53 protein-coding genes (1 of these 53 running past the window's edge) are annotated in these 57,671 nt (G+C 42.0%); 47 read left to right on the plus strand and 6 right to left on the minus strand.

Features of this window, described 5'->3' with window-relative positions; translation table 11 throughout:
• Positions 1 to 10: 10 nt before the first annotated feature.
• The gene (locus CWC16_RS05445) at positions 11 to 5,689 is read left to right on the plus strand and encodes a beta strand repeat-containing protein (RefSeq protein ID WP_212747439.1); all 5,679 of its coding nucleotides are present in this window, start codon (positions 11 to 13) and stop codon (positions 5,687 to 5,689) included.
• A gap of 396 nt (positions 5,690 to 6,085) precedes the next feature.
• On the opposite strand, the gene flgN is transcribed toward CWC16_RS05445, so the two are convergent.
• The 3 genes from flgN to flgA all read right to left on the minus strand — a co-directional run bounded on the left by flgN (position 6,086) and on the right by flgA (position 7,617).
• On the minus strand, positions 6,086 to 6,517 hold the full coding sequence (gene flgN, locus CWC16_RS05450; protein WP_055016782.1) for a flagellar protein FlgN: 432 nt from the start codon (positions 6,515 to 6,517) through the stop codon (positions 6,086 to 6,088).
• Positions 6,510 to 6,833 carry a flagellar biosynthesis anti-sigma factor FlgM gene (flgM, locus tag CWC16_RS05455; protein ID WP_055016783.1) on the minus strand — a complete coding sequence of 108 codons (324 nt, stop codon included), beginning with the start codon at positions 6,831 to 6,833 and terminating at the stop codon, positions 6,510 to 6,512. Before flgM ends, flgN begins: the two co-directional genes overlap by 8 nt.
• A 76-nt stretch (positions 6,834 to 6,909) precedes the next feature.
• On the minus strand, positions 6,910 to 7,617 hold the full coding sequence (flgA, locus tag CWC16_RS05460; protein WP_138540803.1) for a flagellar basal body P-ring formation chaperone FlgA: 708 nt from the start codon (positions 7,615 to 7,617) through the stop codon (positions 6,910 to 6,912).
• Between the two features lie 140 nt (positions 7,618 to 7,757).
• Between flgA and CWC16_RS05465 the strand changes: the two genes are divergently transcribed.
• From CWC16_RS05465 to fliD, 17 genes are all read left to right on the plus strand, one after another.
• Positions 7,758 to 8,690, plus strand: coding sequence for a chemotaxis protein CheV (locus tag CWC16_RS05465; RefSeq protein WP_004588013.1), 933 nt, complete (start codon positions 7,758 to 7,760; stop codon positions 8,688 to 8,690).
• Positions 8,691 to 8,711: 21 nt separating this feature from the next.
• Positions 8,712 to 9,542, plus strand: a complete 831-nt coding sequence (locus CWC16_RS05470) for a CheR family methyltransferase (protein WP_055016785.1) — start codon at positions 8,712 to 8,714, stop codon at positions 9,540 to 9,542.
• 144 nt (positions 9,543 to 9,686) lie between these two features.
• Positions 9,687 to 10,094 carry a flagellar basal body rod protein FlgB gene (flgB, locus tag CWC16_RS05475; RefSeq protein ID WP_029773927.1) on the plus strand — a complete coding sequence of 136 codons (408 nt, stop codon included), beginning with the start codon at positions 9,687 to 9,689 and terminating at the stop codon, positions 10,092 to 10,094.
• A 5-nt stretch (positions 10,095 to 10,099) separates the two neighbouring features.
• Positions 10,100 to 10,531, plus strand: a complete 432-nt coding sequence (flgC, locus tag CWC16_RS05480; RefSeq protein WP_004588016.1) for a flagellar basal body rod protein FlgC — start codon at positions 10,100 to 10,102, stop codon at positions 10,529 to 10,531.
• 13 nt (positions 10,532 to 10,544) lie between these two features.
• A complete protein-coding gene (locus tag CWC16_RS05485) occupies positions 10,545 to 11,225 on the plus strand; it encodes a flagellar hook assembly protein FlgD (protein ID WP_138540804.1) in 681 nt (226 codons plus the stop codon).
• 58 nt (positions 11,226 to 11,283) lie between these two features.
• Positions 11,284 to 12,654 carry a flagellar hook protein FlgE gene (gene flgE / locus CWC16_RS05490; protein ID WP_138540805.1) on the plus strand — a complete coding sequence of 457 codons (1,371 nt, stop codon included), beginning with the start codon at positions 11,284 to 11,286 and terminating at the stop codon, positions 12,652 to 12,654.
• Positions 12,655 to 12,830: 176 nt separating this feature from the next.
• Positions 12,831 to 13,574 carry a flagellar basal body rod protein FlgF gene (locus CWC16_RS05495; protein ID WP_055018049.1) on the plus strand — a complete coding sequence of 248 codons (744 nt, stop codon included), beginning with the start codon at positions 12,831 to 12,833 and terminating at the stop codon, positions 13,572 to 13,574.
• Between the two features lie 21 nt (positions 13,575 to 13,595).
• Complete coding sequence (gene flgG / locus CWC16_RS05500) at positions 13,596 to 14,384, plus strand: flagellar basal-body rod protein FlgG (protein WP_004588020.1); 789 nt, start codon at positions 13,596 to 13,598, stop codon at positions 14,382 to 14,384.
• A 20-nt stretch (positions 14,385 to 14,404) separates the two neighbouring features.
• Positions 14,405 to 15,088 (plus strand): flagellar basal body L-ring protein FlgH, encoded by a 684-nt coding sequence (flgH, locus tag CWC16_RS05505; protein WP_055016789.1) that lies wholly within the window; start codon positions 14,405 to 14,407, stop codon positions 15,086 to 15,088.
• 11 nt (positions 15,089 to 15,099) lie between these two features.
• Positions 15,100 to 16,194, plus strand: coding sequence for a flagellar basal body P-ring protein FlgI (locus CWC16_RS05510; RefSeq protein ID WP_055016790.1), 1,095 nt, complete (start codon positions 15,100 to 15,102; stop codon positions 16,192 to 16,194).
• Between the two features lie 124 nt (positions 16,195 to 16,318).
• Complete coding sequence (gene flgJ / locus CWC16_RS05515; RefSeq protein WP_138540806.1) at positions 16,319 to 17,335, plus strand: flagellar assembly peptidoglycan hydrolase FlgJ; 1,017 nt, start codon at positions 16,319 to 16,321, stop codon at positions 17,333 to 17,335.
• Position 17,336: 1 nt separating this feature from the next.
• Positions 17,337 to 19,343: a flagellar hook-associated protein FlgK gene (flgK, locus tag CWC16_RS05520; RefSeq protein ID WP_138540807.1), complete on the plus strand. Its 2,007-nt coding sequence runs from the start codon at positions 17,337 to 17,339 to the stop codon at positions 19,341 to 19,343.
• Positions 19,344 to 19,345: 2 nt separating this feature from the next.
• Positions 19,346 to 20,614 carry a flagellar hook-associated protein FlgL gene (gene flgL, locus CWC16_RS05525; RefSeq protein ID WP_138540808.1) on the plus strand — a complete coding sequence of 423 codons (1,269 nt, stop codon included), beginning with the start codon at positions 19,346 to 19,348 and terminating at the stop codon, positions 20,612 to 20,614.
• Between the two features lie 275 nt (positions 20,615 to 20,889).
• Positions 20,890 to 22,395, plus strand: coding sequence for a flagellin (locus CWC16_RS05530; RefSeq protein ID WP_138540809.1), 1,506 nt, complete (start codon positions 20,890 to 20,892; stop codon positions 22,393 to 22,395).
• Positions 22,396 to 22,702: 307 nt separating this feature from the next.
• On the plus strand, positions 22,703 to 24,226 hold the full coding sequence (locus CWC16_RS05535) for a flagellin (RefSeq protein WP_138540810.1): 1,524 nt from the start codon (positions 22,703 to 22,705) through the stop codon (positions 24,224 to 24,226).
• Between the two features lie 168 nt (positions 24,227 to 24,394).
• A complete protein-coding gene (locus tag CWC16_RS05540) occupies positions 24,395 to 24,829 on the plus strand; it encodes a flagellar protein FlaG (RefSeq protein WP_138540811.1) in 435 nt (144 codons plus the stop codon).
• 56 nt (positions 24,830 to 24,885) lie between these two features.
• Positions 24,886 to 26,292 carry a flagellar filament capping protein FliD gene (gene fliD, locus CWC16_RS05545; RefSeq protein WP_138540812.1) on the plus strand — a complete coding sequence of 469 codons (1,407 nt, stop codon included), beginning with the start codon at positions 24,886 to 24,888 and terminating at the stop codon, positions 26,290 to 26,292.
• A gap of 106 nt (positions 26,293 to 26,398) precedes the next feature.
• Here fliD and CWC16_RS05550 read toward each other — a convergent pair whose 3' ends face one another.
• Positions 26,399 to 26,695 carry a hypothetical protein gene (locus tag CWC16_RS05550; RefSeq protein WP_138540813.1) on the minus strand — a complete coding sequence of 99 codons (297 nt, stop codon included), beginning with the start codon at positions 26,693 to 26,695 and terminating at the stop codon, positions 26,399 to 26,401.
• A 4-nt stretch (positions 26,696 to 26,699) separates the two neighbouring features.
• The gene (gene fliS / locus CWC16_RS05555) at positions 26,700 to 27,101 is read right to left on the minus strand and encodes a flagellar export chaperone FliS (RefSeq protein WP_055015914.1); all 402 of its coding nucleotides are present in this window, start codon (positions 27,099 to 27,101) and stop codon (positions 26,700 to 26,702) included.
• Positions 27,102 to 27,457: 356 nt separating this feature from the next.
• Between fliS and CWC16_RS05560 the strand changes: the two genes are divergently transcribed.
• On the plus strand, positions 27,458 to 28,894 hold the full coding sequence (locus CWC16_RS05560) for a sigma-54 dependent transcriptional regulator (protein WP_138540814.1): 1,437 nt from the start codon (positions 27,458 to 27,460) through the stop codon (positions 28,892 to 28,894).
• 292 nt (positions 28,895 to 29,186) lie between these two features.
• Here CWC16_RS05560 and CWC16_RS05565 read toward each other — a convergent pair whose 3' ends face one another.
• Positions 29,187 to 29,777, minus strand: a complete 591-nt coding sequence (locus CWC16_RS05565; RefSeq protein ID WP_138540815.1) for a DNA-3-methyladenine glycosylase I — start codon at positions 29,775 to 29,777, stop codon at positions 29,187 to 29,189.
• A 132-nt stretch (positions 29,778 to 29,909) separates the two neighbouring features.
• Here CWC16_RS05565 and CWC16_RS05570 point away from each other — a divergent pair, with 132 nt between their 5' ends.
• The 28 genes from CWC16_RS05570 to CWC16_RS05705 all read left to right on the plus strand — a co-directional run.
• Positions 29,910 to 31,022 (plus strand): sensor histidine kinase, encoded by a 1,113-nt coding sequence (locus CWC16_RS05570; RefSeq protein WP_029773881.1) that lies wholly within the window; start codon positions 29,910 to 29,912, stop codon positions 31,020 to 31,022.
• Complete coding sequence (locus CWC16_RS05575; protein WP_138540816.1) at positions 31,019 to 32,443, plus strand: sigma-54-dependent transcriptional regulator; 1,425 nt, start codon at positions 31,019 to 31,021, stop codon at positions 32,441 to 32,443. The genes CWC16_RS05570 and CWC16_RS05575 overlap by 4 nt, the downstream gene beginning before the upstream one ends.
• Before the next feature lie 173 nt (positions 32,444 to 32,616).
• Entirely contained in the window at positions 32,617 to 32,949 is a 333-nt protein-coding gene (gene fliE / locus CWC16_RS05580; protein ID WP_004588289.1) for a flagellar hook-basal body complex protein FliE, read from the plus strand.
• Positions 32,950 to 32,969: 20 nt separating this feature from the next.
• Positions 32,970 to 34,685 (plus strand): flagellar basal-body MS-ring/collar protein FliF, encoded by a 1,716-nt coding sequence (fliF, locus tag CWC16_RS05585; protein WP_138540817.1) that lies wholly within the window; start codon positions 32,970 to 32,972, stop codon positions 34,683 to 34,685.
• The gene (fliG, locus tag CWC16_RS05590) at positions 34,678 to 35,718 is read left to right on the plus strand and encodes a flagellar motor switch protein FliG (RefSeq protein ID WP_004588291.1); all 1,041 of its coding nucleotides are present in this window, start codon (positions 34,678 to 34,680) and stop codon (positions 35,716 to 35,718) included. The genes fliF and fliG overlap by 8 nt, the downstream gene beginning before the upstream one ends.
• 3 nt (positions 35,719 to 35,721) lie before the next feature.
• Complete coding sequence (gene fliH / locus CWC16_RS05595; protein WP_138540818.1) at positions 35,722 to 36,531, plus strand: flagellar assembly protein FliH; 810 nt, start codon at positions 35,722 to 35,724, stop codon at positions 36,529 to 36,531.
• Between the two features lie 18 nt (positions 36,532 to 36,549).
• Positions 36,550 to 37,884: a flagellar protein export ATPase FliI gene (fliI, locus tag CWC16_RS05600; protein ID WP_138540819.1), complete on the plus strand. Its 1,335-nt coding sequence runs from the start codon at positions 36,550 to 36,552 to the stop codon at positions 37,882 to 37,884.
• Positions 37,884 to 38,330 (plus strand): flagellar export protein FliJ, encoded by a 447-nt coding sequence (gene fliJ, locus CWC16_RS05605; protein ID WP_029773801.1) that lies wholly within the window; start codon positions 37,884 to 37,886, stop codon positions 38,328 to 38,330. Before fliI ends, fliJ begins: the two co-directional genes overlap by 1 nt.
• A gap of 89 nt (positions 38,331 to 38,419) precedes the next feature.
• Positions 38,420 to 40,405, plus strand: a complete 1,986-nt coding sequence (locus CWC16_RS05610) for a flagellar hook-length control protein FliK (RefSeq protein WP_138540820.1) — start codon at positions 38,420 to 38,422, stop codon at positions 40,403 to 40,405.
• Between the two features lie 57 nt (positions 40,406 to 40,462).
• The gene (gene fliL, locus CWC16_RS05615) at positions 40,463 to 40,996 is read left to right on the plus strand and encodes a flagellar basal body-associated protein FliL (RefSeq protein ID WP_055015924.1); all 534 of its coding nucleotides are present in this window, start codon (positions 40,463 to 40,465) and stop codon (positions 40,994 to 40,996) included.
• Between the two features lie 9 nt (positions 40,997 to 41,005).
• A complete protein-coding gene (gene fliM / locus CWC16_RS05620) occupies positions 41,006 to 42,097 on the plus strand; it encodes a flagellar motor switch protein FliM (protein WP_055015925.1) in 1,092 nt (363 codons plus the stop codon).
• Positions 42,098 to 42,117: 20 nt separating this feature from the next.
• Positions 42,118 to 42,516 (plus strand): flagellar motor switch protein FliN, encoded by a 399-nt coding sequence (gene fliN / locus CWC16_RS05625; RefSeq protein WP_055015926.1) that lies wholly within the window; start codon positions 42,118 to 42,120, stop codon positions 42,514 to 42,516.
• Entirely contained in the window at positions 42,513 to 42,896 is a 384-nt protein-coding gene (gene fliO / locus CWC16_RS05630; protein WP_138540821.1) for a flagellar biosynthetic protein FliO, read from the plus strand. The genes fliN and fliO overlap by 4 nt, the downstream gene beginning before the upstream one ends.
• A 4-nt stretch (positions 42,897 to 42,900) precedes the next feature.
• Positions 42,901 to 43,644: a flagellar type III secretion system pore protein FliP gene (gene fliP, locus CWC16_RS05635; RefSeq protein WP_055015928.1), complete on the plus strand. Its 744-nt coding sequence runs from the start codon at positions 42,901 to 42,903 to the stop codon at positions 43,642 to 43,644.
• A 42-nt stretch (positions 43,645 to 43,686) separates the two neighbouring features.
• Positions 43,687 to 43,956 (plus strand): flagellar biosynthesis protein FliQ, encoded by a 270-nt coding sequence (gene fliQ / locus CWC16_RS05640; RefSeq protein ID WP_055015929.1) that lies wholly within the window; start codon positions 43,687 to 43,689, stop codon positions 43,954 to 43,956.
• A 2-nt stretch (positions 43,957 to 43,958) separates the two neighbouring features.
• On the plus strand, positions 43,959 to 44,738 hold the full coding sequence (gene fliR, locus CWC16_RS05645) for a flagellar biosynthetic protein FliR (protein WP_055015930.1): 780 nt from the start codon (positions 43,959 to 43,961) through the stop codon (positions 44,736 to 44,738).
• Positions 44,739 to 44,746: 8 nt separating this feature from the next.
• Positions 44,747 to 45,880, plus strand: coding sequence for a flagellar biosynthesis protein FlhB (flhB, locus tag CWC16_RS05650; RefSeq protein WP_138540822.1), 1,134 nt, complete (start codon positions 44,747 to 44,749; stop codon positions 45,878 to 45,880).
• A 204-nt stretch (positions 45,881 to 46,084) separates the two neighbouring features.
• A complete protein-coding gene (flhA, locus tag CWC16_RS05655) occupies positions 46,085 to 48,196 on the plus strand; it encodes a flagellar biosynthesis protein FlhA (RefSeq protein WP_055015932.1) in 2,112 nt (703 codons plus the stop codon).
• 22 nt (positions 48,197 to 48,218) lie between these two features.
• On the plus strand, positions 48,219 to 49,694 hold the full coding sequence (gene flhF / locus CWC16_RS05660) for a flagellar biosynthesis GTPase FlhF (protein ID WP_055018065.1): 1,476 nt from the start codon (positions 48,219 to 48,221) through the stop codon (positions 49,692 to 49,694).
• The gene (locus CWC16_RS05665; RefSeq protein WP_054983003.1) at positions 49,687 to 50,547 is read left to right on the plus strand and encodes a MinD/ParA family ATP-binding protein; all 861 of its coding nucleotides are present in this window, start codon (positions 49,687 to 49,689) and stop codon (positions 50,545 to 50,547) included. The genes flhF and CWC16_RS05665 overlap by 8 nt, the downstream gene beginning before the upstream one ends.
• Positions 50,548 to 50,573: 26 nt before the next feature.
• The gene (locus CWC16_RS05670) at positions 50,574 to 51,284 is read left to right on the plus strand and encodes an RNA polymerase sigma factor FliA (protein ID WP_055018085.1); all 711 of its coding nucleotides are present in this window, start codon (positions 50,574 to 50,576) and stop codon (positions 51,282 to 51,284) included.
• Between the two features lie 41 nt (positions 51,285 to 51,325).
• The gene (cheY, locus tag CWC16_RS05675) at positions 51,326 to 51,709 is read left to right on the plus strand and encodes a chemotaxis response regulator CheY (protein WP_008132609.1); all 384 of its coding nucleotides are present in this window, start codon (positions 51,326 to 51,328) and stop codon (positions 51,707 to 51,709) included.
• A gap of 15 nt (positions 51,710 to 51,724) precedes the next feature.
• Positions 51,725 to 52,492 (plus strand): protein phosphatase CheZ, encoded by a 768-nt coding sequence (locus CWC16_RS05680; protein WP_138540823.1) that lies wholly within the window; start codon positions 51,725 to 51,727, stop codon positions 52,490 to 52,492.
• 15 nt (positions 52,493 to 52,507) lie between these two features.
• Positions 52,508 to 54,721, plus strand: coding sequence for a chemotaxis protein CheA (locus CWC16_RS05685; RefSeq protein ID WP_138540824.1), 2,214 nt, complete (start codon positions 52,508 to 52,510; stop codon positions 54,719 to 54,721).
• A 50-nt stretch (positions 54,722 to 54,771) separates the two neighbouring features.
• Positions 54,772 to 55,917 (plus strand): protein-glutamate methylesterase/protein-glutamine glutaminase, encoded by a 1,146-nt coding sequence (locus CWC16_RS05690; RefSeq protein ID WP_138540825.1) that lies wholly within the window; start codon positions 54,772 to 54,774, stop codon positions 55,915 to 55,917.
• Positions 55,910 to 56,674 carry a flagellar motor protein gene (locus tag CWC16_RS05695; RefSeq protein ID WP_138540826.1) on the plus strand — a complete coding sequence of 255 codons (765 nt, stop codon included), beginning with the start codon at positions 55,910 to 55,912 and terminating at the stop codon, positions 56,672 to 56,674. The genes CWC16_RS05690 and CWC16_RS05695 overlap by 8 nt, the downstream gene beginning before the upstream one ends.
• A 5-nt stretch (positions 56,675 to 56,679) precedes the next feature.
• Complete coding sequence (locus CWC16_RS05700) at positions 56,680 to 57,642, plus strand: flagellar motor protein MotB (protein ID WP_138540827.1); 963 nt, start codon at positions 56,680 to 56,682, stop codon at positions 57,640 to 57,642.
• Positions 57,643 to 57,657: 15 nt separating this feature from the next.
• Positions 57,658 to 57,671 carry the 5' portion of a ParA family protein gene (locus CWC16_RS05705; protein WP_004588314.1) on the plus strand. It continues 757 nt past the right edge of the window, so the window shows 14 of its 771 coding nt (coding positions 1-14); the start codon lies at positions 57,658 to 57,660; the stop codon falls past the right edge of the window.

Below are 57,671 nucleotides of genomic sequence, written 5' to 3' on the forward strand. Positions count from 1 at the left end.
CGAAGTGGATGTGACGCCACCGACCTTAGAGATCATTCCTTCGTTCTTACTTGGCAACCTAGTTTCTCTTTCTGGAGATTCTGATTTACCAGAAGGGTCAGTGATCACCATTACCGAGTACCTTGTTGGCGGTGCTGTAGGCGCTACCTACACAGCAACAACGAATGCCGATGGCACATGGGGACTTGCCAACATAACAGTACCTCTGCTTAGTCTTGCGTATGTTACTGCAACTGCAAGTGATGCAGCCGGCAATGTTGTTACTGTCAACTCACTTGACTTTGATAATGAAGCACCAGCGCTTAGCGTTACTGTAGATGCATTATCGAATGATACAACGCCAGTGGTTTCTGGTACTACAGATATGGAGCAAGGAACCGAGATACAACTAACCGTTGTAGATAGTGAAGGTCAAAGCCAGCAGTTTACGGCCATTGTGCAGGCTAATGGAAGTTGGTCTGTTGAAGTACCAGCCGGGTTAGCGCAAGGGCAGTACACAGTTACCGCCGAGGTAAGAGACGATGTTGGTAATTTAACCTCTGAGCAAACACAAGGTGAAATAGACAGTATTGCACCCACGCTTAGTGTTAACCCTATTGACACAACTGCAGATACAACGCCAACCCTATCAGGCACCAGTGATGCCATTGGAGCTGATGTAATAGTCAGCATTGACGGTCAAACTTTTGTTGCGGTAGTTGGTGTTGATGGCAACTGGCAGGTAGAGGTACCAGTTGCACTTACCGACGGTAATTATACGGCGCAAATTAATGTTGCAGACGATGCTAATAATATTACTAACACAACAATTGACTTAACAATTGATACCCAGATACCGATAGTCACTTTGGACGACATAACGGTGTTTAACACAGATACGCCAGTTATTAGTGGCACATCAACTGAACCTACTGGCACAAATGTAGATATTGTTATTACTGATAGTAATGGTGATACACACACGTTAGCGGCTACGGTTGATGTAGATGGTAATTGGCAAACAACAGCGCCTAATTTACCGCAAGGAAGCTATAGTGTTACTGCTAGCATTACTGATGATGCTGGTAATAGTGGCTCTGCAACTGGAACAGGCCTTGTTGATACACAAGCACCTACTATTACCATTGATGCATTAGGTACAATTAATAACAGTACACCAACAATCACAGGTACCTCTAACGAGGGTGAGGGTACTTTAGTTACGGTAACAATTACTGATGGTGATAGCGTTGATACCTATACAACAACTGTGGGGAGTGGCGGACTATGGAGTGTTGATGTAACGACCCCATTAATTGATGGACAGGTGACAGTTACAGCAAGCATTACCGATACCGCAGGGAACAGTACGCAAGTAGATACAACTGCTACGCTTAACACTAATGCGCCTACTATCAATATAAACACCATTGTTGATACAAACGATCAAACTCCAACACTTTCGGGTACAAGTAGTGCGGCTGATGACACTGAAATTACAATAGTTATAACGGATTTTAATAATGTTTCACACACATTAACTGCAACTGTGCTAAGCGGTGTTTGGAGTGTAGATGCGACAGATATACTTCCAGAGGGAGAGTTTACTGTTACTGCAAGCGTTACCGAAAATGGCTTAACAAGCAATGCTACAAGTAGTGGTGTTATAGACTTAACTGCACCTGCACTAAGTATTAACACGCTAATTACAGCCAATGATACAACCCCTACGCTTTCGGGCACAACAACGGCACCACAAGGTGCAATAATTGTGATCTTAATTACTGATAGTTTAGGTGCTGAGCAAACAGTTAATGCCACAGTGGGAGCTAATGGCACTTGGTCAGTAGCTGTACCTACTGCACTTAGTGAAGGGGAATTCAGTGTAAATGCATCAACAACAGATACCGCAGGCAACCCTGTAAATACTAGCACTACCGGTGTGGTTGATATAACCGCGCCAGTGGTTAGCATTAACGATATTGTAGGCAGTACTGATTTAACACCTAGCGTGTCTGGCAGCGTAACAGGTGCAGCCTTAGGAGATGTGGTTGCTGTGGTATTTACAGACTTCCAAGGTAATGCGCATACTGTAAATACAACGGTGCAAGCCGGTGGGACTTGGTCAGTAGAGGCAAGTAATACTCTTTCACAGGGAGCATATTCAGTTGAGGTATTTATTACTGATAATGCCGGAAATACAGGTAGCAATACCACTAACGCAAATATAGATACAATTGCGCCAGAAATTAGTATTGATCAAAGTTCATTAATACTTACCCAAGACAGCACGCCATTAATTAGTGGCACATCAAACGAGCCAAATACAAACGTTATCGTTACGTTTACGGATTCAGTTGGTGCATCGCACCAAATTACCGTACAAACGGATGCAAATGGAGACTGGCAAGCCGCTGCCGATAACATTTTAGCTGACGGTGTCTACAGTGTTACGGCTACGATTACTGATAGTGCAGGAAATACCTCGGTAGATAGTAAAACGGGTGGCGAAGTAGATACAGTAGGGCCAGAGCTTACTATTGTGCCTTCGTTCTTGCTAGGGCAGCTTGTTTCTTTATCTGGTACATCTGATTTAGGTGAAGGCAAAACCGTTACGGTAACTCTAGAGCTTGCAGGTGATTTACTTGACTTAACATACGATGTTACCACCGATGCCAATGGTGATTGGGAATTACTAGGCCTGGCGGTTAATGTTATTGGTCTATCAGTTGTAGAAGCCTCTGCAACTGATGATGCAGGTAACACAACCACTATAACTACGGCTGATGTTGATGCGTCAACGCCATTACTTAATGCTGTGGTTGACTTTGTCACAGGGCAAGGGGATCTACCAATCATTAGCGGTACGACCGACCAAGCCCCAGGCACCGAAGTACTTGTTGAAGTCATTGATAGTGATAACGTTGTGCAAGAACTCATTGCGATTGTACAGACGGATAACTCATGGGCAGTACAAGTTCCTCAATCACTTGCTGAAGGCGTGTTTACTGTAACTGTAAATATATTAAGTGAAGTTGGGATCACAGCGACACAGCTAATTAGTAGTGTAGTAGATACCATCTCGCCAACACTTGATTTACAAGTAATTGGTACAACGTCAGATTCTACTCCAATCATTCAAGGAACCAGTGATTTAATTAATGGCATGGTAGAAATTCAGTTAGACGGCGGCTCAGTACTAACCACAACAGTGAATGCAGCTGGTCTATTTTCACTAGAAGTTGATGCGCTGGCTGAAGGGCAGCATGTTGCCAACGTGAGTATCACTGATGATGCTGGCAATGTAGTAACGCAAACGCTTGAGTTTGTTGTTGATACGTTAGTACCTGTGGTAGATATTTTACCGTTGAGCATCAGCAATACTGACATACTAACTATTTCGGGTACTTCAGAAGAAGCTCCGGGTACGGACATTGACGTAACAGTAATTGGTAGTAACGGCAACGCAACAGTATTTGATGCCCTTGTTGGGAGTGATGGCACGTGGTCGTTATTAACCACGAGCCTACCTGATGGTATATATAGTATATTTGCAAGTATTACTGATGCTGCGGGTAATGTAGGCCAATCTGCTACTGAGCAAGTGACGGTTGATACCATACCGCCATCGTTAGAAATAGACGCCTTTGGTGTACTTAACACGCTAACGCCAACTATTACTGGCACCAGTGACGAAGAGGCAGGTAGCTTAATTACGGTTAATATTACCGACTCTACAAACACACTTTATGAAGTTACTACAACAGTATTAGGCGATGGCACGTGGCTTATTGTTGCACCTGAACTTGCTGAGGGCGAATTAACCATAGAAGCCATTAGTATTGATGATGCAGGTAATATAGCAACGGTGACGCAAACGGGCGTTGTGAGCACCACTTTACCGAGTCTATTAATTAACCCAATAATAGATACAAGCGATACAACCCCTACTATTAGTGGTACTACCGATGTAATAAACGGTAATGTAGAAGTTGTTATTACAGATAGTAGTGGTAATGCAACAACCTATAACACTCAAGCTATTGCTGGTCTATGGACATTAATACCGACCACTCCATTAGCTGAAGGTGCGTTTACGGTTGATGCGACAGTCGAAAACTTAAACCTTACAAGCTCTACAAGCCTAAGTGGCATTGTGGATTTAACACCGCCATCAATCGATATTGACCAGCTACCAGTGACTAATAACTCACTACCAACCATTACAGGTACAAGTGATGCACCAGCAGGTACAACACTGAGCGTGGTTATTACTGATGCTAATAATGATTCACAAACACTTACTGCCCAAGTTGCAGGCAATGGCACATGGTCAGTAACAGCGACTACTCCATTAAGTGAAGGTAGCTTTAGTGCTACAGCATCCATAAGTGATACTGCGGGTAACTCCTCTAGCGATACTATGGTGTCAAGTACAGACTACACAGCGCCAACTGTCGTCATAGACCCAATATCGGTAGGACAAGATACTACGCCTACTGTTACAGGCTCAGTAACGGGAAGCTTCGCAGGCGCGTTAGTAGTCGTTATGTTTACTGATTCAGCGGGTGCCACTCACAATGTTCAAACAACAGTTGGTCCTGATGGAACTTGGAGCGTGACCTCTGAAGAAGTACTTCCTGAGGGTAACTACAGCGTAGATGTAAGCATTGCTGATAGCGCAGGTAATACAGGTACGCAATCCACAAGTAGCGCAATTGACTCAGGTATTACAATTGACTCAGGGCTCGCTCTAACCGCGGATCAAAGTCCACTTGTTACAGGAACTGCTGGTGCTGGAGAAACGATATTAGTCACCTTTAGCGGCCCCATTGAGGTCACTAAGCAAGTAACCGCTGATGCATCCGGGGCATGGAGTGCTTCACCAGATACAGATTTAGTTGATGGCGCATACACTGTAACAGCGGTAGCAACGGATACATCTGGCAATACAACTTCAAGCGGTAGCGTATCTGGGTTGGTTATAGATACAACCCCAATAGGTTTTGAGGTTACTGATTTTAGGTCAGCATTGGGTCTTTTATTACCATCAGTTGAAGGGACAACAGAGCCAGATACTGAAGTATACATTATAGGCTCTTCGTTATTGGGTGTTGACTTACTCGGTCTAGATTTAGATGTATTAGAACTTTCAGGGAGCTTTACTTCAGATAGCAATGGAGAATGGGGAGGGTTATTAAGCTTAGCTAATCTGAACATTGGTGGAGGAGAGCAGTTTTACTTTGTTACTGTTGATGAGGTAGGAAACTACTTAATCAAAAATACTGCTAATGAGATAGAACAGTCTGGTAATATATACACGTCACAATCTGGCTCAGGTGCTGGCGATACTATGCCTTCGTCATTTAGCGAAGAGTCGGCATTGGGAGATACGCAGAACGATGGCGTGTTAAACACACAAACGATAAACCTTGAAAATATAGGAAGTATGACAAGTTCATCTGAGCAAGTTGTACAAGTAAGCGAAACAGAGCCACTTAATTTAAACGATGTAATTATTGACTCTGAAACAGAGCAATTGCTTGCATTAAATAACTTACTTGACGAAGAAGGTTCTGCAATTGCTTATAGCCCTGCACAAAGTGGAGGACGTGTTGATGAGGCAGCGCCAGCCGTTGATGTTCAAAACCAATCAGAGGAAATGATTAAACACTTAATTGAAAATGGTAACAATCAAACGGATATATAATACCAACCCGCAATAATACTTAATCATTTTGTGGGGCTAAACGTGTCGTTATCAGCGTTAAAAATTCTCATTTAGAACAACTAAATAGCGAATTTTTTGCCTAGCTAACAACACGTTTTTCCAGCCTCAAAGTAGATCACTTAATTAAGCGGATTGGTATAAATGGAGTAACCACTTCAGTTAAATAACTGAAGTGGGGCACTAATACTCATTTTATTAAAAGGTGGTTTGTTTTACGTGAGAAACTTATAATGCTGTTAGCGTTTTATTTAGCACGTTATAAAGGCTAAATATTTAAGACAACTGGTATTGTTCGGGTTAAATAGTAAACCTAAAAAAGCCCTTATTGAGACTTCAATAAGGGCTTTTTTAATAAATTTGGATAAATAAAAGCAGTTAAGCTTTTAGATTACGTACCAGCTTACTGTCGGTATTAACTACGCTACCGCCTTGATCGTAGGTCATACTAGTTGGGGCGCCTATTAAAATATCTTTAAGCTGTTTTACACTTAAGTGCGCTTGGCGGGCAGCGTGCGAGTTTACTTTATTTTGTTTTTGGCACTGCGCTAACTGCGCCTTAACTTGCGCTACTCGCTCAGTTACTTCAGGGGCATTTTCATCATTTGCAGCAAAAAGTTTATTCAACTCTTTATCAAGCTGCGTAAGCTTAGTTAAAAAAGACATTTTTTGTTGGGCAAGTTCTTTTAAACCTTCACCTCTACGAGAGGCAATAATACTAAGCTCTTCGTTTAACAGCGCATGTAACGAATCCAAGCAATTCACTTGTTCATTTAATTTAACGCTAATTAAACTATTGTGATCAGCCATATACGTTAAACTCAAAATCCGCTAAGTTTTTGGTCAGCTTTTCAGCATCGATTTGGTATTTACCTTCGGTAATCGCTTTTTTAAGCTCAGCAACTTTTTCACTGTCAAAGCCAGAAGACTGCTGCGCTTTATCTTGCAGTGTTTTTAACTGCTGTGCTTGTGGTGTTAGACTCACTGAGTCACTCGCAGCTTTCGGCGAAGGGGTGGGTGCTGTTTGTGTACTTGCAGCATTATCTTTTTTAATATCAACTTGTTGCTGTTTAGCGTTTGTAAGCGCATTAGCTTGTTGATTACTGCCATTAACTTGATTAACCATAATAATAAACCTGTATATTACCCAACTTATGCCAAGTTATCGGCATATACATAGGATACTTTAGTATAAATCGAAATTAAATATTAACTTGCACAGACTCTACACCATCTACGCGTGCATTCAAAATTTTACCGGACTTTTTATTCTTAATCTGAACTTGTTCACCTAAAGTGCCATCTTCAAGTGCTATACCTGTTGTTTTTATCCTAAGTCCTTTAATACTCGCATAAATATTTACGGCATCGCCCTTACAAACCATGCAAATTTGATTAAGTAAAACGGGCATACCGCTGCGTATATTTCGTTTACTGCGGCTACCAATAAGCATTAAAGGGTCGTCTAAATATTGAACTCTAACAAATTGTGAAGGCTTCATTTGTACACTTAAATGAGACTCAGTAATAACCTCCCCACGGGCCAGGTTTGCCGTGGCAACCACAACGGGTGCCATTTTTACTATTCTTACATGAACATACTGAGTCCAGCTTTGCGCATCGTTACACTTTATTTGTACAGTCACCTGACGTGTAAATGGCGGCTCATTTGGCACAACCAACTCTGGGTCATTTTCGCACACTCTATCAGGAATACGTCTATCAAGCGCAAGCGCGGTGATCTCCACATTTTTCTCAAGAGGTACGGTAACTTGTTCAGCAATATGAGAAATTGCAATTTGTTGTAATAAATCTTTACTAAACACTTTTGCATGCAAAGGTGTTGCTAAGCAGAGGCTAGCAAGAAAATAAAAAACACTGTATCTTCTGACTTTTTTTAACAAACTCATAATGTTTCGACTATGCTTATGGTTTCAAACAGGGTATAAATATTTTGCGTCAAACTTTAGACGCTCCCGCGATGTTATGTAGCTTTATAAACAGAAAGCAATTATCGTTCCGCATTACTTGTTTTCTTTAGGAGATTTGAATGGCAGGCATTTTAGACTCAGTAAACCAGCGCACCCAGTTGGTTGGGCAGAACCGCCTAGAATTACTATTATTTAAGCTCAGAGGGCGTCAGCGTTTTGGGATCAATGTATTTAAAGTAAGAGAAGTACTGCAATGTCCCCCTTTAACGAGTATGCCAAAATCAAATGCATACATTCGGGGAGTTGCGCATATTCGTGGTCAAACTATTTCAGTTATCGACTTATCTATGGCCGTAGGCGGCCGCCCGATTGAAAATGTAAAAGACAGCTTCATTATAATTGCAGAATACAATCGTTCTGTGCAGGGCTTTTTAGTCGGCGGCGTTGAGCGAATTGTTAACATGAACTGGGAAAAAATAATGCCACCCCCGTCGGGTGCAGGGCGTTATTCTTATCTAACGGCTGTTACCGAAATTGAAAACGAATTAGTCGAAATTCTCGATGTAGAAAAAATCTTAAACGAAATTTGCCCGGTAAATACAGAGGTTAGTGCAGATCTGGCGGCCGATAGTGCTATACAAAAAGACTTAGGCGAGCGTATTGTATTTATTGCCGACGATTCAGCCGTGGCTCGTAACCAAGTAAAAAGAGCACTCGAGCCGCTTGGCGTGCAAACCGAGCTTGCAAAAAATGGTAAAGAGGCTTTAGTTAGGCTTAAAGAAATCGCCGAGCTTGATTGTAAAAATGATATTACTGAGCGTGTAGGTTTACTTATCTCTGATGTTGAAATGCCTGAAATGGACGGCTATACATTAACAGCAGAAATTAAAGCTGACCCTAAATTAGCTCCCCTACATGTTATTTTACACACTTCTTTGAGTGGTGTATTTAATCAGGCGATGATCGAAAAAGTCGGCGCGGATGACTTTATAGCAAAATTTAACCCAGATGAATTGGCAACAGCAGTTAAAAAATGGGTTCATTGTGATTAAGCAACAATAGGTGTTAATAATTTGAATAATAAAGATTTGCAGCAAAGTGACTACGATCAGTTCCGCTCTTTTTTAGAGCAGCAATGTGGTATTGTGCTAGGCGAAAACAAGCAATATTTAGTAAAAAGTCGGCTTGCTCCGCTTATGGCTCGTTTTAATGTTGAATCTTTATCACAGTTAGTGAGTAAAACGCTTGCCCCCCATGAGCGGCAACTTAGAGCCGCAGTGGTTGACGCCATGACCACAAATGAAACATTGTGGTTTAGGGATCAATACCCATTTGAGCTGTTAAAAAATAAACTCTTTCCTGAGTTCAAAGACACTCGCCGGCCAGTAAAAATTTGGTCAGCGGCCAGCTCTTCAGGTCAAGAGCCATATTCTATTGCCATGTCGGTTGCTGAGTTTCAAGCGCAGCAGCCGGGTGTGCTGCGTATGGGCGCACAAATTATTGGTACTGATATTTCCAATACAATGCTCGATATGTGTAAAAACGCTGAATATGATGCGCTGGCATTAGCGCGAGGGCTCTCAGCAGAACGCCGTAAAAAGTACTTTATGGATAGCGGCAATGGAATGGCAAAAGTTGTCGATTCAGTCAGAAAGCAGGTGAGCTTTAGACATTTAAACTTGCTCGACTCTTATGCCTTAATGGGCAAGTTCGATATTATTTTTTGCCGCAACGTACTTATTTATTTTTCACCAGAGGTTAAAGCAAAAATTATTAGCCAGTTTGCCCAAGCACTAAACCCAAAAGGGTACTTGTTTTTAGGTGCATCAGAGTCAATGACTGGCTTAAGTAACGAGTTCGACATGGTTCGTTGTAACCCCGGAATCATCTACCAAAAAAAATAACGCCTCTTCCTTCCCATTAAAAAACGACGCTTTGTGCGTCGTTTTTTTCTTTAATAACAAACTCATATAAAAAAGTAACCTTATTCAAAACTACTGGCTTATTAATTGCTTTAACTTAGTTAAGTCAATTTTTTGGAGAATGTTATGGCTATCAGTTTTGATAAAGCATTAGGTGTCCATCCGCATGCGATGTTGATCCGCTCACAGCGGGCAGAAGTGCTTGCCACAAATATAGCGAATGCTGATACGCCTGGCTATAAAGCAAAAGATATTGACTTTGCCTCTGCATTAAAAGCGGCAAGGTCAACTCAGCAAAGCGGCAATAGCATGGTCACAACCAATGAAAAACACATTGCTGGCGGCACTCGCAGCGTAGGTGGTTCTGAGTTATTTCGCACTCCAAATCAAGGAGATACAGGCGATGGTAACTCAGTTGATATACAGGTGGAACGAAACTTGTATACACAGAATGCGATGGAGTATCAGGCAAGCCTGCAATTTTTAAGTAGTAAATTTAAGGGCCTGAATAAAGCGCTCGGTAGTCAAGGGTAATAATTATGAGTTTATATAATGTTTTTGATATTTCAGGCAGTGGTATGAGTGCGCAAAATGTGCGCCTAAATACTACCGCGAGTAATATTTCGAATGCTAATACAATAAGTTCATCCCAAGACAAAACATACCGAGCTCGCCAACCTGTATTTGCTGCCGAGCTGACTAAAGCGTCTGCCTCAGCCAGCAACCCTCAGGGCTCCGCTGTTGGTGTTAAAGTGTTGGGAATTGTTGAGAGTAACAAACCACTACAAATTGAATATAACCCTAATCACCCAAGTGCGGATGAAAATGGCTATATCTATAAACCCAACGTTAATGTTGTTGAGGAGATGGCAAATATGATCTCTGCCTCTCGCTCATATCAAACAAACGTGCAAGTTGCCGATGCAGCTAAGCAAATGTTAAGCAAAACGCTGTTACTTGGGCAGCGATAACCGAGGGTAGGTTATGAGTAACGATATTAGTACTAGTTCATCTTTTATGGACTCGATTACTTGGCAAGAGACTCAAGTAGCGACTTCCACTGAAGAGAGCGATGCGTTAACACAGGAAGATTTTTTCTCGTTGCTAACTCAGCAGCTATCGTATCAGGATCCGAGTAATCCGGCTGATAACGATCAGATGATTGCGCAAATGACTAATTTTACCATGGCGCAAGGTATCACAGATTTAAACACAAATTTTGAGTCGCTTGCCTCTTCAATGACTTCAAACTCTGCTCTACAAGCATCAACCCTGGTTGGTAAACAGGCGCTTTTAGAATCTAATACGCTTGAACTTGGTGAAAGTGGCGAGGCAAAAGGGTCGGCAGTTGCTGAAGAAGCCGTTGATAGTTTAAAAATTAAAGTCACAGATGCCTCTGGGCAACTGGTTAGAACTATCGATATGGGTTCGCAAGCAGCGGGTGCTGTGCGCTTTAGTTGGGATGGGAATAATGAATCTGGCGAACGCCTACCAGAGGGCGAATACACGATTACTGCAGAGGGCAGTACCAACGGCGAGTTTTCAAGCTTACCGGTAGCCACATTCAAAAATATTGAAAGCGTTAATATCAACGGCTCTAGTGGCATTATTATTAACACCAAAGAGGGTGCGGTTAGGTTGACAGATGTCGCAGAGATCGCATAACCATTTAAAAGTATTTCGCCTGCTAGCAGGCTATTAGATTAAAAGTTAGAGGTGAATTATGAGCTTTAATATCGCACTTACAGGCCTAGCTGCCGCTCAAAAAGACTTAGACGTAACAGCAAATAATATTGCTAACGTAAATACCACTGGTTTTAAAGAATCGCGGGCTGAATTTGCTGATGTATATGCTGCATCTGTGTTTAGCGCAGGTAAAACCAAAAATGGTGATGGTGTGCAAACAACTATGGTTGCACAGCAATTTCATCAAGGCTCACTGCAATTTACTAACAACTCGTTAGACTTAGCGATTACCGGCGAAGGTTACTTTGCAATGACCGATGATATTTCGTCGCAAGATTTAACCTATACTCGTGCAGGTGCATTTAAGCTAAATCAAGACAATTTTATGGTTGACGCCAAAGGTAATTACTTACAAGCTTTTCCGGTTGATGCATCAAGTGGGGACACCACATCGGTAAGTCTAAGTACAACTAACCCAATTCAAATTCCTGATTCATCTGGTTCGCCTCGTGCTACGGAAAACGTATTTTTGTCATTTAATTTAGATGCAACAGCAGATGCTACCGGCCTTGCTTTTGACCCTACATCAAATGGTACGTATAACTCGTCAACGTCTACAACCGTTTACGACTCATTAGGTGAGCCGCATATTCTTCAGTACTTTTTTGTTAAAGAAGAAGACGCTGCTGCAGGTGGTACTGATAACAGCTGGGAGGTATACGCCACCTTAGATGGGAAAGTTGTAGATGGTACATCAGGTGCAGAGCAAACAACTACACCTTATACACCGATAGCTACACTTGGCTTCGACTCTAGTGGTTTACCTGCGACAACCAACGGTATAGCAAATACTAACGCCACAACATTTGACGAAATTAATTTACCGGCAGGTGCAGGCACTGGTTTATCGTCAATGCTTGATAACGGCGCGACATTTCCAAGCACGGGTATTGAGTTAAATTGGCGCGATGAAAATAACACAGCAGGACGTATTCCCACTCAGTACTCAAGTGGTTTTGAAGTAAAAGCCCTTGACCAAGATGGCTCTACAGTCGGTCGTTTAGCGGGTATTGATATTGGTACAGACGGTAAAATTGTGGCCTCGTACAGTAATGGTGATTCAACCTACTTAGGGCAAGTGGCTATGGTACGCTTTCCAAACTCACAAGGTTTATCGCAAGTAGGCGATACCAGCTGGAAGCAAAGTATTGACTCTGGCGAGCCGGTAGCCGGTGAAGCAGGTTCGGGTACTTTTGGTAGTATTAATTCATCTGCACTTGAGCAATCAAATACCAACTTAACAAACGAATTAGTTGATTTGATTACCGCTCAACGTAACTACCAAGCAAACTCTCGAGCGCTTGAAGTTAACTCAACAATTCAGCAAAGTATTTTGCAGATTCGATAAGTTAACCTTATTTTTGGTTAAGATTTTAAGGCTGCATTTTTGCAGCCTTTTTTATACCTAATACCACAAAAATAGCCTAGCTGAACCGTTCAATACCTTTCTTATATTGTGTCAAATTTAATCTGGCATCTATTTTGCATTTATCAACTCAGAGATTTTTTATGTGAGTCGATGTTATGGACAAAATGGTCTACATTGCGGCCTCTGGCGCTAAGCAAAGCCTACAAGGGCTTGCACTTAAAGCCAATAATTTGGCAAACGCAAATACCACAGGTTTTAAAGCTGACTTCGCGCAAGCGCGTTCTATGCAAGCATTCGGCGAGGGCTTGCCGACCCGAGTGTTTTCTATGCAAGAGCGACCTGGTTCTAACATGACCTCTGGCGGCATAATAGAAACAGGGCGAGATTTAGACATTGCCATGAGCGATAACGCCTGGCTCGCTGTTCAAGATGAGTCAGGGAATGAAGCCTACACTAAAGTCGGTACGCTGAACATTACTGCACAAGGCATGTTAGTAACGAGCCATGGTCGTCAAGTTATTGGCGAAGGTGGCCCCGTAATTCTACCTGTCCCTATTGAAAAAATAAGCTTTAGTGCAGATGGCGCCATTCAGGTTCGCCCGCAAGGCGCACCAGCCAATTTTTTAGAAGAAGTAGACACGCTACGTGTTGTTGAAGGAAACAGCAGGCAGCTTGAAAAAGGTAACGATGGTTTATTTAGACCAGTACCTGGGCAAACCGTTGATACCTCTGAAAATGTAAAAGTATTAAGTGGTGCACTGGAAATGTCTAACGTTAATCCAGTTCACGAAATGGTCGATATGATCAACCACCAACGTCAATTTGAGTTACAAGTAAAACTAATGAAAACAGCTGAAGAGATTGACGAACGTCAAGATCAGTTGATGCGCATAGTTTAACTTTAAAATGAGGGCATACTTATGAATCCTGCATTGTGGATAAGTAAAACAGGGCTAGACGCTCAACAAACTGATATTTCAGTTATTTCAAATAATTTGGCGAATGCCAGTACCGTAGGTTACAAAAAGAGCCGCGCTATTTTTGAAGATTTACTGTATCAAAACATCAACCAACCTGGCGGGCGATCATCACAAGATACTGAGTTACCATCAGGTCTAATGCTTGGTGCCGGTGCAAAAGTGGTTGCTAACCAAAAAGAGTTTACGCAAGGCAATATGCTTACCACTGAAAACTCACTTGATTGGATGATCTCAGGCGAAGGCTTTTTTGAAGTGTTGCAACCAGATGGCAATATTGCCTATTCGCGTAATGGACAATTTACTACCGATGAAGACGGCCGCATTGTTACTTCAGGCGCTGGCTTTGTTGTTCAGCCCGAAATGAATGTTCCCGATGATGCGCAATCAATTACGGTTTCTCAAGATGGTGAAGTATCTGTACGTGTTGCAGGGCAAGCCGATAATGTGGTGATTGGTCAGCTAACAATTAGCGACTTTATTAATCCATCTGGTCTTGAGCCAATTGGTCAAAACCTTTACACCGAAACGGCTGTTAGTGGTGCGCCTGTGCAAGGTAATCCAGGTGTAGAAGGGTTGGGTACAATTATTCAGGGTTCGCTTGAAACATCAAACGTTAATGTAACAGAAGAATTGGTAAACCTTATCGAAACACAACGTGTTTACGAAATGAATTCAAAAGTAATCTCAGCCGTTGACGAAATGATGAGCTACATCAATCAACAGTTATAATCGTGCACAAGGGGATAGTTATGCGTAAAGTTATTTTATTTGCCGCAGGCACCTTATTTTTAAGTGGCTGTGTTTCTACGCAAAATAGTGAAGTGGTTCAAGACGACCCATACTACGCACCCATGTACCCAGAGCCTGTAGCAGAGCCTGTTGTTGCAACAGGTTCGCTATTTAATACCAACACATTTAATGACCTGTATTCAGATAAAAAAGCGCTTAGAACAGGCGATATAATTACCGTTAAGCTTGAAGAGTCAACACAAGCTACAAAAGCCGCAAAAACTGAAACTGACAAAGAAACCGACGCCAGTTTGGACCCCATTATTGGATTAGGTGGCTTACCTGTCAATATAGGTGGCGACAGTATTCAGTTTGGTATTGGTAGTGATTCATCATTTACCGGTGACTCTAAATCAAATCAGTCAAACAGTTTAGTGGGTGATATTTCTGTAAATGTTATGCGTGTTTTACCCAATGGTAACTTAGTTATCCGTGGCGAAAAATGGCTAACACTTAACACTGGCGAAGAGTTTATTAGGCTCGAAGGGCTAGTTCGCCCGCAAGATGTAAGCGCCGATAACACGGTTGAGTCGAATAGAATTGCGAATGCCCGCATCCAGTATTCAGGAAAAGGGCAAACACAAGAGGCGCAAAGCCCAGGGTGGTTAACACGTTTCTTCAGTAGCTCGTTGTTTCCATTTTAAAGGATAGTAGTATGAAAAACATTAAAGCGTTTATTTTGATCATACTGCTAGGCTGGCAATTTTCTGCCAGCGCGGAACGAATAAAAGATGTTTCTATGGTTGAAGGGGTCCGTGCCAACCAATTGGTAGGCTATGGTTTAGTGGTGGGGCTACCTGGCACAGGGGAGCAAAACTCTTACACGCAACAAAGTTTTAGGGGCATGTTAAACAGTTTTGGTATTACCTTACCTTCAACGCAAAGCCCTAAAATTAAAAACGTAGCAGCAGTGGCAGTTCATGCTGAGCTGCCGCCGTTCAGAAAGCCAGGGCAAACAATTGATATTACGGTTTCCTCTATTGGCAGTGCAGGGAGTTTACGTGGCGGCACATTACTACAAACTTTCTTGAAAGGGGTTGATGGTAACGTATACGCCATAGCACAAGGCAGCTTAATAGTAGGGGGGTTAGGTGCACAAGGGCTTGATGGTAGCAAAGTAGTAATTAATACCCCAACCGTCGGCCGCGTACCAAACGGAGCTACTGTTGAGCGCGAAGTTAAAAGTCCTTTTATGCAAGGCGACTACATTACGTTTAACTTAAATCGTCCAGACTTTACTACTGCAAAACGTCTAGAAAAAACAATCAATGATTTAGTTGGTCCTAATAGTGCACAGGCGATTGATGCAGCCTCAGTACGCGTTATTGCCCCGCGTGATGCATCGCAAAGGGTGTCTTATTTATCAACGCTTGAAAACCTAGAGTTTAAGCCTGCTGACACCTCTGCAAAAATCATTGTTAACTCACGCACAGGCACAATTGTCATTGGCAAAAATGTGAAGTTACAGCCTGCGGCAATAACCCACGGCGGCCTAACAGTTACGATTGCTGAACAGCAAAATGTAACGCAGCCTAATCCTTTAGCAGAAGGCGAAACCGTCGTTACACAGCAAAGTATTATTGACGTTAACCAAGATGATTCTCGTGCGTTTGTATTTAACCCAGGCGTCAGCTTAGATGACTTAGTACGTGCTATAAATGAAGTAGGTGCAGCACCTGGCGATTTAATGGCTATTTTAGAAGCCCTTAAAGAAGCGGGTGCAATTAACGGACAGCTTGTTGTTATTTAAATTATTAAAAGCTCGGTGTTACAACAATGTAGCCGAGCTTTTTTAATAAAACCTGCCTTTAAAATGCCTTTGGCTTAATTTTTGCATTTATCGAAGTATTATTCATTTTTGTGTCAAAAAGCTGATGGAAACAAATCACCTCGATAAGCAAAACTTTTTTGATTTAAGTAATCTTAATACTTTACGTCAAGACGCCTTAAACAGCGGTGATGCATCTACTGATGCCTCTAAAGCGGCGCTTAAAAAAGCAGCGGCACAATTTGAAGCTATTTTTACGCAGATGCTTCTAAAAGGCATGCGTAAAGCTAACGAAGCATTTGAAGATGAAGGCAGCCCATTTAATTCTAGCGGCGTAAAGTTTTTTGAAGAAATGCACGATCAGCAGCTCTCTTCTGAGCTTTCATCAAATGGGTCTTTAGGCTTGGCTGATTTAATTGTGCAGCAGCTCTCTCCAGAGGCTGAAAACTTTATGCCTGGCTCAGTGTTGAGAACAACCAACGACTTTATCAGTGATAAACGCGCAGGCTCTGAACTACCCCACGAAAAACTGAATAGTGTTGAGCAAGTAAATAAAGACGACTTAGCCCTCAGCAGCGAAGCAACAGACACTAAAACCCCAACACAGCCTGTACAGCAACCGTCATTTAATAATGCTGGAGAGTTTGTGAGTGCAGTGTGGGAGCATGCCAAAACAGCGGCCGAAAAAATTGGTTTAAACCCTGCAGTAATGGTGGCCCAAGCGGCACTTGAGACTGGTTGGGGTAAGCATATTATTAATAAAAGCGACGGGAATAGCTCAAATAACCTGTTCAATATTAAATCAGATAAAAGCTGGGAAGGCGATAAAGCAAGTAAAGTAACGCTTGAATTTGAGCAAGGTACCCCAGTTAAAAAGCAAGCAAGTTTTAGAGCTTATGATTCTATAAAAGAAAGCGTGAACGACTTTGTCGATTTTTTAACGCAAAACCCACGCTACGAAGAAGCATTACAAAAAACAGCACAGCCAAACGAATTTTTAGATTCACTACAAAAAGCAGGCTATGCAACGGATCCTAATTACGCGAGTAAAATAAAAAAAGTGCTAAATAGCAGTGAGCTTAAAAATATTGCAACAAGCGCGTTTACCCAAGGAGTGAAGTAATATGTCGTTTAGTTTATTAAATATTGCCAGTTCAGGGGTGCGTTCAAGCTCTGAACTGTTGCAAACGACCAGTAAAAACATCACCAATGTAAATACCGAAGGCTACGTACGTGAGCGCACTGAATTTACCACTATGGTAGATAACCAAGTAGGGCGCGGCGAAACATATCGGTTATTGAACGAATTTGCCCAGTCGCAGTTAAACCGCGATACGTCAAATAAATCGTTTTTTGATCAATTCGTAACAGAAGCCAACCGTGTTGATACTATTTTTTCGGAAGAGTCTAACAACTTATCAACGGGCATAAATTCATTATTTAATAACGTGCAAGAGGCGTTAAATCAACCGTCTTCATCAGTTGCTCGTTCACTCGTAATGACCGATGCGCAAAGTTTAGTTGATCAAATGGACAGGCTCTCAGGCATTGTGCTTGAGCAACAAGGTATAGTGAATGAGCAGCTTGAGATTTTTTCTGAAGAAGCCAACTCACTCATCCAAAATATAAATACGTTAAACCAAGAAATTGCAGTCGTAAATGGTACTAATAACGCATCAGACGCGAGTTCTATTTATAACCAGCGCGACTTAGCTATTCGTGAATTATCAGAGCTCGTAGATATAGAAACACTCGATGGCCCTAATGGCGAAAAACTCGTATTTATGGGCAGCGGTGAGTCTTTAGTTATGGAAAACGGTACATTTAACTTATTTTCTTTGTCGGGCGACCCCGATCCTAATTTTAAAGAATTGACGCTTGATGTTAATGGCGGCAAAGCCGTGCCGCTAGAGATAGATGCAAGCAAATTAAAAGGCAAAATTGGCGGCTTACTCGCATTTAGAGACGACATACTTGTGCCTGCACAAAACCAGATTGGCCAAATGGGATTGGCAATTGCAGATGCGTTCAACGAGCAAAATAAATTGGGTATGGATGCTAACGGCGAGCTAGGCGGTGATATATTTACCATACCTACTGTGGGTGCTTATGCATACCAAGCTAATACCGGCGGCGCCAGTTTAACTGCCACGCTTGAGGCCGGTAAAGGCAGTGAACTGCCTGCCAGCGACTTTATTGTTACTTATACCGCTAATGCAAATGAAGTGAGCATTCAGCCCGTTGATAATAAAGGGGAGCCGATAGGCAGCGCCTCTTTAGCGACGATACCGCCATCTGGAGTTATTGACTCAGACGACATTACAAGTGGGGAGTCGTTTGGTTTACAAATTAATGTAACGGGTACAGGTAATACTGGCGATCAGTTTCAAATTAAACTTAACTCTGAGGCGGCGACCAGTATTTCCCTTGCGACAAGCCGCGGTGAAGACTTAGCTCTGGCATCGCCTATTCGTACAGCTAACAGCATAGATAATGTAGGCACTGCTACTATTTCAGCTGGAGAAGTAACAAGCGTTACATCGGGTGGCTTTACCACCGCCCCTAGTTTAGCCAATGGTGATATCACTCTTGTTAAAACGGGCGCTGCAAATGAATACCAAATTACAGATGCAAATGGCACCACAACCTTTACTATAACGCCACCGGCAGAGGGTATACTGGCTCAGGCTGGTGCACCTTATAGCAACTATGGCTTTGACTTTGACATTGAAGGCACGCCAGCCACCGGAGACACTTTCACCCTTGAATTTAACGAAGGCGGCTTTGATGATAATCGTAATGGTTTAAAACTCGCTGATTTACAGAATGGCGAATTAGTGCGTAAAAATGTAGTGACAACAGCCACTGCCGACAATCACGACACATTTAACCAAGCCTATTCGGGGTTAGTGAGTGATATTGGTGTAGTCACTGGTCAAGCCATTACCAGTGCTAGTGCATTTGATGCATTAGCCCAGCAATCTGAAGCCTGGTATGAATCACTCTCGGGTGTAAACCTTGATGAAGAAGCAGCCAATTTACTACGTTTCCAACAATCATATTCGGCATCAGCTCAAGTACTAGCTGCGGCCCAAGAAGTTTTTGACACCTTATTAAGTGCGGCGAGGTAATTATGCGTTTATCAAATAACTTAATGTATCAAAACAACATTAATAAAATACTCGATAACCAACAAAGTGTTGCTAATGCACAAGAGCAAGTAACAACAGGTAAAAAATACTTAACTACCTCAGAAGCACCTGCCGCTATCTCGCAAGGAATGCTGTATTCAAATAAAATACAAACAAATGAGCAATATACTAAAAATATTGACCAATTAACTGGCCGTCTTGAGACTGAAGAAACCATCTTACAAAGTATAAATACCAATATCCAACAAGCGCAAGAGCTAGCGATTCAAGCAGGTAATGGTGTATATACTCAAGATGATTTAGAGTCAATCGCGGCTGAGCTGAGTGAAATACAAAAAACACTCGTCAATTTAATGAATACCCGCTCAGAAGACGGTAAGTTTATATTTTCAGGCTACCAAGACAGCACTCAACCCTATCAGTTTGACTCTACAACAGGTGAGTACACTTATAATGGGGATCAAGGCCAGCATGTTATAACCATTGCTGAAGGGGTGAGTATTAAATCAAGCGATAACGGCTTTGATACATTTGAAAAAAGCGATGCAAGGTTAGATGTTACAGATAATCAAGCTGCTATCCCGGTAACTACCCCTGCAAATAATATTACAGCGGGCACGGTTTATGTAGATGGTCAAACAGAGTTCGACCGTTTCCATCAAGATAATTACAATGCTGACCCAACCGCTGCGGCAACAGCGAACACGTATAATGTTATAATAACGCCAGGCGCTACCGCTAATGACCCCGATACTTATGAAATTTTGCGTGACGGTGTGTCGCTAAGCCCTGCACAAGTTGGCGAGGTAACGGATGAGCCAATCGATTTTGCTGGAATGAAAATCGAATTTGAAGGCGCAGCACCAGGCCAGCTTGATTTTACCCTCGAAAAGCCGCACAAAGAAAATGTGCTTAATACATTACAATCACTCATTACAGGGCTAAATGATGGCACACTGGATAACAATGATTTTCAGCAAGTGCTAGCTGATGGTGTAGTACAGCTTCAAAATGCAAGTGAGCAAGTCGTGTATACGCAAGCGAGCTTAGGCGGGCGTATGAATGCGGTTGAAAGTGTAAGCGACTCAAACCTTGCGCAAGATATTCAAAACAAAAGCAACCTTTCTGATCTAGTAGAAGTAGATATGGCAGAAGCTATTAGTGACCTCACTAAACAAGAAACCGCACTGCAAGCCTCGCAAGCCACATTTGGCCGTTTAACTAACCTTTCATTATTTGATTACTTGTAAATAAATTATAAGCAGAAATACCTTGCCGCTTTAGTTAGCATAAAGCGGCAAAAACCTCCCTCATTAGCGTGGCAATAATTTGTCACTTTAATACCTAAACATTTAACGCTTCGTTAACTCTCCAACACTTTTAAAAAAGTTACTTAAAAACAACCGCTTAAATGTTTTTTAAAGTTGGCACAGTAAATGCTTTTCTAATGATAAGAAATTATCGAATAGTGGTTCCTGTTAAAACGTGTTGAACCACACTCTGTTTAAACCTAGGAGATGGTCAAATGGCATTAACAGTAAATACTAATGTGTCGTCATTGAACGCACAACGTAACTTAACAAAATCTGGCGAAGGCCTAGCAACTTCAATGGAGCGTTTATCATCAGGTATGCGTATTAATAGCGCAAAAGATGATGCGGCGGGCTTACAAATTTCAAACCGCTTAACCTCTCAAATAAATGGTTTGTCAGTGGCTCAACGTAATGCCAATGATGGTATTTCAATGGCGCAAACCGCTGAAGGTGCGATGAGTGAGTCGACCAACATACTTCAGCGAATGCGTGAACTTGCGCTGCAAGCGGCTAATGGTTCAAACTCAGCAGAAGATAGAGAAGCACTGCAAAAAGAAGTATCAGCACTTCAGGTTGAGCTAACCCGTATTGCAGAAACCACCTCATTCGGTGGTCAACAGTTACTAGACGGTAGTTACGGTAGTAAAACTTTCCAAGTAGGCGCTAATGCTAACGAAACCATTAATGTATCACTTTCAAGCGTTGCAGCTGAAAAAATTGGGTCAAACCAATTAAATTTACAAGGTGTTGCAAATACAGGCTTTGGTACTGCCGTAGCGGCTGGCGCTACTGCACCTGCAAACTCAGTAGCTGCGGGTACATATACGATTTCAGGACGTGATGACTCAATAATTAATATTGAAGCAGGTACCACAGCAAAAGATGCTGCAGCTAAAATTAACCAAATGACAGGAACTACCGGCGTTACTGCGCAAGCGCGTACTGAGGCTGTTCTTGATATTGGTGGTGCAGCTACCGTTGCTGATGAAATAGTAAGCTTTGAGCTAAATGGCGAAAAAGTATCGTTTGTGGCCACTGCTAATGTAGACAGTGATGAGCAAGCAATGGCTGAAGCGATAAATGCGCGTACAGATGAGCATGGTGTTACAGCTGTAATTGAAAATGGCGTGCTAACTATCTCTAACAACCAAGGTGAAGACGTCGTAATCGAAGATTTTGAAACGACTGACGCTACAGGTACAGCGGTTGCTGCTACTTTAGATGTTACCGCGGCTTCATATAATGGTAACCCAGATACCGCAGTAACACTTACCAGTGGTACTGGTACAGACTCAACACGAGTAATGGGAAGTATTCAGCTTAATTCTGCAGAGGTGTTTACTGCTACTGCAGATGATACTTCTTTAGCTGCGACTATTAATGAGACCACCAGTAAGCTTGAAAATGCAGCTGATATTGATGTGACTACTCAAAAAGGCTCCCAAGATGCGCTTTCAATCATTGATAATGCAATAGCCAATATTGATGAGCAGCGTGCGGGATTAGGTGCTGTGCAAAACCGCTTTAGCTTTACAATTAACAACCTTGCAAACATTGAAGAAAATGTAACCGCATCGCGTAGCCGTATTCAAGACACCGATTTTGCTACGGAAACAGCAGAGATGACTAAAAACCAAATACTACAGCAGGCAGGTACATCAATCCTTTCGCAGGCAAACCAAGTACCACAGGCTGCGATTAGCTTGTTAGGTGGTTAGTAATAAACGCTATTAATAAAACTTATAAAAAAGCACATCTTGATAGGTGTGCTTTTTTTGTTTTTTGTCCAAAAATAGCACGCTGTACGTGAATAAAAAACTTTTTTAGGGGGAAGTGAATTTATTATTTCCTTTAAAATTAGTTGTTTATATTTATTTTATTAATAACTTTAAAAATAAATCAAAATAACGCTAAAGATAAATTTTCTCCTGCCGTTAACTTAACCAGTACAGAGCTTGAACATACAATTGTGACAGCTCTTGGTTAAATCTAAACAGTCACATTACGAAAGTAATCAGGAGTTTTATTATGATTTCAGTAAATACAAATGTATCTTCATTAAACGCTCAGCGTAACCTTTCTACTTCAGGCTCTGACCTTGCAACGTCAATGGAGCGTTTATCATCAGGTATGCGTATCAACAGCGCAAAAGATGATGCGGCAGGCCTACAAATTTCAAACCGTTTAACATCACAAGTAAATGGTTTAGCAGTAGCACAACGTAACGCTAACGACGGTATCTCAATGGCACAAACCGCTGAAGGTGCAATGAGCGAGTCTACAAGCATTTTACAACGTATGCGTGAGCTAGCACTGCAATCAGCAAACGGCTCAAACTCGACAGAAGACCGTGAGTCACTTCAAAAGGAAGTGTCTGCATTGCAAGTTGAATTAACACGTATCGCAGATACAACATCATTTGGTGGTCAACAGCTTCTAGATGGTAGTTTTGGTTCTAAATCTTTCCAAATTGGTGCTAACTCAAATGAAACTATTAATGTTTCGTTATCAAGTGTAGCTGCAGAAAAAATAGGGTCTAACCAAACAAACCTTCAAGGTGCAGCCAATACAGGTTTTGGTACTACAGTTGCAGCGGGCACTACTGCGCCAGCTAGTGCAGTTGCAGGTGGTACTTACGACATTTCTGGTAGAGGTGATGCTACAATCAACATAGCTGCAGGCGCTTCAGCAAAAGAAGCTGCAGCTTCTATTAATCAAGCTACTAATACCACAGGAGTAACAGCCCAGGCAAGAACAGAGGCGACTTTAGATATTGGTGGTACGGCTACAGTAGCAGGCGAAACAGTAAGTTTTAAACTAAATGATGAAAAAGTTTCTTTTGTAGCAACAGCTAACACTGTAAGTGATGAGCTAGCTATGGCTGAAGCTATCAATGCTGGTACTGATGAGCACGGGGTTACAGCTACAATAGATAATGGCGTACTTAGCATTTCGAACAATCAAGGCGAAGATGTTACTATCGAAGATTTCGCAACTACGGATGCTGCAGGTGCCGACGTAGCTGCAACTCTAACAGTTTCTGCATTAAGTTATAATGGTACTGCCGAGGATAATACTACCCCAACAGTATTAACTAGTGGCCCAGTTGCTGGAACTACTAATGATTCAACAAGAATTACAGGTGGTATACAACTTAACTCTTCTGAAGTTTTTACAGTTGAGGCGAGCGATACTTCTTTAGCTTCTACAACAAATGAAGTTACAAGTAAATTAAACAATGTAGCGGATGTCGATATTACTGACCAAAAAGGGTCGCAGGATGCACTAGCTATCATTGATAACGCAATTGCTAACATCGATGCTCAACGAGCTGGTTTAGGTGCGGTTCAAAACCGTTTTGACCACACTATTAGCAACTTATCAAACATCTCTGAAAACGTATCTGCTTCACGTAGCCGTATTCAAGACACAGACTTTGCGACTGAAACAGCAGAGATGACTAAAAACCAAATCTTGCAACAAGCGGGTACGTCAATCTTATCTCAAGCGAATCAGTTACCACAAACAGCTCTAAGCTTATTAGGTTAATAAGTTAAACCTTATAGCTTAATGGGTAGCTAGCTAGTACAAAAAGTCAGTATTAGTTTTAAAAAAACAAGGAGGTGGCTTTAGCTACCTCCTTTTGTGGTTTAAGGGTATAAATTAAGCTATTGTTAGTCTAATAACTATACAAGTTCGGCAATTTTAGGAGGCGTTATGAACACCATTACTTCAAACGCAGAAGTTACTATAGCATCAACATCTTTAACTGGTGAAGATAAACAAATAGGGCAGGCTGGCTCAGTATTGACTCAGCGAGCTGTTGATGACGTAAATAAAACGGATGAACAAGGCCCACGAAATCAGTTAAGCAACCAATACGCACAACAAGGAACTGAGACTAATAGTTCGCAAAACCAACAGCTTGAGCGTGAACAGCTTGAAAAAGTGGCGCAACAATTGCAGGACTTTATGGGTGAAATGAACCGTAGTCTGCAATTTCAAGTTGATGAAGACTCAGGGCGTGACGTTATTAAAATACTTGATAAAACCAGTGGTGATGTAATTAAGCAATACCCTTCGGAAGAGGTATTAAGTTTAGTGTCAAAGCTTTCTGAATCTGCAGGTATTTTAATCGACCAAACCGTTTAGTCGACGTAGTGTTGATATATTATTAGTTAAGTTTTTTGGGTTTAAAGAGGTGAAGTATGTCTATTTCGTTTAATGGTTTAGGCTCTGGTTTAGCGGTATCAGATATAGTTGATGCGCTAGTTAATGCTGAGCAGGCTCCAGCTGAGGCTCGTTTAAACACTCAAGAAAGTACGCTAACTACTGATATTTCTGCTGTAGGGGCTTTAAAGTCTGCGCTACAGCAAGTACAAACAGCAGTGGAAGCGCTAGGTGACGCAGATAATTACCAAAAACGTAGTGCATCAGGCAATGATGATTTTGTCTCTATCAGTGCTGATGAAGACGCCCAACCAGGTGGTTATTCTGTAAAGGTTAATAACCTTGCTACGGAGCATAAAATACTATCAGAAGCATTTGATGCTGACGCCGCTGTGGGTGAAGGTACTATGACACTCAGCTCCGGCGAGAATAGCTTTGATATTGAAGTATCAGACACCGCAACTCTAAGCGAAATCAGAGACGCGATTAACGACAGCAGCGATAACGATAGCATAAACGCAACAATAATAACGGATGATACAGGCCAGCATTTAGTTCTTTCAGCTAAAGAGAGTGGCTTAGAAAACGAGATTAAAGTAGAAGTAACGGATACTGACGGTAATAACACAGATACCAACGGACTATCTCGTTTAGCTTTTGACTCTGCAGGTGTACAAAATGCATCTGAAATTATTGCTGCAACCGATGCATCCATTACCATTGATGGCTCACTCACAGTTAGTAGTTCTTCAAATACGTTTACTGATGTTATAGACGGTATAACAATCACCGCTAAAAAAGCTCAGGGTACTGATGATGATTTAAGTGATATATCGGTAACCGAAAATAATAACAATATCCAATCGGGCTTAAACAATTTTATTTCTAGTTACAATGAATTACTTGAACTTAGTAATAACTTAGGGGCATCAAGCGAAGATGGTGCTGGTGTAATGGCCGGTGATTCGTTACTACGCGGTGTAATGTCTAAATTGCGAGAGCAGATTACCGACTCTGTAGATTTAGGTAATGGCAACTCATTATCACTTTCGCAATTAGGTGTTGAAGCCGATCGTTATGGAGTATTGACGCTTAATACCGAGACTTTAAATGAAAAAATTGATGAAGATGTCGACTTAGTGCAGCAGTTTTTTGTAGGCACTGATGAAGACGAAGGCGGCTTTGCCCAATCGTTTGATGAGTTAATGAGCTTTTATACAGATTCTGACGGCATTATCCAAAACCGTATCGATAGTAAAACAAACCAATTAGAAGATATTGATGAGCAGCGCGAAAGCCTGACAAGTAAAATGGAATCGTTATCTGACAGGCTATACGCTCAATACAATGCCATGGATTTATTGGTAGCGAGCCTCAATTCGACAAGTAGTTACGTGCAAGCGCAGCTTGAAAATATGCCTGGTGTGGTGAGTAATAATTCTTAATTTTCCATATTAATTATGAACATAAAAAAACCGTTTAAAAACGTTTTTTTTATGTCTAAATATTGCCTTTAAGATGCCTAGTAAGTTTTAAAACTGCTAGAAGTAGCTATACCGACTTATAAGCCGAGATTGCTTTACCTGTTTTTTTTTGCTTAATTATGGCTTTAGATGATTCATTTTTTACAGCATTTGCCTGCTTGCTAATGTTGTTGATATTGGTTTGCACAGCCACAAGTTGCTCGGCGGTAGGCGGGTTATCGCTTTCGCACCAGCGCTTAAGCTCACTATTTAAAGTATCCATAATAGGGGGAGCTTCATCAGCGTTATTGCTTTGCACTAATAATTCGATTCTGCTGAGCAATTGATTAATATGCTCAGCTTTACTTGTTTCCTCTAAAGCCATTCGCTTATACCGCAGGATTACGCTGATCGACAGGAATGCTATCCCACCCTTCTTTAATTTCTTTAATAATGCCAGCTACTTCAGAAATAATCTCAATATCATTGTCAACATTTGCTTGCACAAGGCGTCTTTGGCAGTAGTCATAAAGTGCTAATAAATTATTTGAAATACTCGGATCTTGTTCCACTTCTAAATTAAGCGCGTCTTGTAATGCACCTAAGAGTAAAATACAGGCAGAGATGTTTTCGCCTTTTTTTTCTATTTCTTTGCGCTCAATAAACCCTTTAGTAGCGGCCAAGCGGCCAATTATGTTACTAAAAATAAGGTTAATTTGCTCATAGGGCGCCATTTCTGCGATGTTGCTGGCGCGCACTTGAGAATATTTTTTTAATGAAACATGAGCCATGGAAAATCCTAAATAAATATGTGAAATCGTCTGTACGTAACAAAAGCAATATTAATGCCAAGCATATTGCATTTATTTAGTTATCGGCATTGTTGCTTTCAACTTAAGTTAATTATAGTTTATATTTTTGACCTACGTAGATTTATGCACTAAGTAAAAAACAAGACATAGCATTAGCTTTAAGTATTAAACAACAAAACAATACTTAAGTTTTAATTATTAAGTATTATTGTTTTATAGCGATGTCTATTTTTTGGCGTTTATGTCAAAAAACCGCCGCTATTACTTGCATCCATACAGATCTCGCTTACAATTTAGCTAATAAAATAAATTAGTGAAATTATGGCTCGCTAACTATGATCTTGATTTTAGATAATAATAATAACCGTGCAATAGGATTACATGCATCACTTACCTTTATTGGGGAAGCTGTGCAGTTGCTTGATGAAAATGACTTTGAAGAAGTATGTAGTAAGTATCAACAGCAAGAATGCATTGTTATTTTAGGCGCATTACAAAGCTTAGATCATGAAGGCTTAATTAAACGCTACCCAACCCTGCCTTTTTTACTCATTGGTGAAACACTCAAGCCATTATTAAGCATTGCTAATGTAGTGGGACTAATTTGTGAGCCGTTTAATCACGAAGTAACCACACAGTTATTACACGACTGCCAACAGTACCAACGTATGCTTCCTGGAAGTCACAAGCATCATAAGCCACATAAAACATTTGATGGTTTAGTAGGGGAAACTGACGCGGTTAAAAACGTACGCTTTTTGATAGAGCAAGTGGCTAAAACCGATGCAAACGTGCTTATTTTAGGTGAGTCGGGTACGGGTAAAGAAGTGGTTGCGCGTAATGTACATTTATTATCTAAACGCAATACGGGGCCATTTGTACCAGTAAACTGTGGTGCTATTCCAGGAGAGCTTCTTGAAAGTGAGTTATTCGGTCATGAAAAAGGGGCGTTTACCGGCGCTATTTCTGCACGTAAAGGGCGGTTTGAATTAGCGCAAGGCGGTACGCTGTTTTTAGATGAAATTGGCGATATGCCACTGCAAATGCAAGTTAAGCTACTTCGCGTATTACAAGAGCGTAGCTACGAGCGTGTAGGTGGCACAAAAGCGATTCAAGCAGATGTACGTGTTATTGCCGCTACCCACCGCAACCTTGAGGAAATGATTGAAAAGGGCAGCTTTAGGGAAGATTTATATTACCGTTTAAATGTATTTCCTATTGAAAACCCGTCACTTAATGAGCGTGCTGACGACATACCTTTATTACTTAAAGAGCTAATGCGCCGTGTTAATGAGCAAAGTGGTACGTCGGCTAAATTTACAGAGCGCGCGGTTGAGAGTCTAAAAGAGCATGCTTGGCCTGGTAATATTCGGGAGCTTGCTAATTTAGTGGAGCGCATGGTGATTATGTTCCCTGAAAAAGTAGTGGATGTACCCGATTTACCTAATAAATACCGCTACATCGAGGTAGATGCCTACGAGCCTGAATACCCTGAAGAACTACTTGAAAAAGATGCCTTTAACGATATTTTTAGCTCAGGTTTTAGCGATTATGATAATGACCCTGAGCCTGAATTTAGCCAACAGGGATCTGGCGTATTACCCGAAGAGGGCATTGAGCTTAAAGATTATTTAGCCGAACTTGAAATAAGCTTAATTACCCAAGCACTTGAACGCTTTGATTACGTTGTTGCGCGCGCTGCAGAAATACTAGGTGTAAGGCGTACAACACTTGTCGAAAAAATGAAAAAGTACAATCTGTCACGAGATTAGCAGTATGCAAATGCTGATAGGCTTTTCGTTATTTATTATTCATTTTTGAGGAATTAATTTACGGGCTTTGCCCGTCACGCAAGCAAGCTTCGCGTCTATAAGATAAACGCAAACTTAAACTTTGGAGGTAGACGCTGAGCTTGCTCGTGTAAAAGCGCTGCTTTTAATTGCTTAGACCCAAAAAAACGAGGTTAAATGAGAAACCACAGTTAGCTTACACGTTACTGCTCTAAAGCGAAGCGTCTCTTATCCTCTTTGTGAACAGATCACTTTTATGGTAATAAATCACTTATCAACCAAAAGCCTTTATAATTTCTTCTTTTCTAAAACAATCATTACTATGATCGTTTACCATGCCACAGGCCTGCATATGTGCGTACACCGTTGTAGGCCCTAAAAACTTGAAGCCTCGTTTTTTTAAATCTTTTGCAAATGCTTTTGACTCTTCGGTCATTGCAGGAGCGTCTTCATCACTATTTACATTATTAATAATTGGTTTATTGTCCACAAATCGCCATTGATAATGACTAAAGCTGCCAAACTCTTTTTGAATTTCGATAAACCGTTGAGCATTATTAATCGTAGCAGCTATTTTTAATCGGTTACGTACTATGTTCTTATCTTGCATTAACCGCTCTATATCATCGGCTGTAAAGTTAGCCACTTTTTGCACATCAAAGTTGGCAAATGCTTTTTTATACCCTGCACGCTTTTTTAAAATAGTGTACCAACTGAGTCCCGCTTGTGCTGATTCTAGCGTAATAAATTCAAATAATAGTGTGTCGTCATAAAGGGGCACCCCCCATTCTTCATCATGGTATTTCACATAGTCTGGTTTTGTGGTGTCGAGCCACGCACAACGGCATTTATTTTGCTCACTCATTATTATTCCTTTTTTTGTGCGTCATTTTTTTGTTACGCGTTATTGTAAGCTAACTAAATGAAAAATATATAAAATAATTTTGGTATAAATTCTGCATTAAGCCCTGTATCTACATCATTAAGAGATTTGATTATGGCCCTTGCGAGTGTACTTAAACCACAGTTTATTACTGCAAATCAGTATAACCCATGTTTGCTTCAAGAAGAGTACATTGGTGAATTAAGTGATTTAAGACAACAAGCAAGTTGGCTGTCGCACTTAGTTGATACCATGCCAGCAGGTGTTGTTGTACTTGATGGCAAAGGCCTTATTGCAAAAGCCAATCAAATCGCGATTGATATGTTAGGTGAGCCGCTCGAAGGAGAGAAATGGTTTAACATTATTCAACGCTCTTTTCGTCCCCACCAAGATGATGGACATGAAGTGTCGCTCAAAGACGGCCGACTTATAAAACTTGATATTACTGCACTTGCGCCAGAGCCTGGTCAGCTTATATTAATGACCGATTTAACAGAAACCCGTCGTTTGCAAAAGCGTGTTGCACATATGCAACGTTTGAGTGCGCTTGGTAAAATGGTGGCATCGCTTGCGCACCAAGTGCGTACACCGCTTTCTGCAGCTATGTTATACGCGGCCAATTTGGGCTCTAAAAAGCTACCCGAAACATCACGCGATAACTTTCAAACCAAGCTTATGTCGCGTTTAAAAGATTTAGAAACCCAAGTTAATGACATGCTACTTTTTGCTAAAAGTGGCGAACAACAAGTGGTTGAGCAAGTCTCTATGCAGCAACTTTTAAACGAAGTAAAACTTGGTGCCGATGCTATGGTGGCTTTAAATAACAGCGAACTTGCTGTTGAGTTACCAGAGCCAGATATAGAAATCACCGGTAATAAAACTGCGCTGGCCAGCGCTATTCAAAATCTTATTCATAATAGTATTCAAATTATTGGCAGCCAGGCAAAAGTGACCTTAAAAGCACAGCGAGATAGTAGCGAACCTGACACCGTACGTATTAGCGTATGCGATAACGGCCCTGGGGTAGAGCTGAGCCAAATAGAGAAAATTTTTGAACCGTTTTATACCACTAAAAGCCAAGGTACGGGGCTTGGGCTTGCTGTAGTAAGTTCTGTGGCAAACGCGCATCAAGGACGTGTTGAAGTGGTTAATAATGCCAATGGTGGTGCATGTTTTAGTTTATTGCTGCCCATATGCACGACCTCAATGCAGGAGAAAACAGCATGAGCAATACAATACTGGTAGTTGAAGATGATGCAGGCTTAAGAGAAGCACTCATAGACACGTTAGAAATGTCAGGTATTGCCTGCGTTGCAGCGCAAAGTGCTGAGCAAGCCATGATCCAATTAAAGAAATCTGAGTTTTCGTTGGTTGTAAGTGATGTGCAAATGGGCGCGATGAGCGGCCTAGATTTGCTCAGGAGCATTAAGCTTAACTACCCAGAACTCCCCGTATTAATGATGACAGCTTACGCAACGATTGATGATGCCGTAGAGGCAATGCGCTTAGGTGCAATTGATTATATGGCTAAACCATTTGCCCCTGAGGTGCTTTTAAATATGGTTAGCCGCTATTTACCCGAAAAACCAAAAGACACTGATGGCCCAATTGTAGCCGACCCCAGCAGTATTCAACTATTAGAACTTGCAAGTAAAGTGGCTCGCTCAGATGCAAGTGTAATGGTGCTTGGCCCTAGCGGCTCAGGTAAAGAGGTATTAGCGCGATATATTCACGATAAATCAAACCGATGCGATGCGCCTTTTGTGGCAATTAATTGCGCGGCTATTCCCGAAAATATGCTTGAAGCCACCTTGTTTGGCTATGAAAAAGGCGCTTTTACTGGTGCAATACAAGCGTGCCCAGGTAAATTTGAGCAAGCCCAAGGTGGTACTATATTGCTTGATGAAATAACAGAAATGGACTTAGGGCTGCAAGCTAAGCTATTACGGGTATTACAGGAGCGTGAAGTTGAGCGTTTAGGTGCGCGCAAAACAATTTCACTCGATGTGAGAGTGCTCGCAACCAGTAACCGCGATCTTAAAGAAGCTGTTGCAGATAATAAGTTTAGAGAAGACTTATATTATCGCTTAAATGTATTCCCATTAATGTGGCGACCACTTAGTGAGCGCCCAGGCGATATAATTGTATTGGCTAAGCATTTAATAGAGCGCCATTTAGTTAAAAATAAAGAGCCGTTAGCAACGCTTGATAGTGATGCCGAGCAAAAACTATTGAGCCATACATGGCCAGGTAATGTACGCGAACTTGATAATGTAATTCAACGTGCGCTTATTTTGCGAACGGGCAATGTAATTGGCGAGCAGGCTATTTTTATTGAAAATTTAATGCAAGCGTCAAGCACCAATGCGCCTACTCAGGTTATAGCGCCTGAGCAAGAGAGTACTCCCAGTGACGCATATTATGATGACAAAATAACGCCTGTAGAGGCGAGTAGCTCACTGCCGAGCGTAGATACTGGCAGCTATAAAGATGAGCTAAAAGATAAAGAGCATAAAATAATTTTAGAAACCCTCGCGCGCTGCCAAGGCAAACGTAAAGATGTTGCACAAACACTTGGCATCAGCCCGCGTACTTTACGTTATAAACTCGCACAAATGCGCGATTTAGGTATTTCACTACCCGCATAAACTAACTCTCCCTTCTATACATAACCCTAAACTAACCACGCTTAGTTTAGGGTTGTCAAATCTCTGACTCTTAAAAACAATAGCTAACTGTATGTTATTAAAGGTTTATTTTTATGGCACGCTTTGTGCTTTAATCCCTTTATGAACGTTAACTGCATTTGCCAGAGAAAATTATGAAAATTCAAAACAGCGCGTTATTCCAAGAAATGCAATCAATGGCCTTAGAAGCAGGCCATACAAATCAAATTAATAAGCTACCCACGCAAGCTCAGCCAACGTCATCGGCTCAATTTGGTGACTTACTAAGCGATGCATTAAATACGGTTAATGGCCTACAACAAGATGCTAAACAAAAAGTCGTGGCTGTTGAAATGGGTGACAGAAGTGTATCGCTTGCTGAGGCAATGATTGCTTCGCAAAAATCATCAGTGGCATTTGAGGCTACAGTACAAGTAAGAAATAAACTTGTTGAGTCATACCAAGAAATTATGAACATGCCTGTTTAAGTAGGTAGTGGAGAATTATTGTGGCGCAATCTAATCAATCAACAGATCTTGCTCTTGCTGGCGGCGGTATTGACCAAAGTGAAGACAACGAGCAACAAGAACAAAAGTCGGGCTACTTAAGCGCCTTAAATGGGGTTGATGTGCTTCGCCAAGTTACCCTAATTATTGCGCTGGCTATTTGTTTAGCTATTGCCATATTTGTGATTATTTGGGCGCGCCAACCCGATATGCGTCCGCTTGGCAAAATGCCTACAGAAGAGCTGATCCAAACACTTGATTTTTTAGATGCACAAAAAATTGACTACGAGCTAGACGGCAACGTTATTTCGGTTGATGAAAGCGAGTATCAAAACATTAAATTATTGATGGCGCGTGAAGGCTTAGAGCAAGGCCCTACCTCAGGCACCGATATCATAATGCAAGATATGGGTTTTGGTGTGAGCCAACGGCTCGAGCGTGAGCGCTTAAAGCACGGTCGCGAGCAACAACTTGCCCGCACTATAGAAGAACTAAACAACGTTACTCGCGCTAAAGTTTTATTAGCCATCCCAAAAGAAAACGTATTCGCACGCAGAGAGAAAAAACCATCAGCCACAGTGGTATTGACTCTTAAACGTGGCCGTACGCTTGATGGTGAAGAGATTGATTCAGTCGTTGATATAATTGCCTCTGCAGTACAAGGGCTTGAGCCTTCACGTGTTACGGTAACAGATCAAAATGGCCGCTTACTTAATTCTGGCTCACAAGACTCATTAGCAGCACGTTCTCGTAAAGAATACGACATTGAAAGAAAACGTGAGCAAGAGTATCTAGAAAAAATAGACAGTATTCTTATTCCTGTGGTCGGCTTGGGTAACTACACGGCGCAAGTTGATTTAAATATGGACTTTAGCTCAGTAGAGGAAACACAAAAACGTTACAACCCAGACTTACCAGCAGTTAGAAGCGAAACCACATTTGAAGAAAACAACATAGGTGGCTTAGCGGTAGGTATTCCTGGGGCACTGACTAATCAGCCCCCTATGAATTCAACTATTCCAGAAGTGGCAGGCCAAAGTAATGCAGGTACGGCAACCAACCCAAGTCGAGTACATAAAGAGGCCACGCGTAACTTTGAGCTAGACACCACCATTTCGCATAAGCGTCAACAAACAGGCGTTATTCGCAGAATTAGCGTATCGGTAGCTGTTGATTATGTGCCCAAAGTAGGTGAAAACGGCGAAACAACCATGGCACCGCGCTCAGTAGAAGCTTTGTCAAATATACGTCGCCTATTACAAGGTGGGGTGGGTTTTGATATGCAACGTGGCGATGCATTAGAAGTGGTAACCGTACCATTTGTGCGTGAAGCAGTTGATTTAGACTTAGAAGTACCGCTGTGGGAACAAGATTGGTTTATGAAAATCATCCGTCTTGTGCTTGGCGCCTTAGTTATTATTGTATTAATTATGGCGGTTGTTAAGCCTATGCTTAAGCGCTTGATCTACCCAGATGATACGCTTGAAGAGTACGACGAAGATGCATTAAGCTCAGGGGTTGATATTGGCGATAGCACGCTAGATATGCTAAATAAAGACTTTGATTCTGCTGCTGTTGGTTTCTCAAGTGATGGTACACTGCAGCTGCCAGACTTACATGGCGACGAAGATTTACTTAAAGCGGTAAGAGCACTTGTAGCGAACGAACCGGAACTCTCATCACAAGTAGTGAAAGCGTGGTTAACAGAAGATGACTGATCAAGAACAAAAACAACTCCCGCCAGCATTTGATGTTGACAAGTTAGATGGCGTAGATAAAGCCGCGATTCTTTTATTGAGCTTATCTGAAGAAGACGCAGCGCAAATCCTAAAGCACTTAGAGCCTAAGCAAGTGCAAAAGGTAGGCATGGCTATGGCTGCGCTGGATGACTTGTCGCAATCTAAAATTAGCGCAGTTCATAATTTATTTATAGAGCAAATACAAAGCTTTAGTACTATTGGCTTCCAGTCAGAAGACTTTATTAAAAAGGCGCTCACCGCCGCATTAGGTGAAGATAAAGCAGCTAGTTTAATAGACCAAATTGTAATGGGCTCGGGCGCTAAAGGGTTAGATTCACTTAAATGGATGGACTCAAAGCAAGTTGCCAATATTATTCGTAATGAGCACCCGCAAATTCAAACTATTGTTTTATCGTATTTAGAGCCTGAGCAATCGGCAGAAATCCTAGCGCAATTTCCTGAAAAAGTGCGCCTAGATTTAACTATGCGTATTGCTAATCTTGAAGAAGTGCAACCTGCAGCATTACAAGAACTTAACGAGATTATGGAAAAACAATTTGCCGGCCAAGCAGGCGCACAAGCCGCTAAAATGGGTGGCTTAAAAGCCGCGGCAGATATCATGAACTACCTAGATACAAATGTAGAAGGGCAGTTGATGGACTCTATTCGTGAACACGATGAAGAAATGTCTCAGCAAATTCAAGATCTTATGTTTGTGTTTGAAAACCTTATGGATGTGGATGACCGCGGCATTCAAGCCATATTGCGTGAAGTACAGCAAGACGTACTAATGAAAGCAATTAAAGGGACTGACGAAGCGCTTAAAGATAAAATTTTGGGTAATATGTCTAAACGTGCTGCCGAAATGCTTGCCGATGACTTAGAAGCAATGGCACCGGTTAGAATAAGTGAAGTAGAAGCTGCCCAAAAAGAAGTGCTTTCAACAGCAAGGCGTCTATCTGACTCGGGTGAGATTCAGTTAGGCGGCGGCGGTGGCGAGGAGTTCCTGTAAGCTATGTCTAAATTAAAAGGTCGCCCTTTACATGCAGATGAAGCTGATGAGCTTTTAAAAAACTGGCCAATACCTGATGTTGCGCCTGATGAGCGTAGTTTTGGCAATCGTTCAACGGCTTTTGGTACACCGCTTTCTGATTTGTATAAAAAAGAAGTTGAAGAAGAAGCAGTAGAAGACGAGCAGCCGCAAGAGCCTGAACTGCCTTCGTTAACTATGGCAGAGCTTGAGCGCATTAGGCAAGATGCTTATGAAGAAGGCTTAAAGCAAGGGCACGAACAAGGTTACATAGATGGCTTTGAAAAAGGCGTTGGTGAAGGCAAAGAAGCAGGTTACAAAGAAGGTGTAGAGCTTGGTAAAACACAAGGCCAAGAAGATGTTAAGCCCTTAATAGAAGAGCAGTTAACCAGCTTGCGTAGTATTATCGATAATCTCAGTGCGCCGCTCGACAAAGTGGACGAAGTGGCAGAAAAGCACTTAGTGCAATTAGCGGTTATGTTGGCAGAAGCTATCACCTACCAAGAAATAAAAACATCGCCCGATGTTATATTACATACACTCAAAAAAAGCATAGATGCATTAAATACTGAACAAGAAAAAGTTCGCGTGCATTTAAATCCGGACGATTTAGAGCTGGTAAAGCAAAGCTACGGTGAACAAACCATAGCAGAGAATAATTGGCAGCTAATTGCAGAACCCACACTCGAGCGCGGCGGTTGCGAAGTAAAAACGCCACAATCATCTTTAGATATGACCCTAAAAACCCGTGTCAAAGAAACGTTGGATAGCTTTTTGCATGATAGCGGTATCTAATCTTTTTTGTGGCGTGTTATGGCAGCTCAACGTGCACCTCTAAGCGAACGCTTAAATCAATACCAACACCATATTGCAGCGTTTAAACCTGCTGTAGCGGGTATTTTAACCCGAGTCGTCGGGCTAACTCTTGAGGCGAAAGGGCTGCGTGCGTCTGTTGGCAGCCAATGCAAAATAGAAACTATGTCGGGCTTTGTGGATGCCGAGGTGGTGGGCTTTAGTGAGCAAACTCTATATTTAATGCCTAATGACCACATTTCCGGTGTGTTGCCTGGTGCACGTGTTATTCCACAAGTAAATGATACAGGTTTACCCGTTGGTATGAGCTTACTGGGCCGTGTAGTGGATGGCTTAGGCCGCCCCCTTGACGGCCTGGGAAAAATTAACGCCGAACACTATTTAAAGTTTGCACAAAACCCCATAAACCCCCTCGCTAGAAGACCAATCAGCCAACCTATGGACGTAGGTGTAAGGGCTATAAACTCAGTGATTACTGTAGGGCAAGGCCAGCGTATGGGTTTGTTTGCAGGCTCTGGTGTTGGTAAGTCAGTACTCTTAGGTATGATGACCCGCGGCAGTGAAGCCGATGTTATTGTGGTTGGCCTAGTGGGAGAGCGTGGCCGTGAGGTAAAAGAGTTTATTGAAGAAATATTAGGTGTAGAAGGGCGCAAACGCTCTGTTGTGGTAGCCGCTCCTGCTGATGCATCGCCTCTTATGCGCTTAAAAGGTTGTGAAAGTGCAGTCACCATTGCTGAGTACTTCCGTGATCAAGGTTTAAATGTATTGTTATTGCTTGATTCTGTAACCCGGTACGCCATGGCGCAACGTGAAATAGCGCTTGCGGTTGGCGAGCCGCCCGCTACAAAAGGGTATCCGCCTTCTGTATTTGCCAAATTACCGGCGCTGGTGGAACGAGCGGGAAATGGCGGCGAAGGGCAAGGGTCTATTACTGCGTTTTTTACAGTACTCAGTGAAGGCGATGATATGCAAGACCCTATAGCCGATGCAGCACGTGCTATTTTAGATGGGCATATTGTACTTTCGCGTGACTTAGCCGATAGCGGTCACTATCCTGCAATAGACATCGAAAAATCAATTTCTCGTGTTATGCCGCAAGTGGTGTCTGAGCCTCATATGCAGCAGGCCCGCGTATTAAAACAAGTGTATTCAATGTATCAGCAAAATAAAGATATGATCACCTTAGGTGCGTATCAAAAAGGGGCTGACCAAATGCTTGATCAAGCTATAAATATGATGCCGCGCGTAAATGCGTTTTTACAGCAAGGTATGCGTGATGTAATAAGCTACGACGATGGTTTACACGGCCTAGCTCAATTACTAGGACAAGCATAATGGCAAAAAATAAGCTCGATTTACTGCTTAAGCTCGAAAACGACAAAGAAGAAAATCTGCGCATGAGCTACTTACAAGCCAATCAAAATTTACAAGCTAACCAACAAAAGCTGCAAGGGCTAAATAACTTTAGATTAGAATACTCTCAGCAATTACATGTGAAAGGAAAGTCCGGTTTATCAAGCGCGGGCTTTGGCCAGTACCATGCCTTTATAGCAAAAATTGAAGAAGCAATTCGCCAGCAAGCCAGTACGGTAAATACTGCTAAGCAAGTTGTATCACAGCGTAAAGCTTTGTGGTTAAAGCAGCAGGTAAAAGCAAAAGCCGTGGCAAAACTAATTGAAAAACAAAACCTAAAAGCGGCGGCGTTAATGGCAAAAAGTGAGCAAAAAATGCTGGACGAATTTTCTGCTAATCAATTTTTTCAGCGCCGTAAAAGTTTATAACTCTGGCGCGTTTATTGCTTTATTGGTAGGTGGTAATTAATTTTGGCAAAGTGCGGTGGTAACTTGCCGCAGTGCTGTGTAGGTGAATTATGGCAATAAACGATATTTCAATGTTGGCAACAGCTGAAAAAGACTCTTTTTTAGCATTTAAAGACAATAACTTACCTGCAGGTAACGAATCTGGTGATGCTTTTTTAAGCCAGCTACAAGATGCAGACAAACCCTTTGTGTTGCCTGCTAATTCTGAGGCTACTAACCAAACAGGTTCTTTATTGCCATCTGATGATAAGCAGCTAGCCAATGGCAAAAAACCGACAGATTCATCGAGTGATGACACACAAGATACGCTATTATCTGGCGACAGCGTTTTAGCACAAATAAACTCCTCGCAAGTGATTGACGTAAGTGTAAAAAAACACGGCAGTAGCGATAGTGACTTTAGCGAATTAAGTGCACAAAAGAGTGATAAAAGTGTTAGCTTTTTAGCTTCGCAATTAGGTGAAACTAATGAAGCCGATGCCATAACGACTAAAGCAGGTGATACTCTTTTAACTGATAATAGTAGCAACGGCAAAAAAGGCGCGTTTACAAACGCCGAGCTTGAACCTAAAGCGACTAAGCAAAGCGCTGAAGAAAACTTAGCCCCCTCGTTAAAAAATGAGAGCCTAGCAAGTAGTGCTGCTAAAAACCCAATAGCAGAAGCAGTGCAAACACAAATCAATACAACTAATAGCAACGCGGCTCTTGTAAATAGTGACGGTGAAGGTGCTGAAAATACAAAAGCGCCGGGCACTGCGCCAAATGCTGAAGGTGCGCTACCTATAAGCGATACAGACATAGAGCAATTAGCCAAAGAACTGACTCGTACATCTACGCAATCAGAGCTATCAACGACATCTAAAGTACTGAACTCATTAAGCGAAGCGCAACGTGCACAGTTAAACGAGCAAGTTAAAAACTCATTTACTGAAACCACGCCAAGTGAAGGTGATGATCGCGCAAGCGCTATTAAACAATTACTTACAGAGTTTGTTGTACAAAACGAAAAACAGACAAGTACGCGCGGTGAGCTAATTCAATCTCAGTTAAAAAGCTTAAATAGCGATGAAAAGCAGGCACTACTTAGTCAATTAAAAAGCTATGTGAGTAACGAGCAACCGACAGGTGATACGCTCAAAAAAGTAAATGAAACAATAAGCAACTTACAAACTATGCTTGATACGCAGCTTAATGAGAGCAAAGCGCAAAGTGTCTCAAGCTCTGCAAATGCGGCTTTAAATGCACAGCAAGCTAGTAATGCTGCAATGAGTGCGAGTACACCGCAAAATAAAGCCATGATTAATGTTGAACCCCCTTCTAGTATTGAACAAGACGCTGTAATTCCAAAAGAGTTAGACACCTTAGAAGCCGAGCAGGAAAGCTTACTTAAAGAGGCTAAAACAAGTACTGGTTTGCCCAGTGTAGCCCAGGTGTTTACGCTTATAACCGATGGAATGAATAACACGCAGGCACAAATAAATGCTCAGTACGACAGCGCTCGTTATGAGCAGTCTATTTTAGAGAGCCAAGCTATACAGTCGCAGCAATTACAAAGTAGTACCGCGCAGGTTAAGCAGGTGAATATAGATGCAAGTATGATGCAGGCTATTAATATTGTTAAAAGTGATGCAGCTAAAATGCTTCAAGAGCGTGTATCTTCAATGCTAAGTATTAGCAATAAAGAAGCTGAAATTCGCTTAGATCCACCAGAAATGGGTAGTATGCAAATTCGTATCAGAAGTGATGCAGAGCAAGCACAAATAAATTTTGTGGTGCAAAATCAGCAAGCTAAAGAAGCACTCGAGCAATCAATGCCGCGTTTACGTGAAATGTTAGCCGAGCAGGGCATTGATTTAGGGGAAAGCTCTATTTCTTATGGGCAATCAGCTAATGAGCAAAGCGATGAAGGCGAGGGGCACTCGCAAGGTCAATCGGCTAATAAAAATACACAGCACGATAAAAATGATGAGCAAGATGGGGGTAACCCACAAAGTTCTCGACAACAAACTTCATCATCAATAGATTACTATGCCTAAGTACTGCTATTATAATAACTAAAACAAGCAAGTACCTTTGCTAAAAAAGGAATCACAATGGCCGAAGAAACAAGTTTAGAAATAGAAGAAACCGGTAAAAGCAAAAAAAAGCTGATCATAATCATAGTGGCAGTGCTGCTTGTTGTTGGCGGTGGTGCTGGCTATTTTTTTATGGCGGGCGATGATGCACCCGTTGAAACATTAGATGAAGAGACAACAACCGCAGCGCAAAGCGACTCGGCCGCTCCTTCTGGCTCTTCAGCTGAAATGGGCAGTGCGTTGTATGTTGCTATGCCAAGACCCTTCGTATTTAATGTACCTGGGTCAAGCAGAGATAGAATTGTACAAATTAAAGTGCAGTTACTTGTGCGCGGCGATGTAAATGAAGAAACCGCTAAAAAGCACATCCCTTTAATTGAAGGCACCTTATTAAGCGTGTTTTCAACCACCACCGCTGATGAGCTCAGCACAAGTGCTGGTAAAGAAACACTGCGCTTTACAGCGCTTGAAAAAGTGCAAGCCGCACTGAATGATGTTGAAGGCACGAAAGTAATTGAGCGGGTATTATTTACCGGCTTTGTGATGCAATAAGGGGCTAGCGTGAGCGATTTATTATCCCAAGACGAAATTGATGCACTCTTACACGGCGTTGATGAAGTCGAAGAGGAAGATATACACGAAGGTGAAGACAGCGAAGGCAGTACACTACAGTACGACTTTTCTTCGCAAGATCGGATCGTGCGTGGTCGCATGCCGACCCTGGAAATTGTTAACGAGCGGTTTGCTCGTCATATGCGAATAAGCTTATTTAACATGATGCGCCGCACCGCAGAGGTGTCGATTAATGGCGTACAAATGATTAAATTTGGCGAATATATTCATACCTTATTTGTGCCAACAAGTTTAAATATGGTGCGTTTTAGACCGCTAAAAGGCACTGGCCTCATTACCATGGAAGCACGACTTGTGTTTATCTTGGTAGATAACTTTTTTGGTGGTGATGGACGTTACCATGCAAAAATTGAAGGCCGCGAATTTACCCCTACCGAACGCCGAATTGTGCAAATGCTACTAAAAATTATCTTTGAAGATTACAAAGAAGCATGGGCGCCAGTTATGGACGTATCGTTTGAATACCTCGATTCTGAAGTAAACCCAGCAATGGCTAATATTGTGAGCCCTACTGAGGTTGTGGTTATTAGCTCTTTCCATATTGAATTAGATGGCGGTGGTGGCGATTTTCACATTGCACTACCGTACTCAATGCTTGAGCCAATTAGAGAGCTGCTTGATGCGGGTGTGCAATCGGATACAGAAGATACCGACTTGCGTTGGAGCAAAGCGTTACGCGATGAAATTATGGATGTTGAAGTTGATTTATCAACACAGCTTCTTGAGGTTGACTTGTCGCTCAAGCAGATAATGGAACTTAAAGCGGGCGATATTATTCCGGTAGAAATGCCAGAGCATATCACGGTATTTGTTGAAGAGTTACCTACATTTAGAGCTAAAATGGGTCGCTCTCGCGATAACGTTGCGCTGCAAATTAGTGAAAAAATTAAACGTCCTGATTCAGTTAAATCTGAGCTGCATGTATTTACCAAAGGCGGCAAGAAAATTGATTCAGATGCAGAATTAGCAGAACTAGAAGATGATCTACACCTTTCTGACGGTGTAGACTTAGACTGGTAATTGATTAAAAGGTTAAAAGTATGAGCGATGATCAAGACACAATGGACGAATGGGCAGCAGCCCTAGCTGAAGCCGAAGGCGGTGATGATGGCGCAGAGGCGCAAGTTGCCGAGCTTGATGAGTTAAGTGATGATAAACATGAACTTAGCGGCGACGAAAAACGCAAACTCGATACAATTTTAGATATTCCTGTAACAATTTCTATGGAAGTAGGGCGTTCTAAAATAAATATCCGTAATTTATTGCAGCTAAACCAAGGCTCTGTTGTTGAGCTTGACCGCGTAGCAGGTGAACCATTAGATGTACTGGTAAATGGTACGCTCATTGCCCATGGGGAAGTGGTTGTAGTAAACGATAAGTTTGGCATTCGTTTAACGGACGTTATTAGCCAGGTAGAGCGGATCAAAAAATTACGATGAATACACTTGTAGCTTTAACCAGCTCAGTATTTACCAAAGCAGACGCCGTAACGCCTACGGCCGATATTTTGTCTATGGTGCTGTCGTTGATAATGGTGCTAGTACTGATTGTGGTGCTGGCATTTTTTGTTAAAAAGCTCAATCCAAACTTAGCCAATAGCGACGAGTTTAAAGTAGTGCGAAGTTTACCACTTGGCTCGCGAGAGCGGTTAATGGTGGTTGAAATAGATAATGCACAGCATTTATTAGGGGTGACCCCACACAGCATTAACTACTTACATAAACTTGAAACGCCGTTAAGTGAAAAAGAATTGCCAGAACTTGCTAAGCGATTTAGCAAACTACTTAACCCGCAAACGAATCAAAATAAAAAGAATTAACCCTATGATAAAGTGGCTGCTGATTATTTTAGCTATGTTATTTGTACCTGCTGCAAGCAGTGCACAGGGCATAGACGCACTAACTATTACAACCAATGCCGACGGGACGCAAGATTACTCTGTAACCTTGCAAGTACTGGCTATTATGACGGCGCTGAGCTTTATTCCTGCCGCCATAATTATGATGACCTCGTTTACCCGTATTATTGTTGTACTGGCCATTTTGCGCCAAGCCATTGGTTTACAATCAACACCTTCAAACCAAGTTTTATTAGGGATGTCGCTATTTTTAAGTATTTTTATTATGGCGCCTATTTATCAGCAAGTTAATGAGCGCGCTATAGAACCCTACTTAAATGAGCAAGTTACTTCGGTACAAGCATTAGAGCTTGCAAAAGAGCCAATGAAAGCCTTTATGCTCTCGCAGGTGCGATTAAAAGACTTAGAAACGTTTGCCAAAATAGCAGGTTATGAGCAGCTTGACTCGCCAGAGGCTACGCCGCTAATTGTGTTAATACCTGCGTTTGTGACTAGTGAACTGCAAACTGCGTTTATTATTGGTTTTATGTTTTTTATCCCTTTTTTAATAGTCGATTTGGTGGTTGCCTCAGTATTAATGGCCATGGGTATGATGATGCTCTCGCCCATGATTGTGTCTTTACCTTTTAAAATAATGCTATTTGTACTGGTTGACGGCTGGAGCCTTGTAATGGGTACGCTCGCTAAAAGCTTTGGTTTAGGGACATAAACCATGTTTTACATTCGCACTTTTAAACATTAGGGGTACAACATGGAACCGGAAATTTTTGTTGATATTCTCAGTGATGCACTGTTTTTAGTGATTAAACTGGTTTCAGCTATTGTGGTACCTGGTTTACTTGTAGGGTTAGTGGTGGCGGTGTTTCAGGCGGCAACCTCCATTAACGAACAAACCTTAAGCTTTTTACCGCGTTTATTAATTACCATAGGGGCACTTATTGTTGGCGGACACTGGCTAACCCAAGAGCTAATGGACTTTTTTAACCGCCTAGTATTACTCATTCCTGAAATTGCAGGCTAACTGTGGAATTTCCTTTTTCTGTTGTTATTCAATGGTTAAGTGATTTCTTACTGCCTCTAGTTCGCATCAGCTCAATGATCATGATTATGGCGGGCTTAGGCGCACAAAACGTACCTACACGCATTAAGATGGGGTTAGCGGTAGTGGTTACGTTTTTAGTTGTGCCTGCGCTGCCCCCTGCAACATTTACTAACTTATTTTCTTTTGAAATGGTGCTGGTGGTCATTCAGCAAATGTTGATAGGTGTTGCGATAGGGTTCGCTTCTACACTTATGCTAAATACTTTTGTGCTTGCTGGACAAATACTAGCAATGCAAACCGGTTTGGGCTTTGCTTCCGTTATTGACCCCTCAAATGGTGCAAGTGTGCCCGCAGTTGGCCAGTTTTATTTAATTTTAGCGACCTTGTTATTTTTTGTTTTTAATGGTCATTTAATGATGATTCAAATGGTTGTACATAGCTTTGAAGTACTGCCAATAAACGGCGATTGGTGGGCTGTAGATCATTACTGGGACATAGTAACGTGGGGCAGCTGGATGTTTACCACAGCACTGGTATTGGCTTTAGCGCCTCTTACTGCCATGCTCATCATTAATATTTCATTTGGTATTATGACGCGTGCAGCACCGCAGTTAAATATTTTCTCAATAGGTTTCCCGTTCACATTAGTTGCCGGTTTGATGATTATTTGGGCCACCTTAGGCAATTTTGTTACCCAGTTTGAATTTCAGTGGTTAAAAATGATTGAGCTTATGTGCAGCCTAGTTGGCTGTACGGTGTAGGAGGGGCGATGGCTGAAGATTCAGGACAAGAAAAAACAGAAGAACCCACCTCCAAAAAGCTCGAAGACGCTAAAAAGAAAGGGCAAATAGCGCGTTCAAAAGAGCTAGGTACTATGTTTGTACTTATTTTTTCTGCCATTTCGTTATTGTTGTATGGCCCAGAAATAGGCAAAGGTTTGTACAATATTATGGGGAGAATGCTGTCTTTAAACCGCACTGAGACTTACGATACCACTAAAATGTTTGCGGTGTGGAGTGAGGTGGCCAGTGCGCTGCTGTTTCCTATGGCGATGTTTGTTTTAATTATTGTTATTGCGGCCTTTATTGGTAATACCTTACTCGGCGGCTTTAATTTTAGCTGGGAAGCTGCAGCACCTAAGCCTAGTAAAATGTCGCCAATGAAAGGCTTTAAACGCATGTTTGGCCCTCAAGCTGCCATAGAGCTGGTAAAATCCATATTAAAGTTTGCGCTGGTGGCTATTTTTGCGGTGTTTTTAATCCAAACTTTTTTTGATGAGATTTTACATTTAAGTATTGAAAGTGCACCGAGCAATATAATTCATGCCCTTGAAATACTCTCGTGGATGTTTTTAGGCTTGTCGTGCACTTTGGTGATTATTGCCGCAATAGATGCCCCTTATCAAAGTTATAACCACAACAAACAACTTAAAATGACCATGCAGGAGATCAAAGACGAGTACAAAAACTCAGAAGGTGATCCGCAAATTAAAGCGCGTATTAGGCAAACACAAAGGCAAATGTCGCAGCGAAGAATGATGCAAGATGTCCCCGATGCCGACGTAATTGTAACCAACCCTACCCACTATTCTGTAGCGCTAAAATACGATACTGAGCGTGCAGGTGCGCCGATTGTACTTGCCAAAGGGATAGATGAAATGGCTATGCAAATTCGTAAAATAGCCAAAGGTAACGAAGTACCGATTGTAGAATCTCCAATGCTTACGCGGGCACTTTACCATACCGCGGAAGTAGGCCAGCAAATACCTGATCAATTATTTACGGCGGTAGCACAGGTTTTAGCTTATGTATTTCAGCTTAAACGCTTTAAAAAAGGACGTGGTAAACGACCTATTCCGCTTAAGTCTAAACTGCCTATACCTGATGACTTCAAATACGATTAGAGTGTGTTGAGCTAACTACACTTTAAGGGGGCGCCTCGGTAAATACCAACACGCCACTGCAAATTCAAACCAAAATGCCAATACAATCTTGTCTCTAACCAGCTTTAAAATTTGCATCAATAATCAATGAATCTATTGCGGGCTCTATACTTGGAATAGTTATTGCAAATTCAGGCCAGTGTCAATTTATTGAATTGTAGAGTTATGGATTTTAAAGCGGTATTACAACAACTTAACAAAGACAAAAAAGAGTATGCCAAAGGCGTAGGCACACCGCTTTTAGTACTTGCAGCGCTGGGTATGGTTATTTTACCGCTGCCACCATTTCTTCTTGATATCTTATTTTCATTTAATATTGCTCTTGCTTTGGTTGTTTTATTGGTGACAGTTTACACCATGAAACCGCTCGAATTTGGCATGTTTCCCGCGGTATTGTTAATCGCTACTATAATGCGTTTAGCCCTCAACGTTGCCAGTACGCGAGTTGTACTTCTTGAGGGGCATAACGGGGGGGATGCCGCTGGTAAAGTAATTGAAGCATTTGGCTCAGTGGTAATTGGCGGGAACTACGCGGTTGGTTTAGTGGTGTTTTTAATTCTTATCATCATAAACTTTGTTGTAATAACCAAAGGTGCTGGGCGTATCTCGGAAGTATCAGCTCGTTTCACGCTAGATGCTATGCCGGGTAAACAAATGGCGATAGATGCCGACTTAAACGCTGGCTTTATTAGTGCAGAGCAAGCACGTGAGCGCCGTAGCGAAGTAACCCGAGAAGCTGACTTTTATGGCTCTATGGATGGGGCGAGCAAGTTTGTAAAAGGCGATGCCATTGCCGGTATCGTGATATTAATTATTAATATTGTTGGCGGTTTATTTGTGGGCATGATACAGCATGACTTGAGCTTTAGCCGCGCAATGGAGGTGTATACTTTACTTACCATAGGTGACGGCCTTGTTGCGCAGCTTCCTTCATTACTGCTCTCTATTGGTACAGCTATTGTTGTTACCCGCCAAAACGAATCGCATAACATGGGTGAACAATTTAAAACCCAGTTAGGTAACGAAAAATCTTTATTTATTGCCTCAGGCATTTTGATCATTATGGGTTTAGTCCCGGGTATGCCTCACATTGCCTTTTTAAGTTTAGGGGCATTACTTGGCTACTTAGCTTACTTTACGCAACAGCAAAAACTAAAAGCCGCCGCGTTAGCAGAGCAAGAAGCACAAAGTGGTGCTGCACCTGGTACTGGTGTAGCGAATAAACAAGAACAAAAAGAGCTTGGCTGGGACGATGTACAACAAATAGATGTAATAGGTTTAGAAGTTGGTTACAGACTTATCCCACTGGTTGATCAATCTCAAGGTGGTGAGCTGCTCAACCGCATTAAAGGGGTGCGTAAAAAGTTATCTCAAGAGCTTGGTTTTTTGGTGCCACCTGTGCATATACGCGATAACCTAGAATTAGACCCTAATGCATACCGCATCACCATGATGGGTGTTTCAAGTGGTGAAGGCGAACTAAAACATGGCGATGAACTGGCCATCAACCCTGGACAAGTCTTTGGTCCTATTAAAGGGGTCGAAACCAAAGACCCTGCGTTTGGCTTAGATGCGGTATGGATAAAGCCAGATCAAAAAGACGAAGCACAATCACTTGGTTATACCGTGGTTGACTCAGCCACTGTAGTAGCCACTCACATTAGCCAATTACTAACAAACAGTGCTGCATTATTGCTAGGCCATGAGGAGGTTCAAAACCTACTTGATATGCTAGCTAAAAGTCATCCACGTTTAGTCGAAGGCCTAGTGCCAGAAGTGCTACCACTGACAACCGTTGTAAAAGTGCTGCAGAATTTATTAAACGAAGGTGTGGCTATTCGTGATATGCGCTCTATTGTTCAAACCCTTGTAGAGTACGGCCCACGTAGCCAAGATGCAGATGTATTAACCGCTGCAGTGCGTATTTCGCTGCGCCGTTTAATCGTACAAGACGCTGTGGGCATGTCATCAGAAATCCCTGTCATAACCTTGGCGCCTGAGTTGGAACAGATGTTGCATCAGTCATTACAAAATGCTGGCGACGAAGGTGCCGGAATAGAACCAAGCCTTGCTGAGCGACTTCAAACATCATTAAACGAAGCGCATCAGAATCAAGAAATGGCCGGAGAACCTTCAATATTGCTAACGTCAGGAATGTTACGCACTGTGTTATCTCGTTTTGTTAAGTACACCATACCGGGTTTAAGGGTGATGTCTTATCAAGAGGTACCAGATGAAAGACAGATCAAGATTGTCAGCTCAGTAGGCCAACAATAAAGATTTTAACAGGGGTTGAACCATGAAGATTAAACGTTTTTTTGCTAAAGATATGCGCACCGCACTGAAAGAAGTTAAAGATGAGTTAGGTGTTGATGCCGTTATTATGTCGAACAAAAAACTCGCTAATGGTGTAGAAATTGTTGCCGCAGTAGATTATGACAAAGCAGCCCCTAAAGCCGCAGCGCAACCACAGGCAGCGCCAGCTCCTCAAAGAGCTGTTCAACAAAACGCTCATAACTTTGTAAAGCCAGAGCCGCAGCGTGCGCAACCTGAGCCACAAGCAGCAGTCGCCGATAGCTTACAAGCATTATTGGAGCGTCAGTCGCCGCGTCCTCGCTCTCCTGAACTTGCTTCTATGTTTTCGCAATCAGGTATTGATACATCTGAGCATTATCAAGAGCCTGCACAGCCACGTACTACAAATATGTTTGCACGCGAAAATGAAGCGCCAAAACGCATGCAAACCCAAGCTGACAGCTTAGGCTTTGATGACCTAGATCAAGATTTTGACGAGCTAGATACGCCGGTTGCACCGCGTAGCCAAGCTAATAATAACGAAAGCGCTCAAATGAGCGCAATGCGTGATGAAATGAACGCAATTCGCCAGTTACTAGAGCACCAAGTATCGGGTTTAATGCAGCAAGATATGGCGCGTCGCGACCCAACACGTGCATGCATGATTGATCGGTTAGTTGGCATGGGGATAGATAAAGACGTTGCAGAGCAAATGGCGTGTTTTATTCCTGATGACGTATCGCGCCAGCAAGGTTGGAAGGCATTATTACAAATGGTTGAAGATCAAATGCAGACCACCAATAATGAAATTCTTCGCCAAGGTGGTGTGTACGCACTTGTAGGGCCTACTGGTGTAGGTAAAACAACCACAGTTGCTAAACTTGCAGCATTAGGGGCACAAAAATATGGCGCCGACAAAGTCGCCCTTATAACGACAGATACTTACAGAATAGGTGCTTATGAGCAGCTTGCTACGTATGGCCGTATTATTGGTTGTGGTGTTAAACAAGTAAAAGATGCCAATGAATTAGCTGAAGTTTTATATCATTTACGTAATAAGCGTCTAGTATTAATTGATACAGCGGGTATGAGTCAACGTGATTTACGCTTAACTGAACAGCTAAACACCTTAATGCGTAACCAACGAGTAGATATACGTAGTTATTTAGTATTAAGTGCTACTGCACAAATAAATGTTCTACAAGAAACGGTGAGACATTTTAAAAAGGTTCAGCTAAGCGGTTGTATTTTCACTAAGTTAGATGAATCATTAAGTTTAGGTGAGATTATTAGTATAGCGATTCAAAATCGTCTTCCGATAGGGTATCTTACTAATGGTCAGCGTGTACCAGAAGATATTCGCGTTGCAAATGCTGAAAAACTAGTAAAAAAAGCTGAGCAATTGTATTTAAAAAGAGCAAAAGCACAACATTCAAGGCACCAAGCGGTGGCGCCAAGCACAGTAGGGATGTATGATTAACACAGTATTAGATCAAGCAAGCGGCCTGCGCAAAATGAGTCAAAACAATAACAACGGCGTAAAAGTTATCGCTGTCACCGGCGGTAAAGGCGGGGTGGGTAAAACCAACGTCTCATTAAATACTGCGATTGCTTTAGGACAGCAGGGTAATCGTGTATTAGTATTAGATGCCGATTTAGGCCTAGCTAATTGTGATGTAATGCTAGGACTACGTGTTGAAAAAAACTTATCTCATGTCCTTTCGGGTGAGTGCGAACTTGATGAGATTTTAGTTGAAGGCCCAGGCGGCATTAAAATAGTGCCTGCTACATCCGGCTCGCAAAGTATGGTGGAGCTAACCCCTTCTGAGCATGCGGGCTTAATTCGTGCCTTTAGTGAGCTTAATACAGAATTTGATATTTTAATTGTAGATACCGCCGCCGGTATTTCTGACATGGTGCTGAGCTTTTCTCGTGCAGCCCAAGATGTAATGGTTGTTGTGTGCGACGAACCGACCTCTATTACTGATGCTTACGCGCTTATTAAAGTACTTAGCCGCGAGCATGGCGTTTATAAATTTAAGATTGTTGCTAACATGGTGCGCAGCATGCGTGAGGGCCAAGAACTTTTTGCCAAGCTGTCAAAAGTAACTGACCGTTTTTTAGATGTGTCAATGGAACTTGTTGCGACCATCCCATATGATGAAAATATGCGTAAATCTACGCGTAAGCAAAAAGTCATTGTCGATCTTTTCCCTAACTCACCAGCAGCAGTCGCGTTTAAAACATTAGCGACAAAAGCAGTAAAGTGGCCTATACCTAATCAACCTTCAGGGCATTTAGAATTTTTCATTGAGAAGCTAGTAAACGGCTGATTATGACAACTTCGGTGAAAAGAGCTATGGGATATCAATCAACACAAAATTTAAATGTGATTGTTGAAAAGCATGCGTCGCTTGTCAAAAAAGTGGCGTGTCATTTGATAGCTCGTCTTCCTCCTAGCGTTCAGCTCGATGATTTAATTCAATCAGGAATGATAGGCCTTATTGAGGCCTCAAAAAACTTTGATGCCAGTAAAGGAGCAAGCTTTGAAACGTTTGCGGGTATTCGCATTCGCGGCGCTATGCTCGATGAAATGCGCAGGGGTGACTGGGCTCCTCGCTCGGTGCACCGTAAAAGCAGATTAGTCGCCGAAACCATCACAGAATTAGAAAATAGCTTAAATAGAGAGCCAAAAGATACTGAAGTAGCTGAAAAACTTGATATTTCGCTAGAAGAATACCATCATATTTTAAATGATGTTAATTCCAGTAAAGTGCTAGGTATAGATGACCTTGGGGTAGATGAAGATGTTATTAGCCCTGCAGGTCAAGATTTAGCGCTAGACAAACCATTTAATAATGTTAAAAATGAACGGTTTAATAATTCATTGTTAGAGGCGATAAAGTCTTTACCAGAGCGTGATGCGATGGTGCTTTCTTTGTATTACAACGATGAAATGAATTTAAAAGAAATTGGGCATATACTCGATGTAAGTGAATCGCGTGTAAGTCAGATACATGGTCAGGCGATGATTAAGCTCAAAGCAAAAATCAATGACTGGATAAACTAGTAGTAAGTAAATTATAGGTTAAGACCTCACCGGAGGATGTTTTGGATAAAAACATGAAAATTCTTGTTGTTGATGATTTTTCTACAATGAGACGTATTATAAAAAATCTGTTGCGTGACCTAGGGTTCACGAATGTTCAAGAAGCTGATGATGGCTCTACAGCATTACCTATGTTGCAAAATCAGGTTTTTGACTTTGTAGTAACCGATTGGAATATGCCAGGGATGCAGGGTATTGACTTGCTACGAGCTATTCGAGCTGATGATAAATTAAAACATATTCCGGTTTTAATGGTGACAGCAGAAGCTAAAAAAGAACAAATAATAGCGGCAGCGCAAGCAGGTGTTAATGGTTACATTGTTAAGCCATTTACTGCAGGTACTTTGAAAACTAAATTAGAAAAAGTGTTTGAACGCTTAGGTTAATGAGAGGAGAGGCTTATGTCAGCACCAGCTGCGCCTCAAATTACTTTAGAACAAGCTCGTCAGCTCGTTGTTTTTTTAGAAAACGGTGAGCAAGATAAAGCTGACCAATTAATTTTAGATACTGCCTCTCAAGAGCAATCGCAGCTTTTTGCCGAAGTAGGTAAGTTAACGCGTCAGTTGCACGAAGCTCTTAAAAGCTTTGAACTTGATACGCGTTTAACCGATTTAACTACTGATGCAATTCCGGATGCAAAAAAACGCTTAAACTATGTCATGGAAATGACAGAAAATGCAGCTAACAAAACAATGGATGCGGTAGAAGCAAGCCTCCCTATTGCACAGCAGCTAGCAGATGAAATTGCACATATTAAGCCTACTTGGGATAGGCTTATGAACCGTGAAATTGAGCTGGGCGAGTTTAAAACTTTATGCCACAGCATCGATAAATTTATGAATAGCTCTCATCACAAAACTGATGAGTTGCAGACTTTAATGACCAATGTACTCATGGCGCAGGATTTTCAAGATTTGACCGGCCAGGTTATCCGCCGAGTAATAGAGTTAGTCAGAGAAGTTGAAGAGAGTCTAATTCACCTTTTAACAGCATTTGCCGCACAAGATGACAGCACTGTTGAAAGTAAAGAACAACAAGAAACAGAAGAACTGGTTGCCGCACAAACATTAGCAGGTCCTGAAGGCCCTATTATTGATAAAGAGTCGCGAAGTGATGTTGTATCTGATCAAGACGAGGTCGACGACCTATTATCAAGTTTGGGCTTCTAAGAGGAGAGTAACTGCATGAGCTTTGAAGTCGATGAAGATATTTTACAAGACTTTCTTGTAGAGGCTGGAGAAATCCTTGAGCTTTTATCTGAACAGTTAGTTGAGCTAGAAAATAACCCAGAAGATACTGAGTTACTAAATGCTATTTTTAGGGGCTTTCATACCGTAAAAGGGGGAGCTGGCTTTTTAGCTATGACTGAGCTTGTAGACGCTTGTCATGGTGCTGAAAATGTATTTGACCTCTTGCGCCAAGGGGTTAGAACCGTTAATTCAGAATTGATGGATGTGATTTTACAAGCACTAGATACCATTAACGAAATGTTTGCTACTATTCAAAACCGCGAACAGCCAGACCCAGCAGATCCTCAATTATTAGAAACCCTTCATAAACTTGGTCAACCGCCTTCGGATGACGAGCTTACAGAAACAGTCCCTGAAGTTGTTGTACAAGAACCCGCAGCACCTGTTAATGCACCTGATGAAGAAGACCCATTTGCATTTGATGAATTATTTGATGTAGCAGGTTCAAGCCCTTCAGCAGATAGCACGCAGATTGATGAAATTACAGAAGATGAATTTGAAAGCTTATTAGATGAGCTTCATGGTAAAGGCCAAAGCCCGGTATCGCAACCAAGTGCAAGTGCAGAGCCAGACCCAAGTTCAGACATTACTGATGATGAGTTTGACAGTTTGTTGGATGAATTACACGGTGTGGGTAGTTTTGGCCCTGTTGCTGGCAATACCTCAAGCAAAGAGCCGGAAGTTAAAGATACTACACCACCTCCAGTGTCTGTTACAAATGATACTGGCGATGATGAAATCAGTGATGATGAATTTGAAGCATTGCTTGATGAACTGCATGGCAAAGGCGGAGCACCAGAATCAAAAGAAGCTGAGACACCTGCACCGCAGCCACCTAAGGCAGCACCTGTCGCACAAACGCCAGCAAAACCAGAGCCAGCACCAGTTGCTAAGCAAGCACCTGCGGCAAAAGCAGCACCAGCCCCTAAAATGGTTGATAAGCCAGCAAGCAGCGCAACTCCTAAAAAAGCGACGCCTCCGCCTGCTGAAACCACGGTACGTGTTGATACTAAGCGTTTAGATCAAATAATGAATATGGTTGGCGAGCTGGTATTAGTACGAAATAGGCTAGTCAGTTTAGCGACCAATACAGACAGTGAAGCGATGGGCAAGGCGATATCAAATCTTGATGTAGTCACCGCTGATATTCAAGGTGCAGTAATGCAAACGCGAATGCAGCCCATCAAAAAGGTATTTGGTCGTTTTCCTCGCGTTGTGCGTGATTTAGCACGCAGCTTAAATAAAGAAATTAACTTACAGCTTGTAGGTGAAGAAACCGACTTAGACAAAAACTTAGTTGAGGCATTAGCCGATCCGTTAGTGCATTTAGTGCGCAACTCGGTAGATCATGGTATTGAAATGCCCGCAGCGCGTGAGGCTGCGGGTAAACCTAGAACAGGTAATGTTACTTTATCGGCTTCACAAGAAGGCGACCATATTTTGTTAACCATTAAAGATGATGGTGCAGGGATGGACGCTGAAAAGCTGAAAAAAATAGCGATTAGTAAAGGCGTTATTGACCATGATCAGGCAAGTCGTTTATCAGACACTGAAGCATATAACCTAATTTTTGCGCCTGGTTTTTCGACCAAAGAAGAAATATCTGATATTTCTGGTCGTGGTGTAGGCATGGATGTAGTAAAAACTAAAATCACCCAGCTTAATGGCTCTGTTAATATCCAGTCTGAATTGGGCGTAGGTACAATTTTAGAGATAAAAGTCCCCTTAACGTTAGCTATTTTGCCTACACTTATGGTGATTGTTGGTGAGCAAACATTTGCGTTACCGCTTGCTGGTGTGAGTGAAATATTCCACTTAGATCTAACAAAAACCAATGTGGTAGACGGTCAGCTTACAATTATTGTTCGTAAAAAAGCGATACCCCTTTTCTATTTAGAGCATTGGCTAGTTAAAGATGCTGATTGCTCTCAGCGAAAAGCACAAGGTCATGTGGTGATTGTACAAATAGGTACACAGCAGGTTGGCTTTGTGGTTGATTCATTAATTGGCCAAGAAGAAGTTGTTATTAAGCCTCTTGATGCGTTATTACAAGGTACGCCAGGAATGGCTGGTGCAACAATTACATCTGACGGTGGTATTGCACTGATTTTAGATGTACCTAACATGCTTAAGCATTACGCAGGATAAAATGTAGGCATACATGTTTATGCCTACACATAAATTAATAAGAGAGCGCAATGGCCGTAAAAGTTTTAGTTGTTGACGATTCCAGTTTTTTTCGCCGCCGTGTAAGCGAAATTCTTGAACAAGATAGCGGTATTGAAGTGATAGGTTTTGCTGTTAATGGTAGAGAAGCCGTAGACAAAACAGCACAGTTACGTCCGGATATGATCACCATGGATGTAGAGATGCCTGTGCTTGACGGTATTAGCGCTGTGAAAGAAATTATGGCAAGCAACCCCACGCCAATACTTATGTTTTCTTCCTTAACTCGCGATGGTGCTACAGCAACGTTAGATGCACTTGATGCCGGCGCAATGGATTTTTTACCGAAAAAGTTTGAGGACATTGCCAGAAATAACGAAGATGCAATCAAGCTATTGCAAACTAAAGTGAAGGAAATTGGTCGTAGGCGTGCACCTCGTCCAATAAGGCCGTTAACATCAAGTAAGCCAGCTGGTTCACCAACGAGCAAACTAGCGACAACAAGTTCATCAGTAAAACAACCCGATAGAAGCTTTCAACGTGCCGCCCCAGTGCAAGCAACAGCTACATCCAGTATGCCCACGCGTGCTAGTGGTAAACATTATCAAATAGTAGCTATTGGCACCTCAACCGGGGGGCCTGTTGCTTTACAAACTATATTAACCCAGCTACCTGCTAATTTTGCCCACCCTATTTTGTTAATTCAACACATGCCTGCAGCCTTTACGCCTGCGTTTGCGGCACGATTAAATAGCCTTTGCAAAATACGTGTAAAAGAAGCACAACAAGGTGACAGACTAGAAGCTGGCACAGCTTATTTAGCACCAGGCGGGCAGCAAATGATGGTTGAGGGGCGAAGTGGTAATAAAACACTGCGTGTGTTTGAAGATAACAGTGAGCGTATAAGCTACAAACCTAGTGTTGATGTGACGTTTGCAAGTGTTGCTAAAAGCTATCAAGGAGATGCACTTGCAATTGTTTTAACAGGCATGGGAGCCGATGGGCGCGATGGCGCTCGAATGCTTAAGCAAGCTGGCGCAACAATTTGGGCGCAAGATGAAAAAAGCTGTGTTGTATACGGTATGCCGCAAGCTATTGCAAACGCAGGGCTTGCCTCAGAACATTTAGCCCTTAACGATGTAGCAGCAAGAATCAAAAGAGAGACAGGCTGTGGATAAGCTTTCTGTTTTAGGATTAGTCATCGCCCTGGGCGCCATAGCGATTGGTTATGCTTTAGAGGGGGGCGTTGTCACTGCGTTATTTAACGGCCCTGCACTTATTATTGTGCTTGGCGGCACCTTAGGCGCCGTTATGTTACAAACGGCTACAAGTACCTTTAAAAAAACGCTAAGTATAAGCCATTGGGTGTTTTTTGCACCACAAGACAATATTGAACAAGCCATAGAACAAATTAAAACGTGGTCGCACAAAGCTCGCCAAGAAGGCTACTTAGCACTAGAAAAAGAGGCACTTAGTCATCCAGACCCTTATGCAGCTAAAGGGCTTAATTTACTTGTCGATGGGTGTTCGGAGCAAAAGCTTCGCGACACTTTAGAAATAGACTTAATGCTTGAACGTGACCGTTTACTTGAAGCAAGTAGAGTGTATGAAGCTATGGGGGGTTATAGCCCAACAATAGGTATTTTAGGGGCCGTACTAGGTCTTATTCAAGCTATGTCATTTATTACCGACCCTCAAAAGCTAGGTGCAGGGGTTGCGACCGCTTTTATTGCAACAATATATGGGGTGGGGTTAGCTAACTTATTATTTTTACCTATGGCCAATAAACTTAAACAGCGCGTAGAGCAAAAAATGCTTTACCATGAAATGATGGCCGAAGGGGTAATAGCGATAAGCCTTGGCGAAAGTCCTATTAACATAGAATTAAAGCTTGAAGCTTATCGCACAGAGCGCCCTAATGTCGTGGTAGAGTAACTTTTATGTTACGCCGGCGCCTACGTCAATCAGCAGAAAAAAATCAACATACAGAACGTTGGTTGGTCTCTTATGCCGATTACATGACCATTATGTTTGCTTTTTTTGTGGTTATGTATGCCATTGCCATAAACAAAGAAGAAAGTTTTCAAATCCTCTCCGACTCTTTAGAACAGGTTTTTGACAAATCAGCAAGGCAGCAATCGCAACAAGGCGAGGGTGTTACGGGTGAAGGGTTACTTACAGACCGTGTGACCCCGGAGCACGAATTATTATATGGCGAGAGCATTCAAAAACAGGAGTCTGGCCCAGAGTTGCTAGATGGACAAAGTGATACCAGTAATATAAAACAAAAACATTTAGGTAAGCCGCTAGATAGCTTATTAACTAAATTACATTCAGCACTTATAGATGAGATTCGTGATGGAGAAGCAAGTTTAGAGCTCAACCAAGATTGGCTTATTATTGAGCTAAGCTCAGGAATGTTGTTCTCAAGTGGCAGTTCCGTGGCCCACGCGCGCGCTAAACAAGTCGTAAAAATTGTAAAAGATATTATTGCCCCAGTAGATAACTACATAAGAGTAAGAGGCTACACAGATAACGAAAGTATTCGTAATGAAATGTTTCGCTCTAACTGGGAGTTGTCAGTTGCACGTGCGACCTCTATTTTAGTTGAATTAGAAACGTTAGGAATTAACCCAGCGAGAATGGCAATAGAAGGGTATGGCCAATATTCACCTTTTGCCGATAACGACACCGCAGCGGGTCGTGCAGAGAATCGAAAAGTTGTTATTGCCCTTTCTAAGTATGGCTTAGTACAGCAAACCACCGAAAATGAAGCTGAGCCTGATGAGCAAGCGCAAAAAGAAGCGCCTGAGCCAGAGGTCGAACTTCCCTCTGATGATAACGCAATTAAAATAATTCGTTTACCTCATGGTGGCATCAGGATCACCACGCGCAATGAATAGTAATTAGGACTTAATGTGAAGATTTGGAC

This window comes from Pseudoalteromonas sp. S3776, from assembly GCF_005886915.1.
GTDB lineage: Bacteria > Pseudomonadota > Gammaproteobacteria > Enterobacterales > Alteromonadaceae > Pseudoalteromonas.

What these genes read in the sequence shown, in the direction of transcription:
- CWC16_RS05680 (WP_138540823.1), top strand. Translation starts at nt 51,725, where the DNA reads ATGTCAGCACCAGCTGCGCCTCAAATTACTTTAGAACAAGCTCGTCAG.
- flgA (WP_138540803.1), bottom strand. Translation starts at nt 7,617, where the DNA reads ATGAGTTTGTTAAAAAAAGTCAGAAGATACAGTGTTTTTTATTTTCTT.
- CWC16_RS05610 (WP_138540820.1), top strand. Translation starts at nt 38,420, where the DNA reads ATGGCAATAAACGATATTTCAATGTTGGCAACAGCTGAAAAAGACTCT.
- flgJ (WP_138540806.1), top strand. Translation starts at nt 16,319, where the DNA reads ATGGAAACAAATCACCTCGATAAGCAAAACTTTTTTGATTTAAGTAAT.
- CWC16_RS05510 (WP_055016790.1), top strand. Translation starts at nt 15,100, where the DNA reads ATGAAAAACATTAAAGCGTTTATTTTGATCATACTGCTAGGCTGGCAA.
- fliD (WP_138540812.1), top strand. Translation starts at nt 24,886, where the DNA reads ATGTCTATTTCGTTTAATGGTTTAGGCTCTGGTTTAGCGGTATCAGAT.
- CWC16_RS05495 (WP_055018049.1), top strand. Translation starts at nt 12,831, where the DNA reads ATGGACAAAATGGTCTACATTGCGGCCTCTGGCGCTAAGCAAAGCCTA.
- CWC16_RS05690 (WP_138540825.1), top strand. Translation starts at nt 54,772, where the DNA reads ATGGCCGTAAAAGTTTTAGTTGTTGACGATTCCAGTTTTTTTCGCCGC.
- flgH (WP_055016789.1), top strand. Translation starts at nt 14,405, where the DNA reads ATGCGTAAAGTTATTTTATTTGCCGCAGGCACCTTATTTTTAAGTGGC.
- flgE (WP_138540805.1), top strand. Translation starts at nt 11,284, where the DNA reads ATGAGCTTTAATATCGCACTTACAGGCCTAGCTGCCGCTCAAAAAGAC.
- CWC16_RS05485 (WP_138540804.1), top strand. Translation starts at nt 10,545, where the DNA reads ATGAGTAACGATATTAGTACTAGTTCATCTTTTATGGACTCGATTACT.
- flhF (WP_055018065.1), top strand. Translation starts at nt 48,219, where the DNA reads ATGAAGATTAAACGTTTTTTTGCTAAAGATATGCGCACCGCACTGAAA.
- CWC16_RS05560 (WP_138540814.1), top strand. Translation starts at nt 27,458, where the DNA reads ATGATCTTGATTTTAGATAATAATAATAACCGTGCAATAGGATTACAT.
- CWC16_RS05565 (WP_138540815.1), bottom strand. Translation starts at nt 29,777, where the DNA reads ATGAGTGAGCAAAATAAATGCCGTTGTGCGTGGCTCGACACCACAAAA.
- CWC16_RS05530 (WP_138540809.1), top strand. Translation starts at nt 20,890, where the DNA reads ATGGCATTAACAGTAAATACTAATGTGTCGTCATTGAACGCACAACGT.
- flgC (WP_004588016.1), top strand. Translation starts at nt 10,100, where the DNA reads ATGAGTTTATATAATGTTTTTGATATTTCAGGCAGTGGTATGAGTGCG.
- flgB (WP_029773927.1), top strand. Translation starts at nt 9,687, where the DNA reads ATGGCTATCAGTTTTGATAAAGCATTAGGTGTCCATCCGCATGCGATG.
- fliP (WP_055015928.1), top strand. Translation starts at nt 42,901, where the DNA reads ATGATAAAGTGGCTGCTGATTATTTTAGCTATGTTATTTGTACCTGCT.
- fliN (WP_055015926.1), top strand. Translation starts at nt 42,118, where the DNA reads ATGAGCGATGATCAAGACACAATGGACGAATGGGCAGCAGCCCTAGCT.
- CWC16_RS05685 (WP_138540824.1), top strand. Translation starts at nt 52,508, where the DNA reads ATGAGCTTTGAAGTCGATGAAGATATTTTACAAGACTTTCTTGTAGAG.
- flgM (WP_055016783.1), bottom strand. Translation starts at nt 6,833, where the DNA reads ATGGTTAATCAAGTTAATGGCAGTAATCAACAAGCTAATGCGCTTACA.
- flhA (WP_055015932.1), top strand. Translation starts at nt 46,085, where the DNA reads ATGGATTTTAAAGCGGTATTACAACAACTTAACAAAGACAAAAAAGAG.
- fliG (WP_004588291.1), top strand. Translation starts at nt 34,678, where the DNA reads ATGACTGATCAAGAACAAAAACAACTCCCGCCAGCATTTGATGTTGAC.
- flgK (WP_138540807.1), top strand. Translation starts at nt 17,337, where the DNA reads ATGTCGTTTAGTTTATTAAATATTGCCAGTTCAGGGGTGCGTTCAAGC.
- fliE (WP_004588289.1), top strand. Translation starts at nt 32,617, where the DNA reads ATGAAAATTCAAAACAGCGCGTTATTCCAAGAAATGCAATCAATGGCC.
- flhB (WP_138540822.1), top strand. Translation starts at nt 44,747, where the DNA reads ATGGCTGAAGATTCAGGACAAGAAAAAACAGAAGAACCCACCTCCAAA.
- fliJ (WP_029773801.1), top strand. Translation starts at nt 37,884, where the DNA reads ATGGCAAAAAATAAGCTCGATTTACTGCTTAAGCTCGAAAACGACAAA.
- fliQ (WP_055015929.1), top strand. Translation starts at nt 43,687, where the DNA reads ATGGAACCGGAAATTTTTGTTGATATTCTCAGTGATGCACTGTTTTTA.
- flgL (WP_138540808.1), top strand. Translation starts at nt 19,346, where the DNA reads ATGCGTTTATCAAATAACTTAATGTATCAAAACAACATTAATAAAATA.
- CWC16_RS05700 (WP_138540827.1), top strand. Translation starts at nt 56,680, where the DNA reads ATGTTACGCCGGCGCCTACGTCAATCAGCAGAAAAAAATCAACATACA.
- flgN (WP_055016782.1), bottom strand. Translation starts at nt 6,517, where the DNA reads ATGGCTGATCACAATAGTTTAATTAGCGTTAAATTAAATGAACAAGTG.
- CWC16_RS05550 (WP_138540813.1), bottom strand. Translation starts at nt 26,695, where the DNA reads ATGGCTTTAGAGGAAACAAGTAAAGCTGAGCATATTAATCAATTGCTC.
- fliH (WP_138540818.1), top strand. Translation starts at nt 35,722, where the DNA reads ATGTCTAAATTAAAAGGTCGCCCTTTACATGCAGATGAAGCTGATGAG.
- CWC16_RS05670 (WP_055018085.1), top strand. Translation starts at nt 50,574, where the DNA reads ATGGGATATCAATCAACACAAAATTTAAATGTGATTGTTGAAAAGCAT.
- fliL (WP_055015924.1), top strand. Translation starts at nt 40,463, where the DNA reads ATGGCCGAAGAAACAAGTTTAGAAATAGAAGAAACCGGTAAAAGCAAA.
- CWC16_RS05540 (WP_138540811.1), top strand. Translation starts at nt 24,395, where the DNA reads ATGAACACCATTACTTCAAACGCAGAAGTTACTATAGCATCAACATCT.
- CWC16_RS05665 (WP_054983003.1), top strand. Translation starts at nt 49,687, where the DNA reads ATGATTAACACAGTATTAGATCAAGCAAGCGGCCTGCGCAAAATGAGT.
- CWC16_RS05465 (WP_004588013.1), top strand. Translation starts at nt 7,758, where the DNA reads ATGGCAGGCATTTTAGACTCAGTAAACCAGCGCACCCAGTTGGTTGGG.
- flgG (WP_004588020.1), top strand. Translation starts at nt 13,596, where the DNA reads ATGAATCCTGCATTGTGGATAAGTAAAACAGGGCTAGACGCTCAACAA.
- CWC16_RS05575 (WP_138540816.1), top strand. Translation starts at nt 31,019, where the DNA reads ATGAGCAATACAATACTGGTAGTTGAAGATGATGCAGGCTTAAGAGAA.
- fliS (WP_055015914.1), bottom strand. Translation starts at nt 27,101, where the DNA reads ATGGCTCATGTTTCATTAAAAAAATATTCTCAAGTGCGCGCCAGCAAC.
- fliI (WP_138540819.1), top strand. Translation starts at nt 36,550, where the DNA reads ATGGCAGCTCAACGTGCACCTCTAAGCGAACGCTTAAATCAATACCAA.
- fliO (WP_138540821.1), top strand. Translation starts at nt 42,513, where the DNA reads ATGAATACACTTGTAGCTTTAACCAGCTCAGTATTTACCAAAGCAGAC.
- CWC16_RS05570 (WP_029773881.1), top strand. Translation starts at nt 29,910, where the DNA reads ATGGCCCTTGCGAGTGTACTTAAACCACAGTTTATTACTGCAAATCAG.